This window comes from Streptomyces sp. NPDC020362, assembly GCF_040642095.1.
Lineage (GTDB): Bacteria > Actinomycetota > Actinomycetes > Streptomycetales > Streptomycetaceae > Streptomyces.
The window spans coordinates 1-48,984 of sequence record NZ_JBFAET010000055.1 but is presented as its reverse complement, the minus strand read 5'-3'; the positions used below and the strand labels follow the sequence as shown (position 1 = coordinate 48,984).

General features: G+C 70.2%; 48 protein-coding genes. 19 read left to right on the top strand and 29 right to left on the bottom strand.

From position 1 onward, the window contains the following. Nucleotides 1–58: 58 nt before the first annotated feature. Nucleotides 59–583, bottom strand: coding sequence for a DUF4245 domain-containing protein (locus AB0H32_RS21280; protein ID WP_361122709.1), 525 nt, complete (start codon nucleotides 581–583; stop codon nucleotides 59–61). 126 nt (nucleotides 584–709) lie between these two features. On the opposite strand from AB0H32_RS21280, the gene glpX reads away from it, so the two are divergent. Then, a complete protein-coding gene (glpX, locus tag AB0H32_RS21275; protein ID WP_361122706.1) occupies nucleotides 710–1,744 on the top strand; it encodes a class II fructose-bisphosphatase in 1,035 nt (344 codons plus the stop codon). Nucleotides 1,745–1,900: 156 nt separating this feature from the next. On the opposite strand, the gene AB0H32_RS21270 is transcribed toward glpX, so the two are convergent. Then, nucleotides 1,901–2,275 carry a WhiB family transcriptional regulator gene (locus AB0H32_RS21270; protein WP_116147887.1) on the bottom strand — a complete coding sequence of 125 codons (375 nt, stop codon included), beginning with the start codon at nucleotides 2,273–2,275 and terminating at the stop codon, nucleotides 1,901–1,903. Between the two features lie 174 nt (nucleotides 2,276–2,449). After that, nucleotides 2,450–3,145, bottom strand: a complete 696-nt coding sequence (locus AB0H32_RS21265; RefSeq protein ID WP_361122703.1) for a DUF1707 domain-containing protein — start codon at nucleotides 3,143–3,145, stop codon at nucleotides 2,450–2,452. Nucleotides 3,146–3,313: 168 nt separating this feature from the next. Between AB0H32_RS21265 and AB0H32_RS21260 the strand changes: the two genes are divergently transcribed. From AB0H32_RS21260 to AB0H32_RS21245, 4 genes are all read left to right on the top strand, one after another. Next, nucleotides 3,314–4,987, top strand: a complete 1,674-nt coding sequence (locus AB0H32_RS21260) for a fumarate hydratase (protein ID WP_361122700.1) — start codon at nucleotides 3,314–3,316, stop codon at nucleotides 4,985–4,987. 165 nt (nucleotides 4,988–5,152) lie between these two features. Beyond that, nucleotides 5,153–6,538, top strand: coding sequence for a class II fumarate hydratase (locus tag AB0H32_RS21255; protein ID WP_361122697.1), 1,386 nt, complete (start codon nucleotides 5,153–5,155; stop codon nucleotides 6,536–6,538). A 72-nt stretch (nucleotides 6,539–6,610) separates the two neighbouring features. Next, complete coding sequence (locus AB0H32_RS21250; RefSeq protein WP_361122694.1) at nucleotides 6,611–7,300, top strand: DUF402 domain-containing protein; 690 nt, start codon at nucleotides 6,611–6,613, stop codon at nucleotides 7,298–7,300. A 295-nt stretch (nucleotides 7,301–7,595) separates the two neighbouring features. Beyond that, nucleotides 7,596–9,683, top strand: a complete 2,088-nt coding sequence (locus tag AB0H32_RS21245; protein WP_361122691.1) for a SpoIIE family protein phosphatase — start codon at nucleotides 7,596–7,598, stop codon at nucleotides 9,681–9,683. 215 nt (nucleotides 9,684–9,898) lie between these two features. Here the strand turns inward: AB0H32_RS21245 and AB0H32_RS21240 are convergent, their stop codons facing one another. Then, on the bottom strand, nucleotides 9,899–12,325 hold the full coding sequence (locus tag AB0H32_RS21240; RefSeq protein WP_361122688.1) for a transglycosylase domain-containing protein: 2,427 nt from the start codon (nucleotides 12,323–12,325) through the stop codon (nucleotides 9,899–9,901). Nucleotides 12,326–12,554: 229 nt separating this feature from the next. Here AB0H32_RS21240 and AB0H32_RS21235 point away from each other — a divergent pair, with 229 nt between their 5' ends. The 5 genes from AB0H32_RS21235 to AB0H32_RS21215 all read left to right on the top strand — a co-directional run bounded on the left by AB0H32_RS21235 (nucleotide 12,555) and on the right by AB0H32_RS21215 (nucleotide 17,547). Continuing rightward, on the top strand, nucleotides 12,555–13,490 hold the full coding sequence (locus AB0H32_RS21235) for an SPFH domain-containing protein (protein WP_361122686.1): 936 nt from the start codon (nucleotides 12,555–12,557) through the stop codon (nucleotides 13,488–13,490). Then, nucleotides 13,487–13,744, top strand: a complete 258-nt coding sequence (locus tag AB0H32_RS21230) for a hypothetical protein (RefSeq protein WP_361122683.1) — start codon at nucleotides 13,487–13,489, stop codon at nucleotides 13,742–13,744. Before AB0H32_RS21235 ends, AB0H32_RS21230 begins: the two co-directional genes overlap by 4 nt. Before the next feature lie 253 nt (nucleotides 13,745–13,997). Then, nucleotides 13,998–14,522 carry a PadR family transcriptional regulator gene (locus tag AB0H32_RS21225; RefSeq protein WP_361122681.1) on the top strand — a complete coding sequence of 175 codons (525 nt, stop codon included), beginning with the start codon at nucleotides 13,998–14,000 and terminating at the stop codon, nucleotides 14,520–14,522. Nucleotides 14,523–14,527: 5 nt separating this feature from the next. After that, nucleotides 14,528–15,214 (top strand): ABC transporter ATP-binding protein, encoded by a 687-nt coding sequence (locus AB0H32_RS21220; protein WP_361122723.1) that lies wholly within the window; start codon nucleotides 14,528–14,530, stop codon nucleotides 15,212–15,214. Then, on the top strand, nucleotides 15,211–17,547 hold the full coding sequence (locus tag AB0H32_RS21215) for an FtsX-like permease family protein (RefSeq protein ID WP_361122678.1): 2,337 nt from the start codon (nucleotides 15,211–15,213) through the stop codon (nucleotides 17,545–17,547). The genes AB0H32_RS21220 and AB0H32_RS21215 overlap by 4 nt, the downstream gene beginning before the upstream one ends. Nucleotides 17,548–17,598: 51 nt before the next feature. On the opposite strand, the gene AB0H32_RS21210 is transcribed toward AB0H32_RS21215, so the two are convergent. The 4 genes from AB0H32_RS21210 to AB0H32_RS21195 form a co-directional block, all read right to left on the bottom strand. Further along, nucleotides 17,599–18,027 carry a hypothetical protein gene (locus AB0H32_RS21210; protein ID WP_361122676.1) on the bottom strand — a complete coding sequence of 143 codons (429 nt, stop codon included), beginning with the start codon at nucleotides 18,025–18,027 and terminating at the stop codon, nucleotides 17,599–17,601. Nucleotides 18,028–18,031: 4 nt separating this feature from the next. After that, nucleotides 18,032–18,418, bottom strand: a complete 387-nt coding sequence (locus AB0H32_RS21205; protein WP_361122673.1) for a roadblock/LC7 domain-containing protein — start codon at nucleotides 18,416–18,418, stop codon at nucleotides 18,032–18,034. 61 nt (nucleotides 18,419–18,479) lie between these two features. Further along, complete coding sequence (locus tag AB0H32_RS21200) at nucleotides 18,480–19,373, bottom strand: MarR family transcriptional regulator (RefSeq protein WP_361122670.1); 894 nt, start codon at nucleotides 19,371–19,373, stop codon at nucleotides 18,480–18,482. Nucleotides 19,374–19,562: 189 nt separating this feature from the next. Then, nucleotides 19,563–20,516 carry a LysR substrate-binding domain-containing protein gene (locus AB0H32_RS21195; RefSeq protein WP_361122667.1) on the bottom strand — a complete coding sequence of 318 codons (954 nt, stop codon included), beginning with the start codon at nucleotides 20,514–20,516 and terminating at the stop codon, nucleotides 19,563–19,565. Between the two features lie 135 nt (nucleotides 20,517–20,651). Here AB0H32_RS21195 and AB0H32_RS21190 point away from each other — a divergent pair, with 135 nt between their 5' ends. Together AB0H32_RS21190 and AB0H32_RS21185 are read left to right on the top strand one after the other, a co-directional pair. Further along, a complete protein-coding gene (locus AB0H32_RS21190) occupies nucleotides 20,652–21,206 on the top strand; it encodes a peroxiredoxin (RefSeq protein WP_361122664.1) in 555 nt (184 codons plus the stop codon). 3 nt (nucleotides 21,207–21,209) lie between these two features. Continuing rightward, complete coding sequence (locus AB0H32_RS21185; RefSeq protein ID WP_361122661.1) at nucleotides 21,210–21,743, top strand: alkyl hydroperoxide reductase; 534 nt, start codon at nucleotides 21,210–21,212, stop codon at nucleotides 21,741–21,743. A gap of 21 nt (nucleotides 21,744–21,764) precedes the next feature. Here the strand turns inward: AB0H32_RS21185 and AB0H32_RS21180 are convergent, their stop codons facing one another. The 5 genes from AB0H32_RS21180 to AB0H32_RS21160 form a co-directional block, all read right to left on the bottom strand. Continuing rightward, complete coding sequence (locus AB0H32_RS21180) at nucleotides 21,765–23,075, bottom strand: AI-2E family transporter (protein WP_361122658.1); 1,311 nt, start codon at nucleotides 23,073–23,075, stop codon at nucleotides 21,765–21,767. A gap of 246 nt (nucleotides 23,076–23,321) precedes the next feature. After that, on the bottom strand, nucleotides 23,322–24,026 hold the full coding sequence (locus AB0H32_RS21175; RefSeq protein ID WP_361122655.1) for a transglycosylase SLT domain-containing protein: 705 nt from the start codon (nucleotides 24,024–24,026) through the stop codon (nucleotides 23,322–23,324). Nucleotides 24,027–24,418: 392 nt separating this feature from the next. Next, the gene (locus AB0H32_RS21170) at nucleotides 24,419–25,744 is read right to left on the bottom strand and encodes a PhoH family protein (RefSeq protein ID WP_361122652.1); all 1,326 of its coding nucleotides are present in this window, start codon (nucleotides 25,742–25,744) and stop codon (nucleotides 24,419–24,421) included. 373 nt (nucleotides 25,745–26,117) lie between these two features. Further along, nucleotides 26,118–26,891 carry an isoprenyl transferase gene (locus AB0H32_RS21165; protein WP_361122649.1) on the bottom strand — a complete coding sequence of 258 codons (774 nt, stop codon included), beginning with the start codon at nucleotides 26,889–26,891 and terminating at the stop codon, nucleotides 26,118–26,120. 721 nt (nucleotides 26,892–27,612) lie between these two features. Beyond that, nucleotides 27,613–28,398, bottom strand: coding sequence for a class I SAM-dependent methyltransferase (locus tag AB0H32_RS21160; RefSeq protein ID WP_361122646.1), 786 nt, complete (start codon nucleotides 28,396–28,398; stop codon nucleotides 27,613–27,615). Nucleotides 28,399–28,450: 52 nt separating this feature from the next. Between AB0H32_RS21160 and AB0H32_RS21155 the strand changes: the two genes are divergently transcribed. Continuing rightward, nucleotides 28,451–28,972: a DinB family protein gene (locus AB0H32_RS21155; protein WP_361122643.1), complete on the top strand. Its 522-nt coding sequence runs from the start codon at nucleotides 28,451–28,453 to the stop codon at nucleotides 28,970–28,972. Between the two features lie 228 nt (nucleotides 28,973–29,200). On the opposite strand, the gene AB0H32_RS21150 is transcribed toward AB0H32_RS21155, so the two are convergent. Next, nucleotides 29,201–29,707: a GNAT family N-acetyltransferase gene (locus AB0H32_RS21150; RefSeq protein ID WP_361122640.1), complete on the bottom strand. Its 507-nt coding sequence runs from the start codon at nucleotides 29,705–29,707 to the stop codon at nucleotides 29,201–29,203. 55 nt (nucleotides 29,708–29,762) lie between these two features. Further along, entirely contained in the window at nucleotides 29,763–30,635 is an 873-nt protein-coding gene (locus tag AB0H32_RS21145; RefSeq protein WP_361122637.1) for an LLM class flavin-dependent oxidoreductase, read from the bottom strand. A 130-nt stretch (nucleotides 30,636–30,765) separates the two neighbouring features. Here AB0H32_RS21145 and AB0H32_RS21140 point away from each other — a divergent pair, with 130 nt between their 5' ends. Continuing rightward, nucleotides 30,766–31,152 (top strand): DUF192 domain-containing protein, encoded by a 387-nt coding sequence (locus AB0H32_RS21140; protein WP_361122634.1) that lies wholly within the window; start codon nucleotides 30,766–30,768, stop codon nucleotides 31,150–31,152. An 81-nt stretch (nucleotides 31,153–31,233) separates the two neighbouring features. After that, nucleotides 31,234–31,647, top strand: coding sequence for a DUF3224 domain-containing protein (locus AB0H32_RS21135; RefSeq protein WP_361122632.1), 414 nt, complete (start codon nucleotides 31,234–31,236; stop codon nucleotides 31,645–31,647). 13 nt (nucleotides 31,648–31,660) lie between these two features. Here AB0H32_RS21135 and AB0H32_RS21130 read toward each other — a convergent pair whose 3' ends face one another. The 14 genes from AB0H32_RS21130 to AB0H32_RS21065 all read right to left on the bottom strand — a co-directional run bounded on the left by AB0H32_RS21130 (nucleotide 31,661) and on the right by AB0H32_RS21065 (nucleotide 43,327). Further along, complete coding sequence (locus tag AB0H32_RS21130; RefSeq protein ID WP_361122629.1) at nucleotides 31,661–32,287, bottom strand: OmpA family protein; 627 nt, start codon at nucleotides 32,285–32,287, stop codon at nucleotides 31,661–31,663. A gap of 7 nt (nucleotides 32,288–32,294) precedes the next feature. Further along, nucleotides 32,295–32,876 (bottom strand): hypothetical protein, encoded by a 582-nt coding sequence (locus AB0H32_RS21125; RefSeq protein ID WP_361122626.1) that lies wholly within the window; start codon nucleotides 32,874–32,876, stop codon nucleotides 32,295–32,297. A gap of 34 nt (nucleotides 32,877–32,910) precedes the next feature. Then, nucleotides 32,911–33,510 carry a pilus assembly protein TadG-related protein gene (locus tag AB0H32_RS21120; protein ID WP_361122720.1) on the bottom strand — a complete coding sequence of 200 codons (600 nt, stop codon included), beginning with the start codon at nucleotides 33,508–33,510 and terminating at the stop codon, nucleotides 32,911–32,913. Further along, on the bottom strand, nucleotides 33,507–33,698 hold the full coding sequence (locus tag AB0H32_RS21115; RefSeq protein WP_361122623.1) for a hypothetical protein: 192 nt from the start codon (nucleotides 33,696–33,698) through the stop codon (nucleotides 33,507–33,509). Before AB0H32_RS21115 ends, AB0H32_RS21120 begins: the two co-directional genes overlap by 4 nt. Nucleotides 33,699–33,811: 113 nt before the next feature. Next, a complete protein-coding gene (locus AB0H32_RS21110; RefSeq protein WP_361122620.1) occupies nucleotides 33,812–34,567 on the bottom strand; it encodes a response regulator transcription factor in 756 nt (251 codons plus the stop codon). Nucleotides 34,568–34,580: 13 nt separating this feature from the next. Then, nucleotides 34,581–35,795 carry a histidine kinase gene (locus AB0H32_RS21105; RefSeq protein WP_361122717.1) on the bottom strand — a complete coding sequence of 405 codons (1,215 nt, stop codon included), beginning with the start codon at nucleotides 35,793–35,795 and terminating at the stop codon, nucleotides 34,581–34,583. Between the two features lie 712 nt (nucleotides 35,796–36,507). Then, on the bottom strand, nucleotides 36,508–37,395 hold the full coding sequence (locus tag AB0H32_RS21100) for a DUF5936 domain-containing protein (protein ID WP_361122714.1): 888 nt from the start codon (nucleotides 37,393–37,395) through the stop codon (nucleotides 36,508–36,510). A 16-nt stretch (nucleotides 37,396–37,411) separates the two neighbouring features. Next, nucleotides 37,412–38,356, bottom strand: coding sequence for a type II secretion system F family protein (locus AB0H32_RS21095; protein ID WP_361122617.1), 945 nt, complete (start codon nucleotides 38,354–38,356; stop codon nucleotides 37,412–37,414). 12 nt (nucleotides 38,357–38,368) lie between these two features. After that, nucleotides 38,369–39,706 (bottom strand): CpaF family protein, encoded by a 1,338-nt coding sequence (locus tag AB0H32_RS21090; protein WP_361122614.1) that lies wholly within the window; start codon nucleotides 39,704–39,706, stop codon nucleotides 38,369–38,371. A gap of 18 nt (nucleotides 39,707–39,724) precedes the next feature. Continuing rightward, complete coding sequence (locus AB0H32_RS21085; protein WP_361122611.1) at nucleotides 39,725–40,075, bottom strand: TadE/TadG family type IV pilus assembly protein; 351 nt, start codon at nucleotides 40,073–40,075, stop codon at nucleotides 39,725–39,727. Nucleotide 40,076: 1 nt separating this feature from the next. Continuing rightward, nucleotides 40,077–40,460: a TadE family protein gene (locus AB0H32_RS21080; RefSeq protein WP_361122609.1), complete on the bottom strand. Its 384-nt coding sequence runs from the start codon at nucleotides 40,458–40,460 to the stop codon at nucleotides 40,077–40,079. A gap of 7 nt (nucleotides 40,461–40,467) precedes the next feature. Beyond that, nucleotides 40,468–41,718: an AAA family ATPase gene (locus tag AB0H32_RS21075; protein ID WP_361122606.1), complete on the bottom strand. Its 1,251-nt coding sequence runs from the start codon at nucleotides 41,716–41,718 to the stop codon at nucleotides 40,468–40,470. 12 nt (nucleotides 41,719–41,730) lie between these two features. After that, the gene (gene cpaB / locus AB0H32_RS21070) at nucleotides 41,731–42,438 is read right to left on the bottom strand and encodes a Flp pilus assembly protein CpaB (RefSeq protein ID WP_361122603.1); all 708 of its coding nucleotides are present in this window, start codon (nucleotides 42,436–42,438) and stop codon (nucleotides 41,731–41,733) included. 61 nt (nucleotides 42,439–42,499) lie between these two features. Next, on the bottom strand, nucleotides 42,500–43,327 hold the full coding sequence (locus AB0H32_RS21065) for a hypothetical protein (RefSeq protein WP_361122711.1): 828 nt from the start codon (nucleotides 43,325–43,327) through the stop codon (nucleotides 42,500–42,502). A 455-nt stretch (nucleotides 43,328–43,782) separates the two neighbouring features. On the opposite strand from AB0H32_RS21065, the gene AB0H32_RS21060 reads away from it, so the two are divergent. The 4 genes from AB0H32_RS21060 to AB0H32_RS21045 form a co-directional block, all read left to right on the top strand. After that, on the top strand, nucleotides 43,783–45,480 hold the full coding sequence (locus AB0H32_RS21060) for a glycoside hydrolase family 18 protein (RefSeq protein WP_361122600.1): 1,698 nt from the start codon (nucleotides 43,783–43,785) through the stop codon (nucleotides 45,478–45,480). 177 nt (nucleotides 45,481–45,657) lie between these two features. Then, nucleotides 45,658–46,269 (top strand): hypothetical protein, encoded by a 612-nt coding sequence (locus tag AB0H32_RS21055; protein ID WP_361122597.1) that lies wholly within the window; start codon nucleotides 45,658–45,660, stop codon nucleotides 46,267–46,269. Further along, complete coding sequence (locus AB0H32_RS21050) at nucleotides 46,266–46,880, top strand: hypothetical protein (RefSeq protein WP_361122594.1); 615 nt, start codon at nucleotides 46,266–46,268, stop codon at nucleotides 46,878–46,880. Before AB0H32_RS21055 ends, AB0H32_RS21050 begins: the two co-directional genes overlap by 4 nt. Next, a partial coding sequence (locus AB0H32_RS21045; RefSeq protein ID WP_361122591.1) for a putative T7SS-secreted protein occupies nucleotides 46,880–48,984 on the top strand: 2,105 nt, incomplete at its 3' end. The genes AB0H32_RS21050 and AB0H32_RS21045, both read left to right, overlap by 1 nt.

Genomic DNA, 48,984 nt, shown 5'->3' with positions numbered 1-48,984 from the left:
GGCCCCCAGCAGCGTCGCTGGGGGCCTCCTGCGTGTGCGCGTGCAGGCGCGGGTGCGCTCACTGGATCTTCAGCGCGGCCGCCATCGTGGTCAGCTGGTCGAAGGGGGCCGTGCCGGCCACCACCGTCGTGGAGCCGGGGGTGCCCTCCAGCACCAGGGCGTCGTAGCGGCCGCCGGTGTAGCGGGTCCACATGCGGTCGCCGATCTTCTCGGTCCGCTTCGTCGCCGAGGCGCCCTGGCTGGCCTGGTCGATGAAGTCGGCGCGCTTCTGAGTCGACTGCTCGACCTGCACGTACTGACCGCCGGGGGCCTGGAAGCCGAGGTGCCAGCGGTCGGAGTCCTCGCCCTGGTAGCGCACCGAGGTCGCCTTCCAGGCCGCGGGCAGCCCCTCCGGAGCGGCCACCGGGTAGCTCGCCGCGCGGCGGGCCGTCGACAGCTCGACCCGGTAGTCGACCCGCTTGAGGTCGGGAGCGTGATCGCTGTGCGGCACGAGGAGATAGATGAACCCCGCCGCCAGCCCGATGAGGGCCAGGGAGAGGATCATGTCCCGGACCGTCTTCTGCTTGCCGTTCGAACCTGCCACGCCCTCTATCGTCGCAGGTGCCCGGAGCGCTCATACGTGGGGTCCCCTGCTCATTTTGTCTGCCTAACGATAGAGTCGGAACCACACCCTCATCCGGCCGTCGTCGTATCAGAAAGGTGCGCTCCGATGACCGAACATCATCATCTGCCGTCCGAGCTGGACGTCCCCTCCGAGGCGCCCGACCGTAACCTCGCCCTGGAGCTCGTCCGGGTGACCGAAGCCGCGGCGATGGCCGCCGGCCGCTGGGTCGGGCGGGGCGACAAGAACGGCGCCGACGGCGCCGCGGTGCGCGCCATGCGGACCCTCGTCTCCACTGTTTCCATGAACGGCGTCGTCGTCATCGGAGAGGGTGAGAAGGACGAGGCGCCGATGCTCTTCAACGGGGAGCGTGTCGGCGACGGCACCGGGCCCGAGGTCGACATCGCGGTCGACCCCATCGACGGCACCACCCTGACGGCCAAGGGCATGCCCAACGCCATCGCCGTCCTGGCGGCCACCGAGCGCGGCGCCATGTTCGACCCGTCCGCCGTGTTCTACATGGACAAGCTGGTCACCGGCCCCGAGGCCGCCGACTTCGTCGACATCAACGCGCCCGTGTCGGTGAACATCCGGCGGATCGCCAAGGCCAAGCGGTCCGCGCCCGAGGACGTCACGGTCGTCATCCTGGACCGGCCCCGGCACGAGGGCATCATCAAGGAGGTCCGTGAGGCCGGCGCGCGCATCAAGCTGATCTCCGACGGCGATGTGGCCGGCTCGATCCTGGCGCTGCGCGAGGGCACCGGCATCGACCTGCTGCTCGGCATCGGCGGCACCCCGGAGGGCATCATCTCGGCCTGTGCCGTGAAGTGCCTCGGCGGCACCATCCAGGGCAAGCTGTGGCCGAAGGACGACGCGGAGCGTGCGCGGGCCATCGACGCCGGGCACGATCTGGACCGGGTGCTGACGACCGAGGACCTGGTGACCGGAGAGAACGTGTTCTTCGTCGCCACCGGTATCACCGACGGTGAGCTGCTGCGCGGGGTCCGGTACCGGTCGGAGACCGCGACCACGGATTCGATCGTGATGCGGTCGAAGTCGGGGACCGTGCGGCGGATCGACTCCGAGCACCGGCTGCGCAAGCTCCGGGCCTACAGCGCGATCGACTTCGACCGGGCCAAGTAGGCCGGGCAGCGCCTGATCAGAGGGAGCTGCGCGTCTGCCGGCGGGTGCGAGTCCGCCGTGGCTGATCGCGCGGTTCCCCGCGACCCCGTTCGGGGATGCGCCCTCTGTGCGGAGAGGGTGCATCCCCTGTTTTCCTTCCCAACCCGCTGTACGGCCCTAACCCGCTATGCGGTTGGCCGTCGCCCTGGTCGCCTTCTTCAGTTCCATCTCGCGCCTGCGGCGCCTCGCCAGCACCACGCGGCGTTCCGCCGCGGTGAGGCCGCCCCAGACGCCGTAGGGCTCGGGCTGGAGGAGCGCGTGTTCGCGGCACTCGACCATGACGGGGCAGCGCGCACAGACGCGCTTGGCCGCTTCCTCGCGTGACAGGCGCGCGGCCGTCGGCTCCTTCGACGGGGCGAAGAACAAGCCTGCCTCATCGCGCCGGCACACCGCCTCGGTGTGCCAGGGTGCGTCTTGATCCCTGTCTCGTGCTGGCACCCGCTGGGCCGGAACAGCAGCTACCTGCAGGGACGAATGCGGCGGTTGCAGCACGGTCTACTCCTGACGACGGCTTCGCGAGTGAGCGACGATGCAGCAAGGCCTACCCGCTGTGCGCGAGCCTATGCACTGCGTTTCCAACCGCAGGCGCGTGGCGGCTTGTTCACGCCCCCCGGCGTCGGCCGCGGCCGGCACACAGCCCTCCGGTCACCGGCGGATTCGCGACCGTCAACGGTCCAGGTGTTTGCGCAACTTCCTGTCGACCTTGTCCTGCACACGCTGGATGATGTCCGCGACGAGCTTGCCCCGCTTGGGCCGCGCCTCGACGTTGCCGAGCACGGCCCACCCGTCGACGTAGACGACGGGAGCCTGGGGATCGGCCGAATCCAGTGTGTCCACCTCGAAGTTGCCCAGCACGCCGCCGCCGGTGCCGCGCAGCGACACGTTCTCCGGGACGCGGATCTGGATGTCGCCGAAGACCGAGACGGCCTTGATGACGACCTGCTGGTACTCGAAGATCGCTTCACTGAGGTCGATCTCGACGGTGCCGAAGACCGAGTACGCGTGCAGCCGGCGCCCCGCGCGCCAGCGGCCCCGGCGCACGGCGCTGCTGAGGACGGCCACCACGTTGGCGTCGGCCTGGGCGGGGACGGAGCCGGGTGCGGGCCAGGACGGGACGGGCGTGTAGGCCGGGGCCTGACTCCGGGCGGCGGGCAGGTCCCGGATGAAGACCTCCAGCTCACCGACCGTCTTGGCGCTCAGCACCCCCTCCACGCGCTCGGCGTGCTCGTCGACGGTCAGCCGGCCCTCGGCCAGGGCCTCGTGGAGGATCTCGGCGACACGGTCACGGTCGGCGTCCGAGGCGCGCAACTCGGCCACGTGCGGCGTGCTGTCCTGCGGCTGGGGGTGCTTCTGAAGGTCCACGACAGCAGCGTACCGAAACGCGATAGATCGCGACTAGGGGTACAGGCGGCCCGCGTGTCCGGCGACTGAGCCTTACCTCACAGGATTCCCGTCGGCGGCAGGTTCTACGCTGGTGAGGCCCGCCAGCGTCGGCGGGCGGCCGTCCGTCAGAGTGAGGAATGGGCTGAGATGCCTGAGTTCGCATACACCGATCTGCTCCCCCAGGGTGAGGACACCACCCCGTACCGGCTGGTGACGTCCGAGGGCGTCTCGACCGCGGAGGGGCCCGACGGGCGGACGTTCCTCAAGGTGGAGCCGGAGGCGCTGCGCAAGCTCGCCGCGGAGGCCATCCACGACATCCAGCACTATCTGCGCCCGGCCCACCTGGCGCAGCTGCGCCGCATCATCGACGACCCGGAGGCGTCGGCCAACGACAAGTTCGTGGCCCTCGACCTGCTGAAGAACGCCAACATCGCGGCGGCCGGTGTGCTGCCGATGTGCCAGGACACCGGCACGGCGATCGTCATGGGCAAGCGCGGGCAGAACGTCCTCACCGAAGGCGAGGACGCCGAGCACCTGTCGCACGGCATCTTCGACGCCTACACCAAGCTCAACCTGCGCTACTCGCAGATGGCTCCGCTCACCATGTGGGAGGAGAAGAACACCGGCTCCAACCTGCCGGCGCAGATCGAGCTGTACGCGACCGACGGCGGCGCCTACAAGTTCCTCTTCATGGCCAAGGGCGGCGGCTCGGCCAACAAGTCCTTCCTGTACCAGGAGACGAAGGCCGTCCTGAACGAGGCCTCCATGATGAAGTTCCTGGAGGAGAAGATCCGCTCGCTCGGTACGGCCGCGTGCCCGCCGTACCACCTGGCGATCGTCGTCGGCGGCACCAGCGCCGAGTACGCGCTGAAGACCGCGAAGTACGCCTCCGCGCACTACCTGGACAACGCGCCCACCGAGGGCTCGCCGCTCGGCCACGGCTTCAGGGACAAGAAGCTGGAGGAGAAGGTCTTCGAGCTGACGCAGAAGATCGGCATCGGCGCGCAGTTCGGCGGCAAGTACTTCTGCCACGACGTACGGGTCGTCCGCCTGCCGCGGCACGGTGCGTCCTGCCCGGTCGCCATCGCCGTCTCCTGCTCGGCCGACCGCCAGGCCGTCGCCAAGATCACCGCCGAGGGCGTCTTCCTGGAGCAGCTGGAGACGGACCCGGCGCGCTTCCTGCCGGAGACGACCGACGAGCACCTGGACACCTCCGGCGACGACGTCGTCAGGATCGACCTCAACCAGCCGATGGACACGATCCTCGCCGAGCTGACGAAGTACCCGGTCAAGACCCGTCTGTCGCTGACCGGCCCGCTGGTCGTGGCCCGTGACATCGCGCACGCCAAGATCAAGGAGCGGCTGGACGCGGGCGAGGAGATGCCGCAGTACCTGAAGGACCACCCGGTGTACTACGCGGGCCCCGCCAAGACCCCCGAGGGCTACGCCTCCGGCTCCTTCGGCCCGACCACGGCCGGCCGCATGGACTCCTACGTGGAGCAGTTCCAGGCGGCGGGCGGCTCCAAGGTGATGCTCGCCAAGGGCAACCGCAGCAAGCAGGTCACCGACGCCTGCGGCACCCACGGCGGCTTCTACCTCGGTTCCATCGGCGGACCGGCCGCCCGCCTCGCCCAGGACTGCATCAAGAAGGTCGAGGTCCTGGAGTACGAGGAACTGGGCATGGAGGCGGTCTGGAAGATCGAGGTCGAGGACTTCCCGGCGTTCGTCGTCGTGGACGACAAGGGCAACGACTTCTTCCAGGACCCGGCGCCGCAGCCGACGTTCACCACGATTCCGGTGCGGGGGCCGGGCCTGGCCTGACCCTGTGACGGACGCCCGCCCCCGCTGGACGCGGGGGCGGGCGTCCCGTGCCGGTCACCGGGTCCGCCGCACGGCCCCGGCGAGTCCCGGGTCACGGCGATGCCGCCGGCACCCGTGCGGCCCACAGTCCGGAACAACCCCGCCGCCACGATCGCTGTTACCGGCATGAGCGAATACCGGATCGAGCACGACTCCATGGGCGAGGTGCGTGTCCCCGCCGACGCCAAGTGGCGGGCGCAGACGCAGCGTGCCGTCGAGAACTTCCCCGTCTCGAGCCAGCGCATCGAGCGGGCCCACATCGAGGCGCTGGCGCGGATCAAGGCGGCCGCGGCGAAGGTGAACGCCCGGCTGGGGGTCCTGGACGAGGACGTGGCGAAGGCGATCCAGGACGCGGCCGCGGAGGTCGCGGAGGGGGCGTGGGACGCGCACTTCCCCGTGGACGTGTTCCAGACGGGGTCCGGCACCTCGTCCAACATGAACACCAACGAGGTGATCGCCACCCTCGCCGGTGAGCGGCTCGGCCGGGACGTGCATCCGAACGACCACGTCAACGCCTCCCAGTCGTCCAACGACGTGTTCCCCTCCTCCCTCCACATCGCCGCCACCGCCGCGGTGACCCGCGACCTGATTCCGGCGCTGGAGCACCTCGCCGCCTCCCTCACCCGCAAGTCCGAGGAGTTCGCGGACGTGGTGAAGTCCGGGCGGACGCATCTGATGGACGCGACGCCCGTCACGCTGGGCCAGGAGTTCGGCGGGTACGCCGCCCAGGTGCGCTACGGCGTCGAGCGGCTGCGTGCCTCGCTGCCCCGGCTGGCCGAGCTGCCGCTGGGCGGCACGGCGGTCGGGACCGGGATCAACACGCCGCCCGGGTTCTCCGCCGCGGTGATCGAGGAGGTCGCGCGGGCCACCGGGCTGCCGCTCACCGAGGCCCGCGACCACTTCGAGGCGCAGGGCGCCCGGGACGGGATCGTGGAGACCAGCGGGCAGCTGCGGACCATCGCGGTCGGGCTGACGAAGGTCGCCAACGACCTGCGCTGGATGGCGTCCGGGCCGCGCACCGGGCTCGCCGAGATCCGGCTGCCCGACCTGCAGCCGGGGTCGTCGATCATGCCGGGGAAGGTCAACCCGGTGATCCCGGAGGCCGTGCTCATGGTGGCGGCCCAGGTGATCGGGAACGACGCGACGATCGCCACGGCCGGCGCCTCGGGGAACTTCGAGCTGAACGTGATGCTCCCGGTCATCGCCAAGAACGTGCTGGAGTCGATCCGGCTCCTCGCCAACGTCTCGCGGCTGCTGGCCGACCGGACCGTCGACGGCATCGAGGCCGACCGGGAACGGACCCGCGAGTACGCCGAGTCGTCCCCCTCCGTGGTGACCCCGCTGAACAAGTACATCGGCTACGAGGAGGCCGCGAAGGTCGCCAAGAAGTCCCTGGCGGAGCGGAAGACCATCCGCCAGGTCGTGCTGGAGGGCGGGTACGTGGAGCGCGGCCTGCTCACCCTGGAGCAGCTGGACGAGGCACTGGACGTCCTGCGGATGACCCGTCCGTAGCAGGAATCCCGGCCGTGCCGAACCGTGACGGGCGCCGCAGCGTCGTATGCCTACGACACCTAATATCTGTCCATGGCGGACGACGGAGCGGTGAGGCGAGTGGCAGGTGGACCTGCGACCTACTGGGCCCCCGGGACACAGATCCTGTGGCGGTACCGCGAGAACGCCGGTGAGGGCTTCCACATCGCGCGCCCCGTCACCGTCGTCCGGGACGACAAGGACCTGCTCGCGGTGTGGATGGCGCCCGGCACCGAATGTGTGAAGCCGGTGCTGGCCGACGGGACGCCCGTGCACCTGGAGCCGCTGGAGACCCGCTACACCAAGCCACGCACGGTGCAGCGGGACCGGTGGTTCGGCACGGGCGTGCTGAAGCTGGCCCGGCCCGGCGAGCCCTGGTCGGTATGGCTGTTCTGGGATCCGGGCTGGCGGTTCAAGAACTGGTACGTCAACCTCGAACGACCGCTAGCCCGTTGGGCGGGCGGAGTGGACTCCGTGGACCACTTCCTGGACATCTCCGTCAACCCGGACCGCAGTTGGCACTGGCGGGACGAGGACGAGTTCGCACAGGCCCAGCGGGACGGGCTGATGGACGCCCGGACGGCCGAGCAGGTGCAGGCGGCCGGGCGGGCCGCGGTGGCGGCCGTCGACGCCTGGGGCCCGCCGTTCGGGGACGGCTGGCAGCACTGGCGCCCGGATCCGTCCTGGACGGTACCGTCTCTCCCCGAGGACTGGGACCGTACGCCCGCGCACGTGTCCTCATGAGACCCTTGATGCGCCCCCGGTGCACAACCGTAGGATCGTCCTCCGCAAGGGTGCATCAGTGCAACTTCCGGAACATGCGCAGGGCTTGACCGAACGTCACCGAGGGGCGGCAGGACGTGAGCGAGGGATACGAGGGCAACACCACCGCGAACCGGACAGGGTTCGCCGGTGGCACAGGAACAACCTCTGACCACGCGGGAATTCCGTTCCTGGGGCACGTATTCCGGGTATCGGGATTTCGGCGGGACCATCTGCGCGCCCGGCGCGCAGCCCCGGACGGACGGATGCGACACGCGTGACGGAGCAGCCCACCTCCTTCGAACGCCCCCAGCCGGGCGTCGACCCCGCGGAGGCCCGCGGGGCGCTCCTGCGTACCCCGAAGCCGCTCGGCAACCCGGCCTTACCGGCCCAGGCCCGGGCCGACGGGACGCCGTCGGGCCCGGCGACCAACATGCCCTGCGGCAAGGGGAACAAGAGGAAGGAGCCCCCAGTCGACGGCCCCGAACACTCCCAGCCCGCCACCGCCGAGCCCGACACCCATCGGCCGCGCCCCGCGCCGGAGGGCATTCCGCCACAGCCGGGCAGCGAGGAGGAGAAGGCACCGGGCGGCCAGGAGCGCCGTACCGGGCGCGGACTGCCGCCGGGACGGCCGATGCCGATGCGGCGCGACGGGGACCGGCTCAGATTCGTGGGCGCGGCGACCCGGCGGATCGCCCGCGGCATCGACCTGGACGAGATCGTGATGGGGCTGTGCCGGGCCACCGTGCCGACGTTCTCGGACGCGATCCTGGTCTATCTGCGCGACCCGCTGCCGGTCGGTGACGAGCGCCCCACCGGCCCGGTGGTGCTGCGGCTGCGCCGGACCGACCGGATACCGGACGAACGGGACACCGAGGGCCTGCTGCCGCCGCCGTTCCCGGAGCCGGAACCGGATACGTCGCCCCTGTCCGAGCTGTCGTCGCTGACGACCGAGCTGTGCGAGGTGCGCCCGGGCGGTGCCCTGAACGAGGTGCTGCGCGGGGTCCGGCCGGTGTTCGCGGACGCGCCCGCCGCCCATGCCGCGCTGCCCGAGCTGCTCGGCGAGGGCGGCGAGGCGCTCGTACCGGGCGGGCAGCACGCGATCCTCGCGCCGCTGCGCGGCCGGCGCCGGGTGATCGGCGCGGCGCTGTTCCTGCGCCGTCCCGAGCGCCTCGCGTTCGAGGCGGACGACCTGCTGGTGGCCGCCCAGCTCGCCACGCACAGCGCGCTCGGCATCGACAAGGCGGTGCTGTACGGCCGGGAGGCCTACATCGCCGACGAGCTGCAGCGCACCATGCTGCCCGAGACCCTGCCCCGCCCGACCGGGGTGCGGCTGGCCTCGCGCTATCTCCCGGCCGCGGAAACCGCTCGGGTGGGCGGCGACTGGTACGACGCGATCCCGCTGCCCGGCAGCAGGGTCGCGCTGGTCGTCGGCGACGTCATGGGTCACTCCATGACCTCGGCGGCGATCATGGGCCAGCTGCGCACGACCGCGCAGACCCTGGCCGGGCTCGACCTGCCCCCGCAGGAGGTGCTGCACCACCTGGACGAGCAGGCGCAGCGCCTGGGCACCGACCGCATGGCCACCTGCCTGTACGCCGTCTACGACCCGGTCACGCACCGCATCACGATCGCCAACGCGGGCCATCCGCCGCCGGTTCTGCTGCACCTGGGAGGCCGTGCGGAGGTGCTGCGGGTGCCGCCGGGCGCGCCCATCGGCGTCGGCGGGGTGGACTTCGAGGCGGTCGAGCTGGACGCGCCCGCCGGGGCCACCCTGCTCCTGTACACCGACGGCCTGGTGGAGTCCCGGCTGCGGGACGTGTGGACCGGCATAGAGCAGCTGCGCGAGAAGCTCGCCGCGACCGCCCAGTTGACCGGCCCCGATCATCCGCCGCCGCTGGAAGCCCTGTGCGACGAGGTCCTGGACATGCTCGGCCCGGGCGACCGTGACGACGACATCGCGCTGCTCGCGGCCCGTTTCGACGGGATCGCGCCGAGCGATGTGGCGTACTGGTCCCTGGAGCCGGAGGAGACGGCCCCCGGCCAGGCCCGTCGGCTGGCCCGGCGCGCTCTGGCCCGCTGGGACCTGGAGGACCTGACGGACTCGGTGGAGCTGCTGGTCAGCGAGGTGGTCACGAACGCCGTGCGGTACGCCTCCCGCCCGGTCACGCTGCGGCTGCTGCGCACCGACGTGCTGCGCTGCGAGGTCGGCGACGACGTGCCCCAGCTGCCGCGGCTCAGGCAGGCCCGCGCCACGGACGAGGGCGGCCGCGGCCTGTACCTGGTCAACCGGCTGGCCCGGCGCTGGGGCGCGACCCGGCTGAGCACCGGCAAGGTCGTCTGGTTCGAGCTGAACCGGGCCTGAGGCGGGCCTGCGCCGGGCTTGAAGCCGGCTTGCATCGGGCCTGAGGCGGGCCTGTATCGGGCCTGAGGCGGGCCTGTATCGGGCCTGAGGCGGGCTTGCGTCGAATCTGAAGCCGGCCTGATTCGTGCTGGAGTCGGCCTGCATCGGGCCTAAGTGCGCCGAAGGGCGCCCGGGGACTTCCCCGGGCGCCCTTTTCGTGCGCCGACGACTGCCGCCTACTGGCCGGAGCCCAGGCTGTCGGCGGGATTGAGCGGATCGCCCGCGGTGCCGCCGTCCGTCGGCTCCCCGGTGGTCGGGGTCCCGGTGGGCGGCGACTGCGTCGGCGTGGTCGGCGTGCTCGGTGGTGTCTTGGACGGTGTCTGCGACGGCGTCCGGGACGGGGGAGCGGAGGACGTCGGCGGCTTGCTGCTCGGCGTCTGCGACGGGGTGCTGGACGGGCTGTGGCTGTAGGTCGGGGTCGGCGTCGGCGCGACGGCCGCGCCCTGGGTGGTGTTCAGGTCGAACTTGGTCCCTTGGCTCACACCGAAGGTGTAGGCGGCCCAGATCTTCGCCGGGAAGCCACCGCCGTTGACGCGCGGCGGGATCATGCCGGTGGCGCCCGTCAGGGACACATGGGCCTTGGTCTTGATGTCCTCGCCGAACAGCCCCACCGAGGTGACCAGGTCGGGCGTGTAGCCGGTGAACCAGGCGGACCTGTCCTCGTCGGAGGTACCGGTCTTGCCGGCCACCTGACGGCCGTCGCGCAGCGGGTTGCTCGCCACGCTCCCGCTGGCCGTACCGTCGTCGACCACACCGGTCAGCACGGAGGTCACCGTGTCGGCGGCCGTGCGGCTGATGACCGACCCGCCGATCGGGTCGGGCATCTGGGGCGAGCGGGTCTTCTGCTGCGCCGACTTGATGATGGACGGCGTCACCTTGTTGCCGTGGTTGGCGAGCGTGGCGTAGATCCCCGCCATCTCCAGCGGGCTGGCGCCCATCGAGCCGAGCGTCTGGGCGGGCACCGCCTGCATGCCGTCGGTGTCCATGCCGAGCTTCTTGGCCGTGTCCATGACCTTGGGCATGCCGACGTCGACGCCCATCTGGGCGAAGACCGAGTTCACCGACTGGTTCATCGCCGTCTGGACGGTGATCGGACCGTAGTTGTGGTGGTCCTCGTTCGGCGGACCGAATCCGACCTTGCTTCCGTGGTCCAGGACCTGGCGGCCGCTGGTGCCGTCGTAAACCGTGTCGGCGTTGATCGGCTTGCCGTCCTGCGTGGTGGCGTTCTGCTCCAGCGCGGCGGCGAGAATGACCGGCTTGAACGTGGAAGCGGGCTGGTAGTCCCGGCGGGTGGCGTTGTTGTAGAAGTGCTTCAGGTAGTCCTGGCCGCCGTACATGGCGACGATCTTGCCCGTCTTGGGGTCCACCGACGCGGCGCCGGCCTGGACGTTGGCGTCGACCTTGCGCTTCTTCGGTTCCAGCTTGCCGGTCAGCTGGGCCTTGACCGCCTTCTCCAGCGCGGCCTGCTTCTTCTTGTCGATGTTGAGGGTGATGGTCCAGCCGCGCTTGACCACTTGCTGTGCGGCATCCGTGCGGCTGATGCCCTCCTGCTTCATCAGCTGGTCCTCGAGCTGCTGGTTGGCGAGCTCGACCAGATAGCCCTTCTGGCCTTCTTCACCGGGAGCGCCCTTGGGCTCCTTGGGGACCGGGAACTTCATGCCCTGCCGCTCGGCGGGGTCCAGCCAGTGCTGCTTGACCATGTTGTCCAGGACGTAGTTCCAGCGGTTCAGAACCAGTTTCTTGAGCGTGGCGTTGGAGGACGCGACCGTCCAGTCGTACTGGCTCGGCGCCTGGAGCAGCGCGGCGAGGTAGGCGCCCTGCTGGACGCTGAGCTTCCTGGCGTCGGTCTGGTAGTAGGCCTGGGCCGCGGCCTGGATGCCGTAGGCGTTGCGGCCGTAGTAGCTCGTGTTGATGTAGCCCGCGAGGATGTAGTCCTTGGATTCCTTCTGGTCGACCTTCAAGGAGATGACCATCTCCTTGAGCTTGCGGGTGGCGGTCTGATCCTGGTTCAGGTAGTAGTTCTTGACGTACTGCTGAGTGATCGTCGAGCCGCCCTGGGTGCCCCGGCCGGTCACGGTGTTGAACAGACCGCGGGCGAGGCCCTTCAGGTCGATGCCGGAGTCACCGTAGAAGCTCTTGTTCTCCGCGGCGACGAAGGTGTGCTGCACATCCTTGGGCACATTGGCCAGGTCCACGCTCTCGCGGTTGGTCTCGCCGACCCGGGCGAGGAGCGTGCCGTCGCTGTACTTGTAGATGTTGCTCTGCTGCTGGGCGGCGGCGTTGCCCTTGGGGATGTCCACGTACATGTAGAGCGCGGCGAAACCGGCGATGCCGAGCAGGCAGAGGCCGAAGAACGTGCCGAGGATCTTCTTCCAGGTGAAGAGCCGGCGTATTCGGCCCTTGGGAGGCTTGGCCGGCTTGGCGGACCTGGAGGCCGCCCTGCCGCCGGGCGCCGCCGTGCCGCCGGGCGCGTGTGCGGCGCCGGCCGCCTGCGGGGCACCGACTGCCTGCGGGGCACCGGCCGTGGACTCCGGACTGCGGCGCTTGGGCGCCGCGCGGCGGCCACCGCGCTGTCGCGCTCGTCTCTCTTCCGCTCGTCCCATGAGTCCCTACACTCCGCTTCCGTCTCGGGGCTTCCGTCTCGGGGTCAGCTCCGAAAACTAACACCCGTCTATATGACAAAGGGCGTCCGATCCGCTCTTTTACGGACGTGACAATCAGCACCCGCCCCAAGGGAACCGACGAATATCCGTGGCCATGGGTTGCCTGCGGGCATAAAGTGATATCACTTAGCTAGAACAAAGCTAGGACCACCGAACAGGGGGACCCACCATGTCCGCACACGACGCGTCCGCGACCGCCGACGTACCCGAGATGCCCGCGCCGCGCGTGCGGGAGTTCCAGGCCCACAGCATCGGCGGCGGGCTCGCCCTGCTCCTCGGCCTGCTCGGGCTCGCCATCGCCGTCACCCTGTTCGCCTCCTCCTCGGCGGTCTCCGCCTCCGGCGCCAAGGGCGGACTCATCGTCGGCGGCGTCCTCGTGTTTCTCGCCGCCGTGCTCGCGATGCGCGGCCTGAACACGGTCGCGCCCGGCGAGGCGCGGGTCGTCCAGCTCTTCGGGCGCTACCGGGGCACGATCCGGCAGGACGGCCTGCGCTGGGTGAACCCCTTCACCTCCCGCACACGGATCTCCACCCGGGTGCGCAACCACGAGACCGCCGTACTGAAGGTCAACGACGCCTACGGCAACCCGATCGAGCTGGCCGCGGTCGTGGTCTGGAAGGTGCAGGACACCGCGCAGGCCGTGTTCGAGGTGGACGACTACACCGAGTTCGTCGCCACCCAGACCGAGACGGCCGTCCGGCACATCGCCATCGAGTACCCGTACGACGCCCACGAGGAGGACGGCCTCTCGCTGCGCGGCAACGCCGAGGAGATCACCGAGACGCTGGCCGTCGAGCTGCAGGCCCGGGTCGAGGCGGCCGGTGTGCGGATCATCGAGTCGCGCTTCACGCATCTCGCGTACGCTCCCGAGATCGCCTCGGCAATGCTCCAGCGTCAGCAGGCCGGCGCGGTCGTCGCGGCACGGCGGCACATCGTCGACGGCGCGGTCGGCATGGTGGAGGCGGCGCTCGCCCGGATCGCGGAGCGGGACATCGTGGAACTGGACGACGAGCGGAAGGCGGCGATGGTGTCCAACCTGATGGTGGTCCTGTGCGGGGACCGCGCGCCCCAGCCCGTGCTCAACACCGGGACCCTCTACCAGTGACGGCCCCCTCCGGGGACTCGACCCCCCAGCGTCGGCCTCAGCAGCGCAAGCAGGTGCTGCTGAGGCTGGACCCGTCGGTGTACGAGGCGCTGGCGCGGTGGGCCGGGGACGAGTTGCGGTCCGCCAACGCGCAGATCGAGTTCCTGCTCCGCAAGGCGCTGGCCGATGCCGGGCGGCTGCCGAGGGACACGGGACCGCTGCCCCGCCGGGGGCGGCCGCCCGGGGGCTCCACCCCCGGATCCCCGTCGGCCTGAGGGGCCCCGCCCCCGGAACCGCGTCGACCCGAGGGCCCCCGCCCGCGGAACCTGCCCGCCCGAGGGGCTCCGCTCCCGTGTCCCCGTCGCCACGAAGGGCTCTGCCCTCCCCCACCCGAGGGGCCGGTCGTCGTCGGCCGAGGCTGTTTCGGAACCGTGACAATCGGCCCCCACCTGCGCCGCCGCACACCCCGCCATGATCTACACACACCGCGTATACATGCGACGTATACACCGTGTGTAGAGTGCTCGCATGTCCATCGGTCACACCCTCCTAGGACTCCTGGAGTCCGGCCCCCGACACGGCTACGACCTGAAGCGGGCCTTCGACGAGAAGTTCGGTCACGACCGGCCGCTCCACTACGGCCAGGTCTACTCGACGATGTCCCGTCTGCTGAAGAACGGGCTCGTGGAAGTCGACGGGATAGAGGCGGGCGGCGGGCCCGAGCGCAAGCGCTACGCCATCACCGACGCCGGCATCACCGACGTCGAGCGGTGGCTCGCGACCCCGGAGAAGCCGGAGGAGTACCTCCAGTCGACCCTGTACACCAAGGTCGTCCTCGCGCTGCTCACCCACCGGAACGCGGCCGACATCCTCGACACCCAGCGCTCCGAGCACCTGCGCAGCATGCGGATCCTGACCGACCGCAAGCGCAAGGGGGACCTCGCGGACCAGCTGATCTGCGACCACGCCCTGTTCCACCTGGAGGCCGACCTGCGCTGGCTGGAACTGACCGCGGCGCGCCTCGACAAGCTCCGTGCGGAGGTGACCAAGTGACTTCTATTCCTCCCCCGGGCTCCCTGCTCGCCGCCGAGAACCTGCGCAAGGCCTACGGTCCGACGCTCGCGCTCGACGGCGCCGCGTTCTCCATCCACCCCGGTGAGGTGGTCGCCGTGATGGGCCCCTCCGGGTCCGGCAAGTCGACGCTGCTGCACTGTCTCGCCGGGATCGTGCCGCCCGACTCGGGCTCCATCACCTACGCCGGGCGCGAGATGGCCACCATGACCGATGCCCAGCGCAGTGCGCTGCGGCGCAGCGACTTCGGGTTCGTCTTCCAGTTCGGCCAGCTCGTACCGGAGCTGACCTGCGTGGAGAACGTGGCGCTCCCGCTGCGGCTGAACGGCACCTCCCGCAAGCAGGCCGAGAAGGCCGCCCTGGGCTGGATGGAGCGCCTGGAGGTCGACGACCTCAAGGGCAAGCGGCCCGGCGAGGTCTCCGGCGGTCAGGGTCAGCGGGTCGCCGTGGCGCGGGCGCTGGTCACCGGGCCCCGGGTGCTGTTCGCCGACGAGCCGACCGGCGCGCTGGACTCCCTCAACGGCGAGCGCGTGATGGAGCTGCTGACCGACGCGGCCCGCTCGACCAACGCGGCCGTCGTCCTCGTCACGCACGAGGCCCGGGTGGCGGCCTACTCCGACCGCGAGATCGTCGTGCGCGACGGGAAGTCCCGCGACATGGAGCGCGCCATATGAGTGTGCGCCAGTGGTCGAAGGATCTGGCCATGGGGGCCCGGTTCGCCTTCACGGGCGGGCGCGAGGGCTGGGTCAGGGTGCTGCTGACGGCGGTCGGTGTGGGCCTCGGCGTAGCCCTGCTGCTGCTGACGACCGCGATCCCGAGCGCGCTGGCGGTACGGCACGAGCGCGACCAGGCCCGCGCGGACCACACCTACAGCTCGCTCTCGAAGAGGGCCGACAACACCCTGATCGTCGCCGATGCCGACTCGACGTTCCACGGCAGGGACATCCGCGGCCGGCTGATCGAGCCCGAGGGGCCGCGGGCGCCGATCGCCCCGGGCCTGACGAAGTACCCGGCACCGGGCGAGATGGCCGTCTCCCCCGCGCTCGGGAAACTGCTCGACTCCGGCGACGGCAAGCTGCTGCGCGCGCGGCTGCCGTACCGGATCGTCGGGACGATCGCCGAGTCCGGACTCGTCGGCTCGCAGGATCTCGCCTACTACGCCGGTGCGAAGAACCTCGCCCAGCACATCAACGGCTGGCAGACCGCCCGGATCAACCAGTTCGGGCCGGGGCGCACGACGCCGGCCGACCCGATGAACCCGGTCCTGGTCCTGCTGATCATGGTCGTGTTCGTGGTGCTGCTGATGCCGGTCGCCGTCTTCATCGCCGCGGCCGTACGGTTCGGCGGCGAGCGGCGCGACCGCAGGCTGGCCGCACTGCGGCTGGTGGGCTCCGACAGCCGGATGACCCGGCGGATCGCGGCGGGCGAGGCACTCGCGGGTTCGCTGGTCGGGCTGGTCTTCGGCACGGTCTTCTTCCTGCTCGGCCGTCAGTTCGCGGGCTCGATAGAGATCCTGGGCACCAGCGTGTTCCCCAGCTATCTCAACCCCTCGCCCGCGCTGGCCGTGCTGGTCGCCGTCGCCGTCCCGGCGGCCGCGGTGCTGGTCACCCTGTTCGCCCTGCGCGGCGTGGTCATCGAACCGCTGGGCGTGGTCCGCACGGCCAAGCCCCGACGGCGTCGGCTGTGGTGGCGGCTGCTGCCGCCGCTCGGCGGCCTCGGGCTGCTCGCCCCGATGATCGGCCAGGGCCGGTCGAACGGCAACTTCAACGAGTACCAGGTGATCGGCGGCGTCGTGCTGCTGCTGATCGGCGTGACCGCGCTGCTGCCGTGGGTGGTCGAGGCGGTGGTGGCCCGGCTCGGCTCGGGCGGTGTCGCCTGGCAACTGGCGGTACGGCGGCTGCAGCTGAGCAGCGGTTCGGCGGCCCGCATGGTGAACGGCGTCGCGGTCGCGGTGGCCGGGGCGATCGCGATGCAGATGCTGCTCGCCGGCATCCAGGGCGACTTCACCAAGTCCACCGGGAAGGACGTCACCCGGGCGCAGATGCAGGTCAACCTGTCGCACGGCGTGGACTTCCTCCCGGTCTCCGAGAAGTTCTCCGCGACCAAGGGGGTACGGAAGGCCACCTCGCTGGGCAGTGTCTCGCTGGGTGACCGGGACTGGCGGCGTGGTCCCAACACCACGGCGCTCATGACCGTCGGCACCTGCGACTCCCTGCGGGAGGTGGCCCGGCTGACGTCCTGCCACGACGGCGACGTCTTCGTGGCCAGGGGCGGGGACAACGACACCGACCTGGCGAAGCTCGCCCGGCCGGGCCGCACGCTCCACCTCGAGACGAGCGACGGCCGTAGCGTGGGTCCGGATGTGCCCTGGACCGTACCGGGCGGCCTGAAGCAGGCCCACGCGATCACCGGCCCGAACGGGACCCGGGACAGCAGCGTGCTGATGACACCGGCCGCCGTGCCCGAGCGCATGAGCCGCGAGCTGCAGGGATCGGTGTTCGTCACGCTCGACGAGTCGGTGCCGGACGTGCAGGAGTACGTCCGCAACACGGCAGCCGCGGTCGACCCGCTGGCGGACGCCATGGTGTGGTCGTCCACCGAGCAGTCCCGGCAGTTCACCTCCATCCGTACCGGCCTGTTCGTCGGCGCCACCTGTGTGCTGGCGCTGATCGGCGCGAGCCTGCTGGTGTCCCAGCTGGAGCAGCTGCGCGAGCGCAAGAAGCTGCTCTCCGCGCTGGTGGCCTTCGGCACCCGGCGGCGCACCCTGAGCCTGTCGGTGCTGTGGCAGACGGCGATCCCGATCGCGCTCGGCCTGCTGCTCGCCGCGACCGTGGGGCTGACACTGGGCGCGGTGCTGCTGAAGATGGTGGGCGCGACGGTGGGCGTCGACTGGCCGGGCGTGCTGACGATGACCGGCATCGGTGCGGCGGTCGTCCTCGCGGTCACCCTGCTCAGCCTGCCCCCGCTGGTGCGGCTGATGCGGCCGGAGGGCCTGCGCACCGAGTAGCGGACCCGCAGCATGGGCCCTTCCCGCCGGGAAGGGCCCATGTTCCGTTCCTCACAGGCTGTGCTCGCGCACCACCCTGCGCGCCTGGGCCAGCAGCATGCCGACGTTCACCGACTTGCGGCAGACGACGACCGCGACGACGTCCTGCTGCTCGTTCATCCGCACGAACAGATGGGTGAGGTTTTCGCTGTTGACGAGGATCTCCTGGAAGAGATGGGCGTCGTGGGTGACCCCGCGGCGCTCCTTGAAGATGTCCTCGATCATGACGACCGTACGCCCCTGGAACAGGTCGAGGGTGGCTCCGGCCAGCAGGTCCAGGACCTCGGGCGGGTGGTTGTCGACCGTTTCGTACGACAGCAGCATGCCGGTGGACATGTCCACCACGCCGGCCGCGACGCAGTCGGGTGCATTCGATCGCAGTGTTTTGACCAGGCTCATCACCTGGTCGGAGAAACCCGGGGTCATACGCTTCGTCGCCATCCCTTCACACTCCTTCGGTGGTCTTTCCGGTGAGGATCGAGCCGATGCGGTCGAGAGCCGGCCGGGTCGCCCGGTGCAGGCTCTCCAGGTCGAGTCCCTCGTCGCCGAGCACGACCATCAACGCCGTGTCGCCCACGGCGTAGAACGCGGCGCAGCCGTGGCTTCCGTAGGCCACCGTCTGCCGCAGAGCTCCGCGCGCGGTGGCCTGGGTGGTGCGGCGGGCGAGGCCGAGTCCGGCCGCGGCGAGGGCGGCAAGCCCCTCCGGGTCGATCGAGTCGGCGGTGTCGGACGCTATGAGCAGTCCGTCGGCGGCCGCGACGGCGGTGTCGGTGATGCCGGTCACCTGTTCTCGCAACCCGCGCATCTCCAGCGCCAGCGCTTCGCGATTCATCTGGTGGAACTCCCTCTTTCTCTGTTCGGGTTCGGCCGTTGCGGCGGGCCGTCCGCCCTTCTCACTCGGCGGCCTGGTGCCGCAGCCGGAAGAACCCCTTCCAGCTCGACCCGTGCCTGGACGGGGCGAGGGCTTTCGTGATGCCGCTGGCGCCGGGCTCGCGGCGCGGCAGGATGGTGGGCACGACGGGCGGCCGCGTCGGCGGTTCGCGATGCTGCACGGCCCGTACCTGCGGTGACAGCCGGACGGGGATCGGGACCGGCGTGCCGGAGCACTCCAGGAACCCCTCGGCCAGCATCCGCCCGACCTCCACGGTGACGGTGTAGACGCCCCGGCCGACGCGGAAGGCCAGGTCCCGCGCCGTGCGGCGGCCGTCGGCGTGGGTGAGCAGCTCCTGTTGCAGGGGCGAGAGCGCGCGGTCCGTCGGCGGCGCGGGCAGCGGGCGTTCGCGGTCGGGGCCCACCGGGCAGGGCAGCCTGGCGAGGGCGGCGAGCTTGCGGGTCGCGTCCTGCATCAGCCGGACGGGAGCCTCGCCGACCGCGACCGGCGCGTGCGGCTCGGTTCCGGCGATGTGTTCGCAGGAGTCCACCCGGCCTGCGGCGATGGCGAAGGCGGCGTCCTGGAGCGCCATCATGCACACCACCCTGAGCTGGGCGGCTCCCGCGTAGCCGCGGGCGACCAGCGCGGTGGCCGGCCAGCGGGCCCCGCCGGACTCCTGTACCAGATCGGCCCACCGCTCGGCGTCGATGCGGTCGCTGCGCAGCAGCAGTACGTCGGGGCCGGGGGCGCCGGGACTCTCGGCCGCGACCACGAGTCCGCCCCTCAGGTGGAAGGCGCCCCCGGGCCTTCCGGACACCCGCAGCTCCCCGGTGAACTCCGTCTGCCCGCAGGCCACGAGAGCGTGCGCCAGACGGTCGTGTCCGACGCGGCCGAGGGCGTCCCGAACGTCCGACATCACTCCCCTTGGCAGGTCGCACAGACGCTTGACGCGTCGCACTGAGGGGGTATGTGTATCAGTTCGGAGGCGTATTTCAGCCAGGTCTTTCCGACCTGTCCCGAGCTGACGGAAGTTGGTGATTGATGCCGTTCAACTCGCTTTGCCAGTAGCTCATTTGAACGTTTTCCGCACGGGGGCGCCCGGCTTTCAGCCGGTGCCGTCGCACACCCGTACCGGCAGCGGGCGCATCGCCTCGCGCAGGGCGACCGCCAGCTCCTCGTACTCCGCGCCGCGGGCCGCGCCGGTGCGCATGGCGAGGGCGATTCGGCGGCTCGGGGCGGGCTCGGCGAAGGAGCCGGTGAGGAGCTGGTTGCTGCGGGTCGTCTCCAGCTTGAGGGCGGTGCGCGGGAGCAGGGTGCAGCCGAGACCGCCCGCGACGAGCTGGACCAGGGTGGAAAGTCCGGCGGCCGTGGTGGTGACCGGGGCGTCCTCGCGCCCGGCCTCCCGGCAGATGTCCAGGGCCTGGTCGCGCAGGCAGTGCCCCTCGTCCAGGAGCAGCAGGTTCAGCTCCTTCAGCGCCTCGCGCGGGATGCCCTCGCGGCCGCCGAGCCAGTGGTCGAGCGGGGTGACGAGCATGAAGTCCTCGTCGAAGAGCGGGAGTTCCACGACGCCGGGGACGCCGAGCGGGACGGCCAGGAGCAGCAGGTCGAGCCGGCCGGAGTTGAGTCCGTCGATGAGGCTCGCGGTCTGCTCCTCGTGCACCTGGAGGTCGAGCTGCGGATACCGCTCGTGGACCAGCCGCAGCACGGTGGGCAGCAGATACGGCGCGACGGTCGGGATCACCCCGAGCCGCAGCGCCCCGGTGAACGGCGCCCGGACCGCCTCGGCCTCCTCCAGCAGCGCCTGGACCTCGGCCAGCACCGCCTGCGCCCGCACGGCCAGGCGCTCACCGGCGGGCGAGAGCAGCACCTTGCGGGTCGTACGCTCGAGGAGGGTGACGCCCAGGGTCTCCTCCAGCACCGACACCGCACCGGACAGGGCGGGCTGGCTCATTCCGATGGCGGCCGCCGCGTCCCTGAAGTGCAGATGCTCGGCGACGGCGGCGAAGGCCCGCAGCTGCGCGAGGCTCGGCTGCCTCCGCTTGCCGTTACTGATGGTCACTGATAGCCACCTCCGATCAACACGACCGAGTGTATCTATTTCCCTAATCAATGCACCCTGTGCCAACATCAACAGCGTCCAACCCATACGAGAAATACCCTCAAAAGGGGTGTTTCTTCGCTGCAAGGAGAGCCTGTGCTCACTGTCGGTGACAAGTTCCCCGAGTTCGAACTGACCGCCTGCGTCTCGCTGGAGAAGGGCCAGGAGTTCGAGACGATCAACCACAAGACCTACGAGGGCAAGTGGAAGATCGTCTTCGCCTGGCCCAAGAACTTCACCTTCGTGTGCCCGACCGAGATCGCGGCCTTCGGCAAGCTGAACGACGAGTTCGCCGACCGCGACGCCCAGGTCCTCGGCTTCTCCGGTGACTCCGAGTTCGTGCACCACGCCTGGCGCAAGGACCACGACGACCTGCGCGACCTGCCGTTCCCGATGATGGCCGACTCCAAGCACGAGCTGATGCGCGACCTGGGCATCGAGGGCGAGGACGGCTTCGCCAAGCGTGCCGTCTTCATCGTCGACCAGAACAACGAGATCCAGTTCTCCATGGTGACCGCCGGCTCCGTCGGCCGTAACCCCAAGGAGGTCCTGCGGGTCCTGGACGCCCTGCAGACCGACGAGCTGTGCCCGTGCAACTGGAGCAAGGGCGACGAGACCCTCGACCCGGTCGCGCTGCTGGCCGGTGAGTGACCCATGTCGCTCGACTCGCTGAAGTCCCGCGTACCGGACTACGCCAAGGACCTGAAGCTCAACCTCGGCTCGGTCATCGGCAACTCCGACCTGCCGGCGCAGCAGCTGTGGGGCACGGTGCTGGCGACCGCCATCGCCTCCCGTTCCCCGATCGTGCTGCGCGAGCTGGAGCCGGAGGCGAAGGCGAACCTCACGCCCGAGGCGTACACCGCGGCCAAGTCCGCGGCCGCGATCATGGCGATGAACAACGTCTTCTACCGCACCCGGCACCTGCTGTCCGACCACGAGTACGGCACCCTGCGCGCGGGTCTGCGGATGAACGTCATCGGCAACCCCGGTGTCGAGAAGGTCGACTTCGAGCTGTGGTCGTTCGCGGTCTCCGCGATCAACGGCTGCGGTCTGTGCCTGGACTCGCACGAGCAGGTGCTGCGCAAGGCCGGGGTCGACCGTGAGGTGATCCAGGAGGCGTTCAAGATCGCCTCTGTGGTTCAGGCGGTCGGCGTCACCCTTGACACCGAGGCGATCCTCTCCGAGTGACTCGGCTCCCGAAGACCCCGCTCACCCCAGGTGGGCGGGGTCTTCGACGTGCTCCGCGACCGGCTCCTCCTCGGTCGCCGCAGGGGTCTGCCCGCTCTGGACCTCCAGCGAATACTGCCGCAGGTAGCCCACCACCGTGTTCGTCACCGCCACCAGCGGAACCGCGACCACCGCACCGCCGATGCCCGCCACCATGGCGCCGGCCGCCACCGTGAGGACCACGGCGAGGGGGTGGACGCGGACCGCGCGGCCCAGGATGAACGGCTGCAGGACGTGGCCCTCTATCTGCTGGACGGCGAGGACCACGACGAGGGTCATGACGGCCGCGAAGACGCCCTGCGTCACCAGCGCCACGATCACGGCCAGCGCGCCGGAGGCGACGGCACCGACCAGGGGGATGAAGGAGAACAGGAAGATGAAGACGGCCAGCGGGACGGCCATCGGCACGTCCAGGAAGTAGATGCCGATGCCGATGAAGATGGCGTCGATCAGGGCCACCAGGACCGTGCCGCGGACGTAGGCCGTCAGGGTGCGCCAGGCGCGCGGGCCCGCGCCGGCCACACCCGGGCGGGCCGCGGCGGGCACCAGCTTCAGGAACCACTGCCAGATGCGCTCACCGTCGTAGAGCAGGAACAGCGTCGAGAAGAACACCAGCAGGATGCTGGTCAGGGCCTCGACGATGACCTGGACTCCCTCCAGGCCCGCGGACGTTATCTGGTCGGCGTTCGCGCCGATCGCCTCGCGGAGGTTCTTGGCGATCTGGTTGATCTGCTTGTCGGTGACGTGGAACGGGCTCTTCAGCAGCCAGTTGCGCAGGTCGTCGATGCCGTTCTGGATCTGGCTGGAGAGCGTGTCGATGTTCTCCATGACCTGCCAGGTCACGAACCAGCCCATCAGGCCCATGACGACGAAGCCGAGAATGGCGGTCATCGCGGTGGCCGGGCCGCGCGGCACGCCGTAGCGCCTGAGCCGGGCGACCGTCGGCTGGAGCAGCGCGGTGATCAGCAGGGCGATGACGAAGGCGAAGACGACCATCTGTACGGCGCTGATGACCCGCATCAGCACCCAGACGGTGCCGGCGAGGACCAGCAGCCGCCACCCGGCCTCGGCCGCGACCCGCACCCCCCAGGGGACGGCCTCGGCGGGGTCGGGGCGGGGGCCGGTCTTCGGCGCGGGCCGGGGCGCGGCCGGTGCCGGGTCGGCGACGGGGGCCGGGGCGGGCGGCTCGGGCGCGGTGTCCTTCTCCACTTCCGCGCGACGCTCGTCCAGGCGCTCGCTCATCTCGGTGAGACCGGTACCGAGCCGGCCGAGCCACCCTGGCACTCGCGACATGATCCGTCCTCTTCCCCCGCGTCCCCGCGTGCTCGCCACCACTCCCCCCTGGAGTTGTTCGCGTACGACCGTACAGGGCGAAAGCCCCTCCCCTAAGGACGGGGAGGGGCTTTGCAAGGTTGAGAGGGGCTCACCGGCCGCGCCCCGGAAGGGCTCGGTGCTGAGCCGATGCGCGGCTGTGCCGCGTGGGCGCGACCACCCGCGTCCGGCCCGCACGTGTGCGGTCGGCCGAACCCGGCGGAGTGCCTAGTACCAGTGGTTGGCCGACCAGAACGACCAGGCCTGGCACGGGCTGCCGTACCGCTCGTTCATGTAGTTGAGGCCCCACTTGATCTGCGTGGCCGGGTTGGTCCGCCAGTCGGCGCCCGCAGAGGAGTACTTACCGGCGGGCAGGGCCTGGAAGAGGCCGTAGGCACCGGAGGAGGCATTGGTCGCCTGGTAGTTCCAGCTGGACTCGTGGTCCACGATGTTGCTGAAGCACTGGAACTGGTCGCCCGCCACCATCTGGCGCGCCATCGCCTGGATCTGCGAGACGCTGTAGCTGGTCTGGACGGGGAAGCTGGAGGAGTCGCGGGCGCTGTCACGGCTGGCCGCGGACTTCGCCTCGATGCGGTCCTTGGCCTCCTTGGCGGCCTTGGCAGCCTTCTCGGCGGCAGCCTTCTTCGCGACCGCGGTCTCGGCAGCGGCCTTGCGGGCCGCTTCCTCGGCGTCCTTCTTGGCGCTCGCGTCTGCCGCGATGGCCTGCGAGTCGGCCTGCTGTGTCAGGGACGCGGTCTGCACCTGGGCCTGCTGACCCGCGGGTATGTCCGCGAGGAGCGTGGTGTCGGCTGCCGTCGCCTCGGCGTCGTTGTTCTGCGCGGTGCTGCCCGAGGCAACGCCGACGACGCTTCCGACAGCGGTGACCGCGGTGGCCGAGGCCACTGCGAATCCCCGGACCGAAATCCGGCTCACACGGTTTCCTTCCAGCATCGCCCGCTTCGGTGACCCTGGCGGACGCAATCGTGCCCCTGGCACTGGCCTCCCAACTGCGGGGTCACGGGAGGCGCGGGCCCGGTGGGCAACTCCCGCAAGGGAGGCGCCGCATGGTGCTCGGGCGGCATACGACGACTCTGTGGAGTTGAAGTGGTGCTTCTGTGGTGCCGTACCGCTGGGGGTACAGGTGTGTCGTATGCGGGGCCTGACAGGACTGAGACTCTGCCGTAACCCGACACCGGGAGGCAATTCTGAGTTGAGTGTGAAAGCTCACACCTCGTTTACCCCTGGGATTTCTGGAAACCCTCGCACGCGGCGGCGCCGCCCGGCTAGGCTCTTCGCCTTTGCCGGACGGCGCCAACTGGGCTTGCTCAGATATGGCCTTCTTCGAGCATTTCGGTCACAAGGGCCGCGATCTGGGACCTCTCGGACCGGGTCAGCGTGACATGCGCGAAGAGCGGATGACCCTTCAGCTTCTCCACGACGGCGACCACACCGTCGTAGCGGCCTACGCGCAGATTGTCCCGCTGTGCCACGTCATGGGTCAGAACCACCCGCGAGTTGGCTCCGATTCGGGACAGAACGGTCAGCAGGACGTTCCGTTCGAGCGACTGCGCCTCGTCGACGATCACGAACGCGTCGTGCAGGGAGCGGCCCCGGATGTGCGTGAGCGGCAGCACCTCCAGCATCCCGCGCGCGGTGACCTCCTCGATGACCTCCCGGCTGGTGACCGCGGAGAGCGTGTCGAAGACCGCCTGCGCCCAGGGGCTCATCTTCTCCGCCTCGCTGCCCGGCAGATAGCCCAGCTCCTGCCCACCCACCGCGTACAGCGGCCGGAAGACCATCACCTTCTGGTGCTGCCTGCGCTCCAGCACCGCCTCCAGGCCCGCGCACAGCGCGAGCGCCGACTTGCCGGTGCCGGCCCGGCCGCCCATCGAGACGATGCCCACGTCCGGGTCGAGCAGCAGGTCCAGCGCGACGCGCTGCTCGGCGCTGCGGCCCTTGATGCCGAACGCCTCCCGGTCGCCGCGCACCAGACGGACGTTGCCCTCGGAGCTGACGCGGCCGAGCGCCTTGCCGCGCTCGGACTGGATGGTCAGACCGGTGTGCACAGGGAGGTCCGAGACCTCCGGGACGTACACGTGCCCTTCCTCGAAGAGGATGTCCACCTGCTCGCCGGAGAGTGTCAGTTCGGACATTCCGGTCCAGCCGGAGTTCTCCGTGATGGCGAGTTCGGCGCGGTACTCCTCGGCCAGCAGGCCGACGGAGGAGGCCTTGATCCTGAGTGGCAGATCCTTCGAGACGACGGTGACGTCGAACCCCTCGGCCTGCAGATTGCGGGCCACCGCGAGGATGCGGGAGTCGTTGTCCCCCAGGCGGTAGCCGGTGGGCAGCACGCTGGGGTCCGAGTGATTGAGCTCGACACGGACGGTCCCGCCCAGCTCCCCGATCGGGATGGGGGCATCGAGGCGGCCATGCTTCACCCGGTAGTCGTCCAGCAGGCGCAGCGCCTGGCGGGCGAAGTAGCCGAGTTCGGGATGGTGCCGCTTGGCCTCCAGCTCCGTGACCACGACGATGGGGAGCACGACCTCGTGCTCGTCGAAGCGGGTCAGGGCGTTCGGATCGGCCAGCAGGACGCTGGTGTCGAGAACATAAGTGCGCCGGTCTGGCTTGTGGCGCTTTGTGCTGGTCACCACGGAAGGACGTACCCCCTCGGATGAGGTCGGGGAGCGACGAAGTGGAAGCCGGGCCGGGAGGGTGGGAGCAATGCGACCGGTCCCAGGCCTCCGCGTACGGCGGGCCGGACACCGGACCTCCGCGGCTGCTTCCGTGCAGTGACAGCACGGTCGGGCTGGTGCAAAGGGCCTCCCGGGCGGACGGCCCCGTGCCGTCCGCTGAGATGCGACGCCCGTGGTTCGGGCGTCGACCTGTTTGGCTTATGCCCTCGAACATGCGCCGCCATGCAGAAGCAGCCAACAGCGCGCCGGTGAACACCTTGTTACATCCGCCCCAACAGGGGTATACGGAGCGCCCCGCCGCGGTGGTGGCCGGCGGGGCGTGCGGGGTGACTCAGCCGCCGTAACGGCGGTGGCGTGCGGCGTAGTCGCGCAGCGCACGCAGGAAGTCGACCTTGCGGAAGGCCGGCCAGAAGACCTCACAGAAGTAGTACTCGGAGTGGGCCGTCTGCCACAGCATGAATCCGGACAATCGCTGCTCGCCGCTGGTGCGGATCACCAGGTCCGGGTAGGGCTGGTCGCCGGTGTAGAGATGACGGCCGATCATGTCGATGTCGACGGACTCGGCGAGGTCGTCCATCGACACACCCTTGTCCCGGGCGTCGAGCAGCATGGAGCGCACGGCGTCGGCGATCTCCTGGCGGCCGCCGTAGCCGATGGCCACGTTGACGACTATTCCGTCGACGTGGGCGGTGGTCTCCTCGGCCTCCTTGAGGGTCTGCTGCATCGCGGACGGCAGCAGGTCGGGGGTGCCGACGTGGTGCACCCGCCAGCGGCCGTCGGCGGCGAGGGTGCGCACGACGTCCTCGATGATGCCGAGAAGCGGGACCAGCTCGTCCTGCGGGCGGTCGAAGTTGTCCGTGGACAGGAGCCAGAGCGTGACGACCTCGACGTCGGTCTCGGTGCACCAGCCGAGGAATTCCTCGATCTTCTCGGCGCCGACCCGGTGGCCGTGGACCGTGGTGGAGCCGGCGGCCTTCGCCCAGCGGCGGTTGCCGTCCATGATGACGCCGATGTGCTTGGGCACCTGAGCGTGGTCCAGGTGACCTTCCACCCGGCGTGCGTAGAGCCTGACGAGCAGGCTGCGCAGCGTGTCGCGCAGGTTCACGGGACCCTCCGGGGGTTGGGCGGGGTTCGAGGGTACCCCTGGTGTCGGGTTCGTCGGAGCTGGGGTTTGGGGTCCGGGGCGGGTACGGATCCGACGCGGGCGCAGGTGCGCGGCGGCCGAGCGTACGGCTCCCCGTACCCCTACAGGTGGGGACGCCTGGTCCTTGCTTCGAAGTTCCCGGAGGCTCCCAGGAGATTCCCGACGAAAAAACGGGCCGGTCCGTGGGGGGGAGACGGACCGGCCCGAGGGGGGGTTTCCACCATAACCCTTCGTAAGGGATGGTGCGTGCATCGGCGTGCCACAACTACTCTCCGAAATCACCCGGCGACGCCCCGGTGTGCACGGAATGCTGGATTCAGGGGTGTCTCATGGCTGATTCACGGCGGATTCCCAGGTAATCGGGCCGCATACGGAGAGATCAAGAGGGTTTGGGCCGTCCTGGGGACCGATCGGCGAGTTGTCCCCGGGGTCCCTCCGACGGGCTACCCGGTCAGCGAACGGTGACTTGACGGTTCCGGTTCGGTTCTGCGCAGGCATCGTGGCACCGCGCAGCCCCCTCCACCGCGCGGTGCCACCCGCACAGCTTTGCTGGCGTGAATTACCTTGGTCTGAACTTACGTGACGGCTGGGGCGCATGTGAACCGCAGCCGATAACGATGTGGAAACCCTGGGCCAACGAAAGGTGAACCGGAGCGCGATCCGCCCCTGTCCGCCCGGTTCGTCAGCGCGTCGGCTTCCGGACGTCGAAGAGCTGCCGGGCGCTGTGCGCGACGAACGGCCCCTCCTTCTCGATCCGCTCGTGCAGGGCACGCAGTTGGGGCTCGTACGCCTCGACGGTGAAGCCCGGGACCATCCAGACCACCTTGCGCAGGAAGTGGACGACGGCGGCGAGGTCGTGGAACTCCATCCGCAGCCGCTCCGTCCGCAGGTCCACGACCTCCAGGCCCGCCGCCTGGGCAGCGGCCCGCTCGCCCTCGGGATCACGGCCGGCGCGCACCGCCTCGGGCTGGGGCCCGAGGAAGCACTCGACCAGCTCGAACACGCTGGCGGGCCCGACGTGCTGGGCGTAGTAGGTGCCGCCGGGCCGCAGCACCCGCGCGATCTCCTTCCAGTGGGGATCCACCGGATGCCGGCTGAGGACCAGGTCGAAGGCCCCGTCGGCGAACGGCAGCGGCGCGTCGTCCGGCGCGGCGACGACCACGACCCCGCGCGGCCGCAGCAGCGCGGTCGCCTTGGCGACGTTCGGCGGCCACCCCTCCGTGGCCGTGACCAGCAGCGGGCGATCCGGCTCGGCCCGGCCCAGCGCGAAGTCGAGCACCTCCCCGCCCCCGGTCTGGATGTCCAGCGCGGCCTCGGCCCGGGCCAGCCGCTCCCCCGCCGAGCGGGCGTACCCCCAGGAGGGACGTGCCTCGGTGGCCCGTCCCTCGAACCAGGAGAAGTCCCACCCCTCGGTGGGCACGGCGGCGCCCTCGGCCACGAGCTCTTCGAAGGAGCGGTTCTCTGCCATGAAACGCATGATCGCAGGACGCTGTCGGTGGGGCCTGCTAATTTCCGCGCGCATGACGACCTCTGCCGCCGGCTACAGCGCCGGAGAGAAGGACATCCTGCAATCGAGCCTGAACCGGCACCGGGACGCCGTGCTCTGGAAGCTGGAGGGACTGGACGACGAACAACTGCGCCGGCCGATGACACCGACCGGGACGACCCTGCTCGGCCTGGTCAAGCATCTGGCCTCGGTCGAGTACGGCTGGTTCGTGGAGACGTTCGGCGGCGAGGGGGAACCCCTGTGGTTCGACCCGTACAAGAACGAGGACATGCGGATCGCTCCCGACGAGACGACGGAACGGATCGTCGCCCTCTACGGCCGCGCCCGCGCCGCCGCCGACCGGATGATCACCGAGCTGCCCCTGGACGCACCCGGCCGCCCCGCCTGGCGGGACCACTCCGTCTCACTGCGCTGGGTCCTCGTCCACATGGTCGAGGAGACGGCACGGCACGCCGGGCACATGGACATCCTGCGCGAGCTGATCGACGGAGCCACCGGCGACCACCGCCCCGCCACTCCTGCCCAGAAGAACTGAGCGGCCCAGCACAGAGGAAATGACCGGCCCCGCACCGGAGAACTGGCCGACCCCAGCACCGAAGAACCGACCCGCCCGTACGCCTCCTGGACACGCGCCGCGTCGAGCAGCCCGGCGTCCAGGAGGCGCCGGCACCGGCGGCCGCAGGAACACACGCGACTCCGTGCCCCTTGTCGTCGTCGGTCGCGTTACCGGCTGCTCACCGTCGTCGGTCGCGTTACCGGCTGCTCACCGGGCGGTCTCCTCGGGACGGGTGAGGGCGAGCAAGATGTGCTCGTCCTCGCCGTGCCGGACCGTCCCGGCGCGGGCGAAGCCGTGTCTCTCCAGGAGACGGACGGAGGCGGCGTTGCCGGAGAACGGGTCGGCGTACAGGGGCCGGACCGGCTCCAGCTCCAGGAAGAGGCCGAGGGCCCGGGTGCCGATGCCGCGGGCCCAGTACGGCCGCCCGAGCCAGTAGCCGACGAACCGGCGGCCGTCCTCGGTCCAGGAGACGATGTTGCCGGCCACCTCGCCGCCGGCGGTGACCGTCCGCACGAAGCAGTCGGGATCGCCGAGCACCCGCTCCCGCCAGTGCCGCAGGAGGGCCTCCCGCGGCCGGGGCGTGAACCTCGACCGCCGGACGGCCTCCGGATCGTGCTCATGGGCGAGGAAGCACTCCAGGTCCTCCTCACGAACCGGCCGCAGGCTCACATCGCTGTGATCGTCCGTGTGCTCGTCCACGTACTCGTCCGTCATGCCGGCGAGTGTGACAGGGCCCACTGACAACGCCTGTGCGGCCGGGGCCCGGGCCCTACGGCACCAGGGGCCGGACCTCCTCCGCGACGAAGCGCACGAAGCCCTCCGGATCGGGCTCGTCCGCCGTCGGCTGCAGGACGACGGTGTCGGCGCCTGCCTCGGCCATCCGCTGCACGGCCTTGGCCACGGCGCCGGCGTCGCCCGCGACCCCGACGTCCGCGGTCGGCTCCAGCCCCTCGGCGACCAGTTCGGCGCGCAGCCGGGCGGCGGCGTCGGTCCCGGTGGCGGCCAGGAGATAGACGACGACCCGGTGCGGTTCGGTACGCCCCGCCTCCCTGCGGCCCTCGTCGATGAGACGACGCGCCTGGCGTACGCCGTCCGGCGAGGTGGCGGCGGTGAGCAGGGTGCCGTCGGCCTTGGCGCCCGCCAGGCGCAGCGTCCGGGGCCCGGTGGCCCCGGCGAACACCTCGACCGCCCGCTGCGGCGGCCAGTCGAGAGCGACGTCGTCCAGCTGGACGTACCGGCCGCGCACACTCAGCCGTTCCCCGCGCAACAGCGCGCGCAGGGCATCCAGTTGCTCACCGAGGAGGGTGAGCGGCGAGGCGGCCCGCGCTCCGACCTGTCCCATCCAGTCCTGCACCCCGTGCCCCACGGTCAGAACGGCCCGGCCTGGGAACATCCGCTCCAGCGAGGCAGCCTCCATCGCGGTGACGGCGACGTTGCGCAGCGCCACGGGCAGCAGCCCGATCCCCACCCGCACCCGCTCGGTCCAGGCAAGAGCGGCCGCGGCGGTGGACACACCGCCCTCCAGGAAACAGTCCTCCCACAGCCAGAGCTCCTCCAGCCCCGCCCGGTCCGCGGTCCTCGCCACTTCGCGAAGCCGCTCGGGCGGAAGCTGAGGTCGGAACACCACGCCTAGTCCAGTCATGGGGCTTTCCTAGTGCGCGGCGCTGAGGGGATCAACTCCTTTACACCGAGGGCAGGTCACGGCTGTGCGGTGGCGGGTACGGTCGGCTCGTCGGAGTGCGCTACGACGCGGAGGGCGAGGTGGGCCGAGCATGGGGCGACGCTGGCGGGACGGGCCGGCGAGACTGGTCGTGGACCGGGGGGACGGGACGCCGCTCGCGCTGCCCCTGGAGATCGCGGCCTCGTATCGCGCCCGGACCAAAGGGCTGCTGGGGCGGGACGCGGTCGACGGGGCGATGCTGCTGTCACCGGCGAGCGGGGTGCACACCTTCCGGATGCGGATACCGATCGACGTCGCCTACCTCGACCGGCGACTCCGCGTCATCGCCGTGCGGACCATGCGCCCGGGCGTGCTCGGCAGGCCGAGACTACGGGCACGGCATGTGCTGGAGGCGGAGGCCGGGGTGATGGCCGGGTGGGGGCTGGTCCCCGGGGCGACGGTCCGCGTCGAACAGGACGCAGACGCCGCGGTGCGCTGAGAGTCGCCGACTGCCGCCGGTTCGGGGGCGCTGTCGGCCGGTTCGGGGGCGTTGTCAGTGGCTCGGCCTAGCATCCGAGGCATGCGAGCGTCAGGGACATTCACAGTCGAGGAGTTCACCCCCACCCCGGTGCAGGTGCCCGGGCCGGTGGTCGAGACGGCGGTACCCGTCGGGGTGGCGACCATGCGCAAACGGTACGAGGGGGAGGTCGGCGGGGTGTCGGCGACCCTGTTCACAGCGGCGTACGACCAGTCCACGGCGACCGGCACGTACGTCGCGATGGAGTCCTTCGAGGGAACCCTTCACGACCTGAGCGGTACGTTCAACTTCGCCCACTCGGCCACGACACTGGGGGAAGGCCGCGAGGCCGAGTTCTTCGTGATCGTGCCGGGCAGTGGGACGGGCGCGCTGGCCGGGATCCGAGGGACCGGCGGCCTGGTGGTCGACACGGACGGCACCCATCGGATCTGGTTCGACTACGAGGTGGGTGAGTAGGGGGGCTCGCTGCTCACTGCTGGTCGGTGCGCGGGAAGGAGACCTCCACCCGGCGGTTCTTCTTCCTGCCCTCCTCCGTGGAGTTGTCGGCGATCGGGTACTGCTCGCCGTAGCCGCGCACGTCGAAGGTGATGTTCGGGTCGTTCAGGTCCTGGTCCAGGACCGCCTGTACCGCATTGGCGCGCTGCCTGGACAGGACGTCGCCGTGGGCGGAGGAGCCGAGGTTGTCGGTGAAGCCGAAGACGCGGACCTGGGTCGCGTTCTGCTTCTTGACCTCCTCGGCGATCGTCTCGATACGGGCCTTGGCCTCGTCGCCGAGTTTGGCGCTGTCCTTGCTGAAGAGGACCTCGGCCTGCAGGGCGAAGGTGACGTCGGCGTTCGTGTCCTCTCGGCGCTCGTCCCCGCTCTGGTCCTCCACGACCGACTTGATGTCCAGCACCTTGGGCTGCGCGAGGGTGGCACCCTCGGGCAGCTTCAGATCCGGGTCCGTGGGGTCGATCTTCACCGGTGCACTGGCGGAGGGTGCCGTGCCCGGGGGTTCGCTGGGATCCGTGTCGTCGGCGTGGGCCAGGGTGAGGTTGGCGGCTGCGAGCAGGGCTGCGGTCGTGAGGGCGAGGGTGAGGCGGGGTGTGGTGGTCACTTTGGCCTCACCCGGAGATCGTGATGTCAACGGGGGCGAACATAGGCAGCTGGAAGGAGACCTGGCTCGTATTGGCAGGTGGCGCAGGGAACTGCATGAATACCGGCACCGTCTCACCGGACTTGATGCTTGAGACACCTGTCGTGGTGAGTGGGCGACCGTCGGTATCACGAAGGACGTAGTAGCGTTTCTTGCCTTTGGAGTCCACCAGCGTGGCTCCACCGAATGACCGACCGTTCTTGATGATCTCGGTTTCGTTCCCACTCAGTTGAGCCGGGATTGTCAGCAACTTGGCGCTGTCGTTCTTCAAGACTCCGCTAACTGTCACGAACCCACCGGAATCCCGGACAGCAGAAGTGACATCCAGCAACAGGCCGTTGGGACCCTTCATCTCAGCCATCGGCTCGTCTGACTGCCCTTCCTGAGCACTCGGCTGGGAACCACCCTTCTTCGAGGTCGACGCAGACGTCTCCGGCTTCTTGTCGTCACCACCGCCACCCGCACAACCGACCACGCCGAGGGCCAGACCGGCCGCAAGAGTCAGCGCGACCGTCCCCCTGCGGGCCTTCGCAGTGAACCGAATACTCATCGCTCTGTTTCCTTCTTGACTCGTGGTTCGCTTGTCAGTCGGCCAGGTGGACGTCGAAGAGATCTTCAGGTCGAGGGAGGTCCGTGAGGTGGTCCGGGTTCAGATCCCACTTCCGGTCCTTGCAGATCAGCTGTGGCAGTGTTTTGTGCCCGGCGTCGCCATCTGAGGGCTTGGGTTTGCACAGCGGCTTGATCACAGCCACCGCAGAGGCCCTCGAATGCCTATCCTCGGTGCCGGGAACGATGGAGTCTCCGACGGACTTGTCGGTTTTGACGTCTACCGTGTAGCGGAATGCACCGTCCCATTGGCAACCTTTCCCATCCAGATGGGCGCTATTTTGGGCGGCAAGTTCATTTGCACGCCAGCATGAGTTGAGGCCGCCTTTGCCGTCGAAGATGTCTTGCCACTTCGTCGGATCGAGTACGTCCTCCACCCATCGGCTCGCCAGTTGATCCCTGGTCTTCTGCGCCGCCGCGAGCGCTGCAGCGTCAGCTGCCGTCTGGGCTCCGCTCCGATTGACCGCGGCTTGACCGACCGCGAGGTACGCCAACGCAAGAAAGAGCAGGCCCGCCACCACCGTGATGTAGATGGGGAAAGCCTGCCCTGCGTCGGCGTACCTACGGCGTCGCGTCAGCCGCCAGTGACTTCGTTGATCTTGTCCGTGATGGCGTTGTAAATCGACTGGCCGATGTCCGTACCCGTGATCGCCAGCACGATCGCCACCACCACAGCGATGATCCCCAGGTACTCGACGGCAGTCTGCCCCTTGTCGTTGGTGCGTCGCTGCATCGCAACCATCAACTTCAGCATCAGGTCGCTCATACTGCTCCCCTCCAGATGCGCTTCCGAAGTCGGAAACGTATGCCGGGGCAGCCTGCCCTCGAGAGGGCCCCAGGGCCCATTCCCGGGCCCATCGCCTCCCCCGTCCGGCCATTTCACGCCACCCCCAGCCACTTGGCCGCCGCCTGGGACCTGTTCGTGCTGTGGAGCTTGGCGAAGATGCGGTTGATGTGGTTCTTGACGGTCTTCTCGCTGATGAAGCAGGTGGCGGCGATCTGCTGGTTGGTCATGCCGGACGCGATGAGGTCCATGATCTCCGCCTCCCTGCTGCTGAGTTGAAACCTCGACCGGAATGACTGTCCCACATCGCATTGCAATCGCGAAAGGTTTTGGGGTGGAATTTTGCCCAAAGGGGCGGGAAGTTCTGGTCCTGCGTGTGCAGGTGCACTGGACTGAAGATCTGTCAGCAACGCCTTCGCCGCCCCTGGGGTCACATGCGGCCGCCCTTCCCTCACATCCCGCACCGCCCTCACCAACTGCTCCGTCGTGAACTCCCCGTGCACCAGGTAGCCCCCCGCCCCCAGCCGCAGCGCCTCCCGCACCGTCTCCGTCTCATGGCTGTAGGTGAGCATCATGACCGGCGCCAGCCGGACCAGGTGGGGCAATGCCGAGATTCCGTCGACTCCGGGCATGCGGACGTCGAGGAGGATCACGTCGGGACGGTGCCGCACCGCCGCCTCGTAGGCCTCGCGGCCGTCCGCCGCCTCCGCCACCACCGTGGTGTCCTCGCGGTCGGACAGCAGAGCGGTGAGGCCCGCCCTGATCACGGGATTGTCGTCGGCCACCACGAGACGAAGCGGGGCCGTGGCGGTGGGCGCGGGGAAGTCCCGGCCGGGGTTCAGGTGCTGCATCGGGTGCCTCCTCTCAGGCTTCGTGGGCCGGCGGGTCGGTCGTCAGGGCACTCAGCGGCAGGTCCACGACCACCCGTGTGCCGCGGTCGTGCTCGCCCTGCCCCAGCCGGATGCGGGCCCCTGCCGCGGCCGCCCGTTCGACCATGCCCAGCAGACCGAAATGGCCGGAGTGGCGAAGGTGTTCGAGGGTGGTGCCGGGGGGCAGGCCCCGGCCGTCGTCGTGGACCGTCAGGCGGAGGACGTCGTCGTGCGCCCCCGCCGTCAGCTCCACCTCGCTCGCCGACGCGTGCCGGTGGGCGTTGTCCAGCGCCTCCGTGACGATGGCCAGAAGGTGGCGGGTCAGGGGTGCGGGGACGAGTGGGAGAGGGGCTTCGCCGGTGCGTCGGCAGACGGCCCGCATGCCCGTACGGGTCATGAAGTCCACCGTGCGTGCCGTCAGTTCTGTCCAGATGTCCGTCGGCCCGGCGTCAGCCGGGCTCTCCTCCCGGCGCAGGTCCTCCAGCAGTTCGCGGGACTCCGCCGCCGCTCTGCGGGCCGAGCGGGACACCAGGTCCGCCTGGCGGCGGATGCGGTCCGGGTCGGGCGCGTCGGCCGACGCCGTCGCGGCCAGGCCGTCGGCCGCCAGGGCCACGCCGTAGAGGGTCTTGGCCACCGAGTCGTGCATCTCGCGGGCGAGGCGGGCCCGTTCGGCGTGGACCGCCTCGGTGGCCGCCAGGCGGGCCTGGACCGCCGTCAGGGCCTGGGTGGCCGCGCCGAAGCGGAGCATCAGGTTGCGCAGGGTCGAGCCCATCGCCCCGGCGATGACACACAGACCGGGCAGGAGGAGGGACTCGGCCACGCCTGCCTGGCGGTCGGGCTTCAGGGTGGCGTGGACAAGGAGCAGGATCAGCCCCTGCAGGGAGGCGAAGCAGGCCGCGCCCCGCCAGCTGTACACCAGGCCTGCCAGCAGCGGGGTGCAGACGCTGACGTAGGCGAGGGTGGTGTCCGGGCCCGCCGAGATCAGCAGGAAGGAACCGAAGAGGGTGTCGGCGGCGAGCAGGCTGGGGTGGCGCAGGAGGAGCGGGCCGAAGCGTGCCCAGTCGCGGAAGAGGACGTAGGACACCATGAAGGTGACGACCACCGCCGCGCCGACCAGGCGGACGCCCAGCCCGGGGGCCGCGTTGAGGAGGGCCGCGGGGGCCGCCAGGACGATCATCGCCAGCCGGAAGCCGAAGACCTGCCGGCACATCGCCTGCAGGGCGCGTATCTGGATCTTCTCGGAGGGTTCGGGGAACGCGGCACCCACGGCCGGCTCGGACTCCACAGCGGCCAGGTCGGACTCCACAGCGGGCGGATCGACCGCCTCAGCAGTCGAATCGGCCGCCTCGGTGGTCGGATCGGAGGCCTCGGCTGTCGGATACGGCCCATCAGCAGTCGGATACGACGTTGCAGCGGCCGGAAACGACGCCGCAGCCGTCGGCTCGGACTCCTCAGCCGTCGGACGATCCCCCTCCCCGCTCGGCCCGGAAACCACCACGGTCGACTCGGACTCCGCCCCGCTCGGCCCGGACACCACCACGGTCGACTCCGACTCCGGCTCCGCCCCGCTCGACTCGGACTCCGCCCCGCTCGGCCCGGACACCACCACGGTCGGCTCCGACTCCGGCTCCGCCCCGCTCGACTCGGACTCCGCCCCGCTCGGCCCGGACACCACCACGGTCGGCTCCGACTCCGGCTCCGCCCCGCTCGACTCGGGCTCCGCCCCGCTCGGCCCGGACACCACCACGGTCGGCTCCGACTCCGCCCCGCTCGGCTCCGCCGTCGGCCTCTCCGGTTTCGTGCGGCCCCTGGTCAGCCTTCCCGGGTGGAGGGTCTCGAAGAACGCGAGCCGTCCCCCTGCCCTCCCCCGGAGGGGCAGGCGCCTGCCCGGTCCCGTCGCCTGCATCGTCGTCACCCGTCCCTCACTTCCCCGTGAGCGAGCCGAAGTCCACGCCCGAGCCGAGCAGCAGGCCCGCGCCGAGCAGGAGCATGGTCGCCGGGACCATGAACGTGGTGATCATCAGCGTGGCCTTGGGGACCGCGCGGGCGGCCTTGCGGCGGGCGTTCTGGGCGTCCGTGCGGCGCATGTCCTTGGCGAGGGCCACCAGCGTGTCCACGATGGGGGCACCCAGCTCCTCCCCCTGCTGCAGCGCGGTGACGAACATCGCCACCTGCTCCGAGTCGTTGCGGCGCCGCAGCTCCGCGAAGGCCTGGCGGCGGCTCATGCCGAGGTCCATCTGGCGCAGGGTGATGCGCAGTTCGTCCGCCCAGGGGCCCTCGTAGCGGGAGGCCACCCGGTCCAGCGCCTGGCGGAAGCCCAGGCCCGCGCTCACCACCACCGCCAGCACGTCCAGGAAGTCCGGCAGGGTCCGCTCGATCACGTCCTTGCGGACGCGGATCGCCGACCAGATGCCGACCTCCGTCCAGAACGCCCCGAACAGGAGGAGGATCAGGGCCACGAACCATTGGCCGCGCAGCAGGAAGACCAGGAAGCCCACGCCGCCGAGGGCGCCGTAGACCGCGCGGCGGGCCGCGTACCGGTCGATGGTCAGGCCGCCCGGGTTGCCCGCGAGGTCGATCTTTCGGCGGTACTTGGCCACCAGGCGGGGGCCCATCAGGCGCAGCACCGCGGGGGCGTAGCGCATGCCCATCCGGTCGATCACCGAGCCGACCGCGCCGGTGCGGGTGGCGCCGACCTCCAGGGCAACCGCGAGGTCGCCGGGGAGCTTCGCGTCCGCGCGGTACATCCGGATGCCGGCGAAGGCCCCCCAGACAGCGAGGCCCATCAGCAGTGCAAGCAGGATTGCGATCATCAGGGCAGCCCCCTCACACGTCGATCCGGCTCAGCCGGCGGATGAGCACGAAGCCGACGGCGTACATCCCGAACGCGATGATCACGCAGGCCTGGCCGACCGGTGAGCCGGTCATCCGGTCCAGAGCGCCGCTCTTGACCCCGTTCATCAGGAACAGGGCACCGATGCCCAGGACGGGGACGGCGTACGACGTCATGGTGACCTGGGAGAGCTGGGTGCGGATCTCGCGCCGGGTCTCCTTGCGTTCCTCCAGGGTCTCGGTCAGGTTCCGCAGGGCCGACACGACCTGACCGCCCGCCCGGTTGGAGAGCACCAGGGTGGTGACGAGCACGACCAGCTCGCGGGAGGGGAGGCGGTCGGCCAGTTCACCGAGCGCGTCGTCCAGGGAGTGGCCGATCGCCAGCTGGTCCGCCACCTTGGCCAGTTCCTCGCCGGCCGGGGCCTCCAGCTCCTCGGCCGCCATGCCGATCGCGGTGCGCAGGGCCAGGCCGGCCTGGGTGGCGTTGGCCAGGATGCGGGCGAGTTCCGGGAGTTGGTTGATGAAGCGTTCGATGCGCTTCTGGCGCTGCCAGTTGAGGAACTGGACGGCCGCCCAGATGCCCAGCAGGCCGGCGAGCGGGCCGAAGAACGGGGCCAGGGTGGCCTGGCCGATCAGCCAGAGCGCGGCGACCGCGGCGAGCATGTAGGCGAAGAACTCGCCCGGGGTGACGTCCAGGCCGGTGGCCGCCAGCCGCAGCTCCAGCTTGTGCCCGAGGGCCGTGCGGCGCAGGCGGCGGTCCAGGTTGCGGAAGCGGCGCCGGCGGCCGGTGGCCGAAGCGGGTCCCGTCTGCGAGAGGCGGTCGATCAGCTCGGCGCGCTGGGCCCGGCCCGAGGCGTAGATGTGCACGCCGACGACGGCCAGGACGCAGGTCAGCAGGACGACACCGGCGGTGAGCCGGACGAGGGTGTGGAGTTCCATGGGGTGGCCTACCTACCTGGCTTCTCGGGTGGTGAGCTGGGCCGCGGAGTGGGCGACGCCGAAGGCCTGCGGAAGGGGCTGGCCCGCCATGTAGAGGCGGTCGGCGGTACGGCGCGGGAGCGGGAAGTGGTCGAAGGCGCCGTACACCCGGCCGTCCGGGGTCATGGGCTGTGCGGTGAAGCGGGCCACGGTCGCCAGCCGGTACGGCTCGCCGCCGTGGCTGTCGAGCAGCGCGACCTCGGTGATGCGGCGGGCGCCGTCGGCGAACCGGGTGAGCTGGACGATGACGTCGACCGCGCTGTTGATCTGGTCGTGCAGCGCCACGAAGGGCACCTCGACGTCGGACATGGAGGCGAGGGTCTGCAGGCGGGTGAGCGCGTCCTCCGCGCTGTTGGCGTGGACAGTGGCGAGGGAGCCGTCGTGGCCCGTGGACATCGCCTGGAGCATGTCGAGTGACTCGCCGCCGCGGACCTCACCGACCACGATCCGGTCGGGCCGCATGCGCAGGGAGTTGCGGACCAGGTCGCGGATGCTGACCTGTCCCTTGCCCTCGACGTTCGGCGGCCGCGACTCCAGCCGTACCACGTGTGACTGCTGGAGCTGGAGTTCGGCCGAGTCCTCGATGGTGATGATGCGTTCGTGCTCCGGGATCAGGCCGGAGAGGGCGTTGAGCAGGGTCGTCTTCCCGGTGCCCGTCGCCCCGGAGACGATGATGTTGAACTTCGCCTGCACCAGGCCCGCCAGCAGGAACACCATGTGCTCGTCGAGGGAGCCGAAGCCGATGAGTTCGTGGAGGGTGAAGGAGCGCGGAAAGCGGCGGATGGTGAGGGTCGGGCCGGTCAGCGACAGCGGCGGGATGATCACGTTGACGCGCTCGCCGGAGGGGAGGCGGGCGTCCACCATCGGGTTCGACTCGTCCACCCGGCGGTTGACCGTCGACACGATCCGCTCGATGGTCTGCATCAGTTGGTCCGCCGACGCGAACCGGAGGGGCAGCTGCTCCACCCGTCCGCCGCGTTCCACGAAGATCGCGTCCGGGCCGTTGACCATGATCTCGGTGATCGAGGCGTCTTCGAGGAGCGGTTCCAGGATGCCGAGGCCCAGCGCCTCGTCGACCACCCGGCGGATCAGCTGGGAGCGTTCCACCGTCGACAGCACCGGGCCCTCGCGGCTGATGATGTGCCCGAGCACCCTCTCCAGCCGGGCCCGGCGGTCGGCGGCGGCCAGCGAACTCATCTCCGCGAGGTCGATCTCCTCCAGCAGCTTGGCCCGGTAGGAGGCGACCAGATGCCCGTCCTCGCCCCGGCTGCCGTGCTCCTCCGGAGTGTTGATGCGTGCCCGCAGGCTCATGGGTTCGCTTCTCCTCGGTCAGTGGTCGCGGGGCATGGTGGCGGACTTCTCGGCGGGGTCGAAGGTCCAGCCCGGGACGATCGAGGGGATGGAGACCCTCGCGGTGACGGTGACCGAGTCGCCCCCTCCCCCGGGCTCGCCGCACTGCACAGTGAGCCCACCGCTGACCGCCTCCGCACACGCCTGCTGGGCCGACTGCCCCAGGGAGGCCGCCCGAGCCCCCGCCCGGGCCGCCGTACTGGCCTGCTCGGACGCATAGGCGACCGCCCCGATCTGGAACCCGGCCAGTCCGACGATCAGCAGGATCGGCACGAACCCGAGGTACTCGATGGCGACTTGCCCCGCGTCGCCCCTCCGGCGGTACGGCATCTCAGTCCTTCACCTCCTCCACGGCACCGGCGTGGCCGTGCACCGTGACGGGGAAGTCGATCGAGCCCGGGAAGAGGACGGGCACCTTGAGGTCCACGTCGGCCGTGACGTAGCCGGACGGACTGCACCTCACCGACGCACCCCCTTTCCACGCCCCGGACAGGTGCTTCAGCCCGGCCGCCTCGCACGCGGCCTGCCGCGCACCGCCCCGATGGGCCGCCGTCCCCGCCCGCACCCCCTCGTCCGCAGCATTCCCCGCGAGCGTGTACGCGTACCCCACGAGAACGCACTGCCACATCAGCACCAGCGTCAGGATGATCAGCGGAGTCATCCCGAGGAACTCGATGCTGACCTGTCCCCGGTCGTCCCCTCGCAGGCGTCTCATCGCCCCCTCACTCCTTCCGCCGCCGTAGGCTCACCGACCCGCGGTCGCCGCGCAGTCGGCCGCCTCCGCGATGGGACCCCTCGGGTGCCTTCGCCAGGCCGAGTTCCCCGGCGAGCGACCACAGGGCCTGTTTGACCGTGCTCCTGCTGTCCAGTTCGTGCAGGCGTCCGGCGTCCACGACGCCCTGCAGCTCCTTGAAGTTGGCGGGTACGGCCGTGCGCGCCAGTGCCGTGCCGGTGATGCGCTGGACGAGCGCGGGCTGGATCTCGGTGCCGCGGGTGTGGCGGTTGACGACGACGGTCGTCTCCTCGGCCTTGCGGATCTGCAGCCGGTCCCACATGCGCACGGTGCGCTTGGCGGCCCGTACGGCGACCACGTCGGGCGTGGTGACCAGCAGGGCGGTGTCGGCCATCTCGACCGCCGCCGCGCTCGCCCCGCCGAGCTGGGCGCCGCAGTCCAGGACGACGACCTCGTACCGGGAGCGCAGGGCGCTGACGATCTGGCGGGCGGCGCGGTCGGTGACCTCCTCGCCGCGTTCGCCCTCGGCGGGGGCGAGGAGCAGCGCGAGGCCGGTGTCGTGACGGAAGACGGCGTCGGCGAGGACGCGCGGGGAGATGTCGGTGATGGTGGCGAGGTCCACGATCGAGCGGCGGAACTGGACGTCCAGGTAGGAGGCGATGTCGCCGGTCTGGAGGTCGAGGTCGACCAGGGCGGCGGACCGGCCGGAGGCCTGCGCGGCGAGGGCGAGCTGGATCGCCGTCAGGGTCGCACCGACGCCTCCCTTGGCGCCGCTGACCGTGACGACCGTGCCGCCGACGCCGCCGAGGACGTCGGAGCCGCCGTGTCCGAGGTGGCGGCGTACGCCGGTGGACCACTGGCCGACCGCCTGGACGCGGCTGGCGAGTTCCTCGTACGACAGCGGGAGGGGGACCAGGCCGCGGGCGCCGGAGTCCATGGCGGCGGCGAACAGGCCGGGGCTCGCGTCGGTGGTGACGAGGATGACGCCGACGGCGGGGAAGCGCAGGGCGACCTCGCGGATCAGCTCCAGCGCGGGGACCGGCCCGATGCGCTCATGGACGACGACCACTTCCGGGAGTTCGTCGACCGACTCGGCGGCGAGGCGGGCGAGGGTGTCGACCAGCTGGGTGGAGTCACCGACGGGCGGCTGCGGTTCGGCGTCGGGGAGCTGGCTGAGCAGCGTGACCAGGGAGCGGACGGCGTCCGGGTCCGCGCCGGCCGGGAGGATCCTGGTGGGCATGCGGGCCGCCTCTCACTTGTCCGTCGCGAGTTCGTAGGTGCGGTCCTTGTCCGGGACGCTGGTCTCGCTGCCGGGGGCCACCAGGGCGAGCCGGACCCGCTGGGCGAAGGACTCGGCGTAGGTGATCCGCTGGGCGTCGAGGGTGGACAGCGCGAAGGTGATGGGGACGGCTTCGGTGGGCTGCTGCTGGTTCTTGCCGGAGTCGGGATCCAGGGCGGTGATCCGGCCGACGTCGAGGACGCGGGCGTTGGTGACGATGATCTTCGACTGGTCGGGGTCGCCCTCCTTCTTCCCCTGGAAGGTGGCGTAGACGTTGACCCGCGCCCCGGGTGTGATCTTGCCTGCGACGCCGGTCGCCGCGTCGATCATGATGGCGACCTCCTGCTGACCGGGCTGGAGGGCGGGCTGGTCGACGACCATGTCGGACTGGAGCAGGGAGCCGGCGCGCAGGGTGGTGACGGCGATCTTGCCCTGGATCTCGCGGAGATCGGTGACGGCGTTGCCGGAGAGCCACCGCCTGGGCATCTCGATCTTCTCGAACTGGCCCGTGTTCAGCGCGGTGTACGGCTTCACGTCGGACCTGACCCGATAGGCGGCGACCTCGGGTCCGACCTTGGAATTCGCGTCGTGGACGACGGACAGCACGCCGGCGAACGCGCCGAGAGCGCACAGGACCGACAGGAGCAGGAGTATCACGCCGCGGCGCTGACGGGAGTTCATGAGCCGTGCAACCTCATTGGGGGAATCGGTCGAGCGGGATGGTGAGTCGCTTTCGTGCGGGTCAGGCGGGCGTGCGTTGTTCCAGTGCGCGAGGGGCCGGGGGTTCGTACACCGGCGGGCCGGCGCAGCAGAAGACGCACCGGTCGCCGATGACGTCGATGCCGCACCAGTGGCAGCGGGACTGCCGTACGGAGGTGACCAGTTGGTAGAGGACGGAGAGGTCGGCGAGGTGGCTGCAGAACTCCACCATCCGGCCGGTGCCCCACCACTGCGCGGACTCGGCGGGCAGCGGGGCCTCGCGCAGGCCGTGCGCGCCCCACGCCTCGGCGAGTCCGGCGACCCAGTCGGTCTGCAGCTGCCCCTTGGCGACGAGCATCCAGGTGCTGAACTCGGGCCCCTTGAGCGTGGCGCCGGGGGCGAGCTTGACGAGCTGCGGTTCGGGATGGGCCAGAACGGCGAACTGGCTGCCGGGAACCCATGACTTGGCGTGCGCCTTGAGTCCGACGGGCACCCGGTCCAGCCGGGCGACCGAGCCGAGCACCGCACCGGCGTGGATGTAGTGGGTGAGCAGCCGCCCGGCGCAGGCCAGCACACCCGGACTCAGATCGCAGGAGGCGAGCTGGCGCAGCTGGCGGGCGAGGACGGCCATGCCGAGCGGGGGCAGCTCGGGCCGGAAGAGGGCGATGCGGTCGCTCTCCAGCAGCGACCGCAGGGTGTACAGCCGGCGTACGACGGACTTGGGAGTGGCCTCGGAGCACACGACGACCACATACCCGTACTGCTCGGTCAGGGTGTGCAGTTCGGTCAGGCAGTGTTCCAGCGGGCGCCGGTCGAGGTCGTTCAGCACGACGGCGGGCATGGTCCGTTCGTCCTGCGCCGGCAGTGCCATGTCGGCACTGGTCACGGCAATGACTGTTGGCACGCGCAGCTCCCCGCTCTTCACGCCCTTCGGCCCACCGGTGTAACTCCAATGCGCCAGGACGACTTCATTGCGTGACTACCTGAGCACTGTATCCACGCCCCAATGACCGGAGAACAGCGTTTGTGTAGCTCGTGTGGAACTCTCTGGTCACAAGTCCCGCCAAAACCGGACAGGTTGAGCGCGCGACCTTCGGGGCCACACTCCGCGCGCCCTCCAGTGCGACGTTCCGCGCGACCTCCGCACAACTCCCCTCCGTGGAGATGGTTTTGGTCTGGACCTCTTGACAGCGAGATTGGTCTGGACCAACTTGTACGCCAACGGTGGCCACCGTCCCTCCCTGTTCCCCCCTCTCCCCTCTCTCTTCTCCCCTCTCTCCCCGCAGACTTCCCCCACCGGAGGCCCCAGTGGACCGCGCACCAGGCATGCCCAGACCACGCAGACGGCGGACAGCGACGTGGTCCGCCGCCACCGCCCTCGCCCTCTCGGTGGCCGGCCTCGCCGCCGCTCCCGCGTCCGCGGCGGACGTCAACAACGTCAAGAACGCCGGCTTCGAGTCGGGCCTGACCAACTGGACCTGTACGGCGGGCAGCGGCACGACGGTCTCGTCCCCGGTCCACGGCGGCTCCTCGGCCCTCAAGGCGACCCCGGCCGGTCAGGACAACGCCCAGTGCACCCAGTCGGTGGCGGTGAAGCCCAACTCGACCTACTCGCTGAGCGCGTGGGTCCAGGGCGGCTACTCCTACCTGGGCGTGACGGGCACGGGCACGACGGACGTCTCGACCTGGACCCCCGACACGACGTCCTGGAAGCAGCTGTCGACGACGTTCACCACAGGCGCGTCGACGACATCCGTCACCGTGTACACACACGGCTGGTACGGCCAGGCCGCCTACTACGCCGACGACGTCTCGGTCTACGGCCCCGACGGCGGGGGCGGCGGCGACCCGGCCCCGACCGTGCCGTCCGCCCCGCCCGGCCTGTCGGTCTCGGGAACGACCTCGTCCTCCGTCTCCCTGTCCTGGTCCGCGGTGTCGGGCGCGACGGGCTACAACGTGTACCGCGACGGCACGAAGGTGACCGCGGTGACGGGCACGTCGGCGACGGTGACCGGCCTGTCCGCGTCGACCTCGTACTCGTTCCAGGTGACGGCGACCAACTCGGCCGGTGAGTCGGCGAAGTCCGGGGCGGTGACGGGTACGACGTCTTCCTCCGGGAGCGGCGGCGGAGGCGGCGCGGTGCCCAAGCACGCCGTCACGGGCTACTGGCAGAACTTCAACAACGGCGCGACGGTCCAGAAGCTGTCGGACGTCCCGTCCTCGTACGACATCATCGCCGTCGCCTTCGCGGACGCGACGTCGACACCGGGCGCGGTCTCCTTCAACCTGGACTCGGCCGGGCTCGGCGGCTACACGGTCGACCAGTTCAAGGCCGACATCAAGGCCAAGCAGGCGGCCGGCAAGAAGGTCGTCGTCTCCATCGGCGGCCAGAACGGCACGGTGTCGATCAACGACTCGACGTCGGCGACGAACTTCGCGAACTCGGTGTACTCGCTGATGCAGACGTACGGCTTCGACGGGGTGGACATCGACCTGGAGAACGGCCTGAACGCCACGTACATGACGCAGGCGCTGCGCGCGCTGTCCGCGAAGGCGGGCTCGTCGCTCGTCATCACGATGGCCCCGCAGACGATCGACATGCAGTCGACGTCGAACTCCTACTTCCAGACGGCCCTGAACATCAAGGACATCCTCACGGTCGTCAACATGCAGTACTACAACAGCGGTTCCATGCTGGGCTGCGACGGCAAGGTCTACAGCCAGGGCTCGGTGGACTTCCTCACCGCCCTCGCCTGCATCCAGCTGGAGGGCGGCCTGTCCCCGTCCCAGGTGGGCCTCGGCCTCCCGGCGTCGACGAGCGCGGCGGGCAGCGGCTACGTGTCGCCCGCCGTCGTGAACAACGCCCTGGACTGCCTGACGAAGGGCACGGGCTGCGGCTCCTTCAAGCCGTCGAAGACCTACCCCGACCTGCGGGGCGCGATGACCTGGTCGACCAACTGGGACGCGGCGTCAGGGAATGCGTGGTCGAACTCGGTGGGGGCGCATGTGCATGCGCTGCCGTAACGGGAGCCGCTCGAGCTCTCCCGGCTTCTCGGCGTGAGGACGCCCGGGCCCCGTGGTGGGTCCGGGCGTCGCCGTGTGGACGGTGCGCACTGCCAGGGGACGGATTCGGCCAAAGGGCGCCTACCGGGTCGGGTACCGCGTTGCACCCGTCGATGAGGTGAGGTGATGATCCCGGGCATGGCTGAGCAGGGGGGTGCCGCCGACCAGGCGGGAGAGATACGCAGGTCACGGCTGTCGGAGTACGCGGAGATGGCTGGGGCGGGCGTACCTGAAGTACCCCCGGTACCCGAGGCACCCGAATCACCCGAATCACCCGCCGAGATCGCTCCGGAAAAGCGCGAAGTCGCACCGGACGTACCCGAGGTGTCTCCGCAAGTACCTGCCGTTGCCGCGCCCGAACCGGCTGACGTGCGGCGCAGGCGCCGGGAGTTCGCGGCGCTGCTGGGCGAGTTCCGCCGCACGGCCGTTCTCGTCCCCCTCGACGCGGACGAGAACCCCCTGACCGCCGACCAGGGCGGCATCCGCTGGATCCTGGCCTTCTCCGACGAGTCGGCGCTGGCGCGCTTCGCGATCGCGAGGGCCGAGGGCGACCGGGAGTGGCCGTACCAGCGGGTGCTGGGAGCCAGGTTGCTGGATGCCGGGGTCCCGGCCGTCGGGGTGCCGTGCGGGGTGGCTCTGGATGCCGCGAGCGGAGACCAAGAGGTGCTGTTTCCGCCAGTGATGGGGATCGTGCCGGACGCGGTGGCCGTCGACCGGGCCGCCGGGACGAGGGAGGACGTGCCGCGGTGAGCGGAACCGGGGGCAAGGACATCAAGGCCGAGGGCCTGGACGAGATAGCGCAGGGCATCACGCTCACCCTGGCCGAGCTGAAGGACCTGGGCGTCGACAGCCTGGCCGGGGCGGGCCGGGGCTTCTCGAACATGGAACTCTCCGGGATGCAGATGGGGCACGAGGGCCTGACGTCGAAGTTCAAGTCGTTCTGCGAGCGCTGGGAGTGGGGCGTGCGCACGCTGGTGCTGGAGGGCAACGCGTTCGCGGAGGACGTAGGTCTCGCGGCAGGCACGCTGTACGAGACGGACCAGTACGTCGGCGGGGCCATGAAGATCGGTGCGAACTCGCTGTGGGGCAATCCGTACGCCTCCGAGGACGACATCCAGAAGCAGAGCTGGCACCAGCTAGCACGGAACAGCGCCGACGCCTACGCCAACCCGGACGTCAGCCAGAAGTCCTTCGAGGAGGCGTGGCAGCACACGAAGCAGAGCGCCGAGAGCGCCGGGCACGACGTGATGACGGCCAAGGTGGGCCCGATGGGATTCGGCCCCGTGGGCGTGAGCGCGGACGACTTCAAGCACACGGTCGAGAACGCTGAGGGCGGCCGGCAGGACGGGAGCGCCGGCTGATGGGACTCGGTGACCTGACCAACTCGGTCGTGGGCGGGGCCGAGGGGCTCATCGACGACGGCAAGAAGCTCGTCGGCAAGGGCGTCGACAAGGCTACGGACCTCACCGGCGACGTTCTGGACAAGGTCGGTGCCCACAAGTACGCCGACCTCATCAGGGCCGGGGGCGACTACCTCGCCTCGGACCTCGACGCCACCCCGGGCGAGAAGCAGCTGGGCGAAACCGACCTGGCCTTCGAACTGATCCACGGCAATCCCCAGGACATCCAGGCCAGCGCCAAACACCTCAAGGACTTCCACACCGCCTTCGACAAGGTCGGCCAGGGCATGCGGAAGCTGGACTCCTCGTCCTGGCAGGGCGAGGCGGCCGACGCGTTCCGCAAGAAGTTCGCCCCGCACCCGGTCAAATGGCTCTGGGCCGCGGACGCCTGCCACCTCGCGGCCGGCGCGCTGGACAACTACGCCGACACGGTCACCTGGGCGCAGAAGCAGGCCCAGGACGCGATCGACCTCTACAAGAAGGGCGTGCAGGCGTCCAAGGACGCGGCCGAGGCCTACAACAAGAAGGTCGACGCCTACAACGCCAAGGTCGAGGCGAAGGAGGACCCGGGGCCGAAGCCGGATGCGTTCCACGACCCCGGGACGGCGGACATCAAGGCGGCGACGGAGAAGCTCGCCGCGGCCCGCAAGCAGCGCAACACGGTTGCCGGAATCGCATCCGACGCGGTCGACAAGGCCCTGGCCCACGCGCCGGCCGAGCCGCCCCCGCTCACCCGTCTCCAGGTGGACGGCACGGACGGCCTGAACGCCTTCGACACCGAGTCCGTCCACTTCGCGGGAGGCGTGGTCAAGGGCACCGCGGGCCTGATCGACTTCGCCCGCGGCCTCAACCCCACAGACCCCTACAACCTCACCCACCCCGCGGCGTTCCTCCAGAACACGAGCATGACCCTCGCGGGGCTCGTCTCCAGCGCCACACATCCCGATCGCACCCTGAAGACGACCTGGGACGAATTCCGCAAGGACCCGACCGAGTTCACGGGCCGCGCCTTTCCCCAGGCGCTGGGCCTTGACGGGCTGGGCTTCGAAGCGGGGGCAGCACGTAAGGCGGCGATGGAGGGGGCCGAGGCGCGGGGGGCTGGGGCAGTAGGACGGGGGGAGGCGGGGGCCGAGGGGGCGAGTGCGAACTCCGCGGCAGACACGGCCAGGAGCAACCCCGGCGAGCACGACAACCCCAGTCCCGGCAGCCAGGTCGAGAAGGACCCCACGGATCCGGTCGATCTCACCACCGGCAAGATGTATCTGCCGCAGACGGACGTGACGCTGCCCGGCGTGCTGCCTCTCGTCTTCAAGCGCCGTGTGGAGTCGGGTTACCGCTTCGGTCGCTGGTTCGGCCCGTCGTGGTCGTCGACGATCGACCAGCGCCTGGAGATCGATTCCGAGGGCGTCGTGTTCGTCACCGAGGACGGCATGCTCCTCGCCTACCCGCATCCCGCACCCGGCCTGCCCACGCTCCCCAGCCACGGCCCCCGCCGGCCCCTGGACCGTGTGGACGGTGGCTATACGATCACCGACCCGGGCACCCGCCGCACCTGGCACTTCGCCGACCGGACCGAGAACCTGGCGGTCCTGGAGCAGATGGACGACCGCAACGGCAACTGGATCACCTTCGAATACGACACCGAGGGCACCCCTCTCCGGATCGTGTCCAGTGCAGGCCACGGCGTGCGCATATCGACGGAGGCGGACCGGGTCACGGCGCTGCACCTGGTGACCACCGGCCAGGAGCTGAAGCGCTACGGCTACACGGAAGGGAATCTGACGGAGGTCGTCAACTCCTCAGGCCTGCCGCTGCGCTTCACCTACGACGAGGCGGGCCGCGTCACCTCGTGGACGGACACCAACGACCGCGGCTACTCCTACGAGTACGACGACCAGGACCGCTGCATCGCCGAGGGCGGCACGCACGGTCACATGACCCTGCGCCTGTCCTACGACGAGACCGACCCCGAGACCGGCCTGCGCGTCACCACCGCGACCACCGCCGAGGGCCACACCCGCCGCTACGTGGTCGACGACCACTTCCAGGTGGTCGCCGAGATCGA

What these genes read in the sequence shown, in the direction of transcription:
- glpX (WP_361122706.1), top strand. Translation starts at nt 710, where the DNA reads ATGACCGAACATCATCATCTGCCGTCCGAGCTGGACGTCCCCTCCGAG.
- AB0H32_RS21260 (WP_361122700.1), top strand. Translation starts at nt 3,314, where the DNA reads ATGCCTGAGTTCGCATACACCGATCTGCTCCCCCAGGGTGAGGACACC.
- AB0H32_RS21255 (WP_361122697.1), top strand. Translation starts at nt 5,153, where the DNA reads ATGAGCGAATACCGGATCGAGCACGACTCCATGGGCGAGGTGCGTGTC.
- AB0H32_RS21250 (WP_361122694.1), top strand. Translation starts at nt 6,611, where the DNA reads ATGGCGGACGACGGAGCGGTGAGGCGAGTGGCAGGTGGACCTGCGACC.
- AB0H32_RS21240 (WP_361122688.1), bottom strand. Translation starts at nt 12,325, where the DNA reads ATGGGACGAGCGGAAGAGAGACGAGCGCGACAGCGCGGTGGCCGCCGC.
- AB0H32_RS21235 (WP_361122686.1), top strand. Translation starts at nt 12,555, where the DNA reads ATGTCCGCACACGACGCGTCCGCGACCGCCGACGTACCCGAGATGCCC.
- AB0H32_RS21225 (WP_361122681.1), top strand. Translation starts at nt 13,998, where the DNA reads ATGTCCATCGGTCACACCCTCCTAGGACTCCTGGAGTCCGGCCCCCGA.
- AB0H32_RS21215 (WP_361122678.1), top strand. Translation starts at nt 15,211, where the DNA reads ATGAGTGTGCGCCAGTGGTCGAAGGATCTGGCCATGGGGGCCCGGTTC.
- AB0H32_RS21210 (WP_361122676.1), bottom strand. Translation starts at nt 18,027, where the DNA reads ATGGCGACGAAGCGTATGACCCCGGGTTTCTCCGACCAGGTGATGAGC.
- AB0H32_RS21205 (WP_361122673.1), bottom strand. Translation starts at nt 18,418, where the DNA reads ATGAATCGCGAAGCGCTGGCGCTGGAGATGCGCGGGTTGCGAGAACAG.
- AB0H32_RS21200 (WP_361122670.1), bottom strand. Translation starts at nt 19,373, where the DNA reads ATGTCGGACGTTCGGGACGCCCTCGGCCGCGTCGGACACGACCGTCTG.
- AB0H32_RS21185 (WP_361122661.1), top strand. Translation starts at nt 21,210, where the DNA reads ATGTCGCTCGACTCGCTGAAGTCCCGCGTACCGGACTACGCCAAGGAC.
- AB0H32_RS21180 (WP_361122658.1), bottom strand. Translation starts at nt 23,075, where the DNA reads ATGTCGCGAGTGCCAGGGTGGCTCGGCCGGCTCGGTACCGGTCTCACC.
- AB0H32_RS21160 (WP_361122646.1), bottom strand. Translation starts at nt 28,398, where the DNA reads ATGGCAGAGAACCGCTCCTTCGAAGAGCTCGTGGCCGAGGGCGCCGCC.
- AB0H32_RS21155 (WP_361122643.1), top strand. Translation starts at nt 28,451, where the DNA reads ATGACGACCTCTGCCGCCGGCTACAGCGCCGGAGAGAAGGACATCCTG.
- AB0H32_RS21150 (WP_361122640.1), bottom strand. Translation starts at nt 29,707, where the DNA reads ATGACGGACGAGTACGTGGACGAGCACACGGACGATCACAGCGATGTG.
- AB0H32_RS21145 (WP_361122637.1), bottom strand. Translation starts at nt 30,635, where the DNA reads ATGACTGGACTAGGCGTGGTGTTCCGACCTCAGCTTCCGCCCGAGCGG.
- AB0H32_RS21140 (WP_361122634.1), top strand. Translation starts at nt 30,766, where the DNA reads ATGGGGCGACGCTGGCGGGACGGGCCGGCGAGACTGGTCGTGGACCGG.
- AB0H32_RS21135 (WP_361122632.1), top strand. Translation starts at nt 31,234, where the DNA reads ATGCGAGCGTCAGGGACATTCACAGTCGAGGAGTTCACCCCCACCCCG.
- AB0H32_RS21125 (WP_361122626.1), bottom strand. Translation starts at nt 32,876, where the DNA reads ATGAGTATTCGGTTCACTGCGAAGGCCCGCAGGGGGACGGTCGCGCTG.
- AB0H32_RS21115 (WP_361122623.1), bottom strand. Translation starts at nt 33,698, where the DNA reads ATGAGCGACCTGATGCTGAAGTTGATGGTTGCGATGCAGCGACGCACC.
- AB0H32_RS21110 (WP_361122620.1), bottom strand. Translation starts at nt 34,567, where the DNA reads ATGCAGCACCTGAACCCCGGCCGGGACTTCCCCGCGCCCACCGCCACG.
- AB0H32_RS21105 (WP_361122717.1), bottom strand. Translation starts at nt 35,795, where the DNA reads ATGTGCCGGCAGGTCTTCGGCTTCCGGCTGGCGATGATCGTCCTGGCG.
- AB0H32_RS21095 (WP_361122617.1), bottom strand. Translation starts at nt 38,356, where the DNA reads ATGGAACTCCACACCCTCGTCCGGCTCACCGCCGGTGTCGTCCTGCTG.
- AB0H32_RS21090 (WP_361122614.1), bottom strand. Translation starts at nt 39,706, where the DNA reads ATGAGCCTGCGGGCACGCATCAACACTCCGGAGGAGCACGGCAGCCGG.
- AB0H32_RS21085 (WP_361122611.1), bottom strand. Translation starts at nt 40,075, where the DNA reads ATGCCGTACCGCCGGAGGGGCGACGCGGGGCAAGTCGCCATCGAGTAC.
- AB0H32_RS21080 (WP_361122609.1), bottom strand. Translation starts at nt 40,460, where the DNA reads ATGAGACGCCTGCGAGGGGACGACCGGGGACAGGTCAGCATCGAGTTC.
- AB0H32_RS21075 (WP_361122606.1), bottom strand. Translation starts at nt 41,718, where the DNA reads ATGCCCACCAGGATCCTCCCGGCCGGCGCGGACCCGGACGCCGTCCGC.
- cpaB (WP_361122603.1), bottom strand. Translation starts at nt 42,438, where the DNA reads ATGAACTCCCGTCAGCGCCGCGGCGTGATACTCCTGCTCCTGTCGGTC.
- AB0H32_RS21065 (WP_361122711.1), bottom strand. Translation starts at nt 43,327, where the DNA reads ATGGCACTGCCGGCGCAGGACGAACGGACCATGCCCGCCGTCGTGCTG.
- AB0H32_RS21060 (WP_361122600.1), top strand. Translation starts at nt 43,783, where the DNA reads ATGCCCAGACCACGCAGACGGCGGACAGCGACGTGGTCCGCCGCCACC.
- AB0H32_RS21055 (WP_361122597.1), top strand. Translation starts at nt 45,658, where the DNA reads ATGGCTGAGCAGGGGGGTGCCGCCGACCAGGCGGGAGAGATACGCAGG.